General features: G+C 75.1%; 36 protein-coding genes (1 of these 36 running past the window's edge). 19 read left to right on the top strand and 17 right to left on the bottom strand.

Annotated features, from left to right (window positions below; translation table 11 throughout):
* Nucleotides 1-447, bottom strand: the 5' portion of a protein-coding gene (locus RF644_RS16755) for a DUF6544 family protein (RefSeq protein ID WP_368797338.1). Its footprint begins 315 nt before the window's first position; only the first 447 of its 762 coding nucleotides appear in the window; the start codon lies at nucleotides 445-447; its stop codon lies off the left edge, out of view.
* A gap of 218 nt (nucleotides 448-665) precedes the next feature.
* On the opposite strand from RF644_RS16755, the gene RF644_RS16760 reads away from it, so the two are divergent.
* The 3 genes from RF644_RS16760 (at nucleotide 666) to RF644_RS16770 (ending at nucleotide 4,527) form a co-directional block, all read left to right on the top strand.
* Complete coding sequence (locus RF644_RS16760; RefSeq protein WP_368797339.1) at nucleotides 666-2,651, top strand: serine hydrolase domain-containing protein; 1,986 nt, start codon at nucleotides 666-668, stop codon at nucleotides 2,649-2,651.
* 127 nt (nucleotides 2,652-2,778) lie between these two features.
* Nucleotides 2,779-3,012 carry a hypothetical protein gene (locus RF644_RS16765; protein WP_368797340.1) on the top strand — a complete coding sequence of 78 codons (234 nt, stop codon included), beginning with the start codon at nucleotides 2,779-2,781 and terminating at the stop codon, nucleotides 3,010-3,012.
* 279 nt (nucleotides 3,013-3,291) lie between these two features.
* A complete protein-coding gene (locus RF644_RS16770) occupies nucleotides 3,292-4,527 on the top strand; it encodes an FG-GAP repeat domain-containing protein (RefSeq protein WP_368797341.1) in 1,236 nt (411 codons plus the stop codon).
* Nucleotides 4,528-4,570: 43 nt separating this feature from the next.
* Here the strand turns inward: RF644_RS16770 and RF644_RS16775 are convergent, their stop codons facing one another.
* Nucleotides 4,571-5,587, bottom strand: a complete 1,017-nt coding sequence (locus tag RF644_RS16775) for a DNA topoisomerase IB (RefSeq protein ID WP_368797342.1) — start codon at nucleotides 5,585-5,587, stop codon at nucleotides 4,571-4,573.
* 93 nt (nucleotides 5,588-5,680) lie between these two features.
* Nucleotides 5,681-6,793 (bottom strand): hypothetical protein, encoded by a 1,113-nt coding sequence (locus RF644_RS16780; RefSeq protein WP_368797343.1) that lies wholly within the window; start codon nucleotides 6,791-6,793, stop codon nucleotides 5,681-5,683.
* A gap of 383 nt (nucleotides 6,794-7,176) precedes the next feature.
* Between RF644_RS16780 and RF644_RS16785 the strand changes: the two genes are divergently transcribed.
* Both RF644_RS16785 and RF644_RS16790 read left to right on the top strand, forming a co-directional pair.
* Entirely contained in the window at nucleotides 7,177-8,640 is a 1,464-nt protein-coding gene (locus RF644_RS16785; RefSeq protein WP_368797344.1) for a hemolysin family protein, read from the top strand.
* Complete coding sequence (locus RF644_RS16790) at nucleotides 8,637-9,689, top strand: hemolysin family protein (protein WP_368797345.1); 1,053 nt, start codon at nucleotides 8,637-8,639, stop codon at nucleotides 9,687-9,689. The genes RF644_RS16785 and RF644_RS16790 overlap by 4 nt, the downstream gene beginning before the upstream one ends.
* A gap of 50 nt (nucleotides 9,690-9,739) precedes the next feature.
* Here the strand turns inward: RF644_RS16790 and RF644_RS16795 are convergent, their stop codons facing one another.
* The 3 genes from RF644_RS16795 to RF644_RS16805 are packed head-to-tail and all read right to left on the bottom strand — an operon-like array spanning nucleotide 9,740 to nucleotide 14,927.
* Complete coding sequence (locus RF644_RS16795) at nucleotides 9,740-12,139, bottom strand: GNAT family N-acetyltransferase (RefSeq protein ID WP_368797346.1); 2,400 nt, start codon at nucleotides 12,137-12,139, stop codon at nucleotides 9,740-9,742.
* Nucleotides 12,136-13,458: a lysine N(6)-hydroxylase/L-ornithine N(5)-oxygenase family protein gene (locus RF644_RS16800; protein ID WP_368797347.1), complete on the bottom strand. Its 1,323-nt coding sequence runs from the start codon at nucleotides 13,456-13,458 to the stop codon at nucleotides 12,136-12,138. The genes RF644_RS16795 and RF644_RS16800 overlap by 4 nt, the downstream gene beginning before the upstream one ends.
* Nucleotides 13,458-14,927 (bottom strand): aspartate aminotransferase family protein, encoded by a 1,470-nt coding sequence (locus RF644_RS16805; protein WP_368797348.1) that lies wholly within the window; start codon nucleotides 14,925-14,927, stop codon nucleotides 13,458-13,460. The genes RF644_RS16800 and RF644_RS16805 overlap by 1 nt, the downstream gene beginning before the upstream one ends.
* Before the next feature lie 207 nt (nucleotides 14,928-15,134).
* Here RF644_RS16805 and RF644_RS16810 point away from each other — a divergent pair, with 207 nt between their 5' ends.
* Genes RF644_RS16810 through RF644_RS16830 form a run of 5 tightly spaced genes read left to right on the top strand, consistent with a single transcriptional unit; the run spans nucleotide 15,135 to nucleotide 20,427 of the window.
* On the top strand, nucleotides 15,135-16,247 hold the full coding sequence (locus tag RF644_RS16810) for an iron-siderophore ABC transporter substrate-binding protein (protein WP_368797349.1): 1,113 nt from the start codon (nucleotides 15,135-15,137) through the stop codon (nucleotides 16,245-16,247).
* A gap of 13 nt (nucleotides 16,248-16,260) precedes the next feature.
* Complete coding sequence (locus RF644_RS16815) at nucleotides 16,261-17,352, top strand: iron ABC transporter permease (protein WP_115163444.1); 1,092 nt, start codon at nucleotides 16,261-16,263, stop codon at nucleotides 17,350-17,352.
* On the top strand, nucleotides 17,349-18,428 hold the full coding sequence (locus RF644_RS16820) for a FecCD family ABC transporter permease (RefSeq protein ID WP_368797350.1): 1,080 nt from the start codon (nucleotides 17,349-17,351) through the stop codon (nucleotides 18,426-18,428). Before RF644_RS16815 ends, RF644_RS16820 begins: the two co-directional genes overlap by 4 nt.
* Complete coding sequence (locus RF644_RS16825; protein WP_336650506.1) at nucleotides 18,425-19,378, top strand: ABC transporter ATP-binding protein; 954 nt, start codon at nucleotides 18,425-18,427, stop codon at nucleotides 19,376-19,378. The genes RF644_RS16820 and RF644_RS16825 overlap by 4 nt, the downstream gene beginning before the upstream one ends.
* The gene (locus RF644_RS16830) at nucleotides 19,375-20,427 is read left to right on the top strand and encodes a siderophore-interacting protein (protein WP_368797351.1); all 1,053 of its coding nucleotides are present in this window, start codon (nucleotides 19,375-19,377) and stop codon (nucleotides 20,425-20,427) included. Before RF644_RS16825 ends, RF644_RS16830 begins: the two co-directional genes overlap by 4 nt.
* Before the next feature lie 30 nt (nucleotides 20,428-20,457).
* On the opposite strand, the gene RF644_RS16835 is transcribed toward RF644_RS16830, so the two are convergent.
* From RF644_RS16835 to RF644_RS16845, 3 genes are all read right to left on the bottom strand, one after another.
* Nucleotides 20,458-21,633, bottom strand: coding sequence for a DUF418 domain-containing protein (locus tag RF644_RS16835; protein ID WP_368797352.1), 1,176 nt, complete (start codon nucleotides 21,631-21,633; stop codon nucleotides 20,458-20,460).
* A gap of 362 nt (nucleotides 21,634-21,995) precedes the next feature.
* Nucleotides 21,996-22,457, bottom strand: coding sequence for a glycosyl hydrolase family 8 (locus tag RF644_RS16840; protein ID WP_368797367.1), 462 nt, complete (start codon nucleotides 22,455-22,457; stop codon nucleotides 21,996-21,998).
* 127 nt (nucleotides 22,458-22,584) lie between these two features.
* Nucleotides 22,585-23,760, bottom strand: a complete 1,176-nt coding sequence (locus RF644_RS16845; protein ID WP_368797353.1) for a sorbosone dehydrogenase family protein — start codon at nucleotides 23,758-23,760, stop codon at nucleotides 22,585-22,587.
* Between the two features lie 93 nt (nucleotides 23,761-23,853).
* Between RF644_RS16845 and RF644_RS16850 the strand changes: the two genes are divergently transcribed.
* Nucleotides 23,854-24,819 carry a DMT family transporter gene (locus RF644_RS16850; protein ID WP_368797354.1) on the top strand — a complete coding sequence of 322 codons (966 nt, stop codon included), beginning with the start codon at nucleotides 23,854-23,856 and terminating at the stop codon, nucleotides 24,817-24,819.
* Between the two features lie 210 nt (nucleotides 24,820-25,029).
* Here the strand turns inward: RF644_RS16850 and RF644_RS16855 are convergent, their stop codons facing one another.
* Together RF644_RS16855 and RF644_RS16860 are read right to left on the bottom strand one after the other, a co-directional pair.
* A complete protein-coding gene (locus tag RF644_RS16855; protein ID WP_368797355.1) occupies nucleotides 25,030-26,610 on the bottom strand; it encodes an alpha/beta hydrolase in 1,581 nt (526 codons plus the stop codon).
* 195 nt (nucleotides 26,611-26,805) lie between these two features.
* Nucleotides 26,806-28,266, bottom strand: coding sequence for an MFS transporter (locus RF644_RS16860; RefSeq protein WP_368797356.1), 1,461 nt, complete (start codon nucleotides 28,264-28,266; stop codon nucleotides 26,806-26,808).
* Nucleotides 28,267-28,463: 197 nt separating this feature from the next.
* On the opposite strand from RF644_RS16860, the gene RF644_RS16865 reads away from it, so the two are divergent.
* Nucleotides 28,464-29,390: a DUF5996 family protein gene (locus RF644_RS16865; protein ID WP_368797357.1), complete on the top strand. Its 927-nt coding sequence runs from the start codon at nucleotides 28,464-28,466 to the stop codon at nucleotides 29,388-29,390.
* A gap of 7 nt (nucleotides 29,391-29,397) precedes the next feature.
* Here RF644_RS16865 and RF644_RS16870 read toward each other — a convergent pair whose 3' ends face one another.
* Complete coding sequence (locus tag RF644_RS16870) at nucleotides 29,398-29,835, bottom strand: GNAT family acetyltransferase (RefSeq protein WP_290467598.1); 438 nt, start codon at nucleotides 29,833-29,835, stop codon at nucleotides 29,398-29,400.
* A 130-nt stretch (nucleotides 29,836-29,965) separates the two neighbouring features.
* Between RF644_RS16870 and RF644_RS16875 the strand changes: the two genes are divergently transcribed.
* Together RF644_RS16875 and RF644_RS16880 are read left to right on the top strand one after the other, a co-directional pair.
* Nucleotides 29,966-30,580: a hypothetical protein gene (locus RF644_RS16875; RefSeq protein ID WP_368797358.1), complete on the top strand. Its 615-nt coding sequence runs from the start codon at nucleotides 29,966-29,968 to the stop codon at nucleotides 30,578-30,580.
* The gene (locus RF644_RS16880; RefSeq protein ID WP_017834685.1) at nucleotides 30,577-32,175 is read left to right on the top strand and encodes a GMC family oxidoreductase; all 1,599 of its coding nucleotides are present in this window, start codon (nucleotides 30,577-30,579) and stop codon (nucleotides 32,173-32,175) included. The genes RF644_RS16875 and RF644_RS16880 overlap by 4 nt, the downstream gene beginning before the upstream one ends.
* A gap of 21 nt (nucleotides 32,176-32,196) precedes the next feature.
* Here RF644_RS16880 and RF644_RS16885 read toward each other — a convergent pair whose 3' ends face one another.
* Together RF644_RS16885 and RF644_RS16890 are read right to left on the bottom strand one after the other, a co-directional pair.
* On the bottom strand, nucleotides 32,197-32,994 hold the full coding sequence (locus RF644_RS16885; RefSeq protein ID WP_017834684.1) for an IclR family transcriptional regulator: 798 nt from the start codon (nucleotides 32,992-32,994) through the stop codon (nucleotides 32,197-32,199).
* 82 nt (nucleotides 32,995-33,076) lie between these two features.
* A complete protein-coding gene (locus tag RF644_RS16890; protein ID WP_368797359.1) occupies nucleotides 33,077-33,397 on the bottom strand; it encodes a putative quinol monooxygenase in 321 nt (106 codons plus the stop codon).
* A 136-nt stretch (nucleotides 33,398-33,533) separates the two neighbouring features.
* On the opposite strand from RF644_RS16890, the gene RF644_RS16895 reads away from it, so the two are divergent.
* The 3 genes from RF644_RS16895 to RF644_RS16905 are packed head-to-tail and all read left to right on the top strand — an operon-like array spanning nucleotide 33,534 to nucleotide 36,858.
* Nucleotides 33,534-33,917: a hypothetical protein gene (locus tag RF644_RS16895; RefSeq protein WP_368797360.1), complete on the top strand. Its 384-nt coding sequence runs from the start codon at nucleotides 33,534-33,536 to the stop codon at nucleotides 33,915-33,917.
* Between the two features lie 45 nt (nucleotides 33,918-33,962).
* Nucleotides 33,963-34,673, top strand: coding sequence for a FadR/GntR family transcriptional regulator (locus RF644_RS16900; protein ID WP_095650268.1), 711 nt, complete (start codon nucleotides 33,963-33,965; stop codon nucleotides 34,671-34,673).
* Nucleotides 34,674-34,680: 7 nt separating this feature from the next.
* A complete protein-coding gene (locus RF644_RS16905) occupies nucleotides 34,681-36,858 on the top strand; it encodes a bifunctional anthranilate synthase component I family protein/class IV aminotransferase (protein WP_368797361.1) in 2,178 nt (725 codons plus the stop codon).
* Here RF644_RS16905 and RF644_RS16910 read toward each other — a convergent pair.
* From RF644_RS16910 to RF644_RS16920, 3 genes are read right to left on the bottom strand one after another with little or no spacing between them, the layout of a single operon-like run.
* Nucleotides 36,795-38,204 carry an aminomethyl transferase family protein gene (locus tag RF644_RS16910; RefSeq protein WP_368797362.1) on the bottom strand — a complete coding sequence of 470 codons (1,410 nt, stop codon included), beginning with the start codon at nucleotides 38,202-38,204 and terminating at the stop codon, nucleotides 36,795-36,797. The two genes, RF644_RS16905 and RF644_RS16910, sit on opposite strands and share 64 nt — an antisense overlap.
* A gap of 57 nt (nucleotides 38,205-38,261) precedes the next feature.
* On the bottom strand, nucleotides 38,262-39,116 hold the full coding sequence (purU, locus tag RF644_RS16915) for a formyltetrahydrofolate deformylase (protein WP_368797368.1): 855 nt from the start codon (nucleotides 39,114-39,116) through the stop codon (nucleotides 38,262-38,264).
* Between the two features lie 17 nt (nucleotides 39,117-39,133).
* Nucleotides 39,134-40,006, bottom strand: coding sequence for a methylenetetrahydrofolate reductase (locus RF644_RS16920; protein ID WP_368797363.1), 873 nt, complete (start codon nucleotides 40,004-40,006; stop codon nucleotides 39,134-39,136).
* A gap of 213 nt (nucleotides 40,007-40,219) precedes the next feature.
* Here RF644_RS16920 and RF644_RS16925 point away from each other — a divergent pair, with 213 nt between their 5' ends.
* Nucleotides 40,220-41,353 (top strand): mandelate racemase/muconate lactonizing enzyme family protein, encoded by a 1,134-nt coding sequence (locus RF644_RS16925; protein WP_368797364.1) that lies wholly within the window; start codon nucleotides 40,220-40,222, stop codon nucleotides 41,351-41,353.
* Between the two features lie 147 nt (nucleotides 41,354-41,500).
* On the top strand, nucleotides 41,501-42,775 hold the full coding sequence (locus tag RF644_RS16930) for an ABC transporter substrate-binding protein (protein WP_368797365.1): 1,275 nt from the start codon (nucleotides 41,501-41,503) through the stop codon (nucleotides 42,773-42,775).
* Nucleotides 42,776-43,003 lie beyond the last annotated feature (228 nt).

The following is a 43,003-nucleotide window of genomic DNA, read 5'->3' on the forward strand; positions in this document are numbered from 1 at the left end:
GCAGGCCGACGGCACGACGACCGCCTCGCCGGCGAGCCGCCCGGCGGCGCTGCGCGTGATGTCCGGTCCCGCGGCGGACAGCACGGGCACGAGGCCCAGCAGCCGCCACCGCAGCTCGCCCCCGCCGGGCCCGTACCGGTCATAGCCCGCGACCGGCAGGCCGAGGACCCGGGTGCGGGCGGCCCAGACGAAGCCGATCCCGGGGGTGATGAGCTGCCGGGCGGAAAAGGGGCGCCACGCGCCGCCGAGCCGGATCTCGCCGCGCATCGACAGCTCCGCCGAGACCCACGCCGGGGTGCCGGGCGGCACGGCGTGCTCCAGCCAGCGGCGCGCGGGCTCGGGCAGGCCGGCGAACGCCGCGGTGTCCACAGGGGGCGGCACCGGGTGGCCCGGGCGCTCCAGGTCCGCCCAGTGCCGGCGGGCGCCGCGCGGCAGCCGCCCGGTCACGGCCGGACCCCGAGCGGCACGGCGGCGGCGGCCGCGCGGGCGCCCGACCCCCGAACGGGGACGGGGACAGACGGCGACAAGGTCCGGGACCGGGTCATGCCTCCCAGGCTAGACCGCCGGCCCGGCGCCGGCCCCGCCGCGGGCGCCGGAGTCCGCCGACGCCCGGAATCCTCGGTCACACTCGGACACGGGACCCGGCGGTGGAGCAGGATGGCCCCATGCGCGTGCACCGGCTCCCGGCACCGTCGTCGTTCCGCGTGGCCGCCCCGAGGGGCCCCCGGGCGGCGCTCGTGCTGGTCCTCGCGGCGCTGCTGCTGCTCGCGCACCCGGCGGCGCCGCCTCCCGCCGCCGCGCAGGAGCGCGCGGGGCAGGCCGTGCGGGAGCTGAGCACCGAGGAGGTCGACACGTGGCTCGACGGCCTGGTCCCCGCCCTCCTGGACGCCGAACAGCTCCCGGGGGCGACGGTGGCGGTCGTCTCCGGCGGCGAGGTCGTCACGCTGCGCGGCTTCGGCGCGGCGGACCGTCCCCGGTCCGTGCCGGGCGCCACCCCCGTGGACCCCGGGCACCACCTGTTCCGGATCGGCTCGGTGTCCAAGCTCTTCACGGCCACCGCCGTGCTGCAGCAGGTGGAGCGCGGTGCCCTGGACCTGGACGGCGACGTCCGCGAGCACCTCGACTTCCCGCTCGAGCTCCCCCTCGGAACGGTGACGCTGCGGCACCTGCTGAGCCACACCGCCGGCTTCGAGGAGCGCGTGGACCACCTCATCACCCCGGACGCCGGGAAGGTCCGCGACCTGCGCACCGAGCTGGCCGAGGACCCGCCGCAGCAGCTCTTCGCGCCGGGCACCACCCCCGCGTACTCCAACTACGGCCTGGCGCTGGCCGGCTACGTCGTCCAGCAGGTCACCGGCGTCCCGTTCGAGGAGTACGTGCGCCGCGAGGTCCTCGACCCGCTGGGCATGACCTCCAGCACCGCCGAGCAGCCGCTCCCGCCGGAGCTGTCCGTCCGGATGGCCGGCGGTTTCCCGGCGCCGGGTGCCGAGGCCGGGCCGTTCGAGCACATCTCCGTCCCGCCCGCCGGATCCGTGAGCAGCACCGCGCGGGACATGGCCGCGTTCCTGAACCTGCACCTGGGCCACGGCCCCGACGGCGTCCTGGGCGCCGAGGCGCTGGCGGCCATGCACGCCCCGGCGCTGCCGCCCGCGTCCCTCGGCGGGCTCGGCGCCGCGGAGCAGATGACCCTGGGCTTCCGGGGCCACGAGGTGCATGGGGAGCGGGTGCTCTCCCACGGCGGCGACACCGACCTGTTCCACAGCGAGCTGGCCCTGTTCCCCGGCGCGGACGCGGGTCTGTTCGTCTCCCTCAACGGCAACGGGGTGCGCGCGCTCAGCACCGCGGTGCTGCGGCAGCAGCTGGTCGAGCAGTTCGCCCGCCGGTACGTCGCCCCGCCCGAGCGGGCGGCGCCGGCGCTCCCGCCCGGCGCGGCGGAGCGGGCAGCCGCCGTGGCCGGCCACTACCGCGGCGAACGCCGGGCGGCGTCGAGCGCCGCGGCGCTGGTGGGGTCGCTCGCGATCACCACGGTGACCGCCGGCCCGGACGGGACGATCCGCGTCCGGTCCCTCGGGGCTCCCCCCACCACGATGCGCGAGGCCGAGCCGTGGCTGTGGCGGGAGCCCGGGGGCACGGCCACCCTCGCGGCGCGGGCCGACGGGGACGGGGTCCGGGACGTCGCGCTGGTCGCCTACCGCACCGAGGGCAGGGTGAGCGCCTGGCACGGGCTCTTCGTGCCCCACGTGCTGCTGCTGGCGGCGCTGCTGGTCCTCGTCGTGACGCTGGTCGCCTGGCCGGTGAACCGGCTGCGGCGGCGCCGGCGGTGGGGCCCGCCGGACACCGGCGCCCGTCCCCGGCGCGTGCGGCGGCTGGCCTACGCCGCCCCGGCGGCCGTGCTGGCGGGGCTCGTGCTGTTCGCCGCGAGCGTCCAGCCGGACCTGTCCCTGGTGCGGCCCCTCACCCGCCTCGGGCAGGCGGTCCTGCTGCTGGGGGTCCTCGGCGCGGTGCCCGCCGCGTGGCACCTGGCCGGCACGCTCCGGCGCCGCGCCGGGGTGGTCGCCGTGGCCGGGGCGGCGCTGCTGACCCTGTCCCTGGCCTGGGTCGCCGGCTGGGCGGTGGCGTTCCGCGTCCTGTGGCCCGACCTCAGCGTCTGACCGGCGCCCGGGCCCGCGTGCCGGTCAGGCGTTGACTGCCGGCGGCGCCCGCACCAGCATGAGTGCCACGGGCCGCCCGCGGAGCGGCCGCCGGGACCCCGAGTCCCCGAGCACCGGGAGGACGACCATGACGCGCATCGGCACCAGGAGGAGCACCCGGTGGAAGGACCTCACGCCGGGGCAGCGGACCGCGCTGCTGACGCTGGCGTCCGTGCAGGTCTCGCTGGCGGCCACCGCCTGGGCGGACCTCGCCCTGCGGCCCGCGGCGGAGGTCGACGGCGGCAAGGGGAAGTGGGCCGCGATCATCGCCGTCAACTTCGTGGGCCCGGTCCTGTACTTCCGGCGCGGCATCCGCCGGTGAGCGGCCCCGGGACGGGGACCCGGGCCTCCGGTCACGGATCCGGGATAACGATTCAGCACGGCACGGAGAACACTTAGCGATCGCATACGCACGGATCTAGACTGGTCCCACCAGCAGTTCCGTCCGCTCGGCAGAGGGCGGTCACCGGTGGACCCACGGTCCCGGGACCCCGGCCGAGCGCACGGCCGATCGCCGGGCGGTGGGGGCCGACCGGCGTCCCACCCGCCGTCCGGCGATCCGGACCGAGTTCTCCGCTCCTCGGAACCTGGAGGTTCCACCATGAAACGCTCACCGACGGCCCGGCTGCTCACCGGGCTCTCCGCGGCGGCGCTGGCCACCACCGGCATCGCTCTCGCCGGACCGGCCCACGCCGTGTCCACCCAGGGGTTCCTCTCCTACGTCGACGGCTGGCGGGTCGACCAGCACGTGCGCGAGCTCGCCGACGTCAACGGGGACGGCCGCGCCGACGTCGTGGCCTTCGGCGGTCCCGGCGTCTTCGTCGCCCACGGCCAGGCCAACGGCACGTTCGCCGCGCCGGTGCTGAGGGTCCGCGACTTCGGCACCGCGCAGGGCTGGCGCACCGACCGGCATCCGCGCACGGTCGCCGACGTCGACGGCGACGGCCGGGACGATCTCGTCGGCTTCGGCTACGCCGGCGTGATGGTCTCCTACGCGCAGCCCGACGGCAGCTTCACCGCGCCGCGGCTCAAGGTCCGCGACTTCGGCTGGGACCAGGGCTGGCGGGTCGACCGGCACGTCCGGGAGCTGGCCGACCTCTCCGGGAACGGGACGGCGGACATCGTCGGCTTCGGGTACTCCGGCGTGACCATCTCCCACGGCCGGGCGGACCGCACCTTCGACGGCACCGGCAAGCGGATCGACAGCTACGGCTGGGACCGCGGCTGGCGGATCGAGAAGAACCCCCGGTTGCTCGCCGACATGGACGGCAACGGGACGGCCGACATCGTGGGCTTCGGCGACGCCGGCACCTACGTCTCCTACTTCTCGGCGCTCGGGGACACGTTCACCCAGCCTGCCCTGGAGATCCGCGACTTCGGCTACGCCCAGGGGTGGCGCGTCGACCAGCACCCCCGGGTCGTCGGCAACGTCAGCGGCCACCTTCCCCCGGACGTGGTCGGCTTCGGCCACCGCGGGGTCCTCGCCGCCTACTCCCGGCCCTCCGCCCCGGGCGAGCCCAGGTACCAGCCGGTCTCGCTCGAGCTCGCCGACTTCGGCGTGGCCCAGGGCTGGCGCACCGACCGGCACCCCCGCGACCTCGCGGACATCAACGGCGACGGGATCCTGGACGTGGTCGGCTTCGGATACGCGGGCGTGCTCGTGGCCTACGGGGACGACGACTTCTTCGCGGGCCCCGTCCTGAAGTCCACCTCCTTCGGCTGGGCGGACGGCTGGGACCCGGCGCGGTATCCGCGCCTGCTCGGGGACGTCGACGGCGACGGCCGCGACGACGTCGTCGGCTTCGGCTACTCGGCCACCTACGTGGGCCTGTCCTGAGCGCGGGACCGGGGCGGCCGCCGGGCCGCCCCAGTTCTGCGGCTCAGGTGAGGAATCCGCGCAGGGAGCGCTCCGCGGCCCGGTAGGTGGCGGCGTCGATGGTCTCGCCGTCCAGGAACCGGTCGATCACGCGCGGGTCCGTGTAGGAGCTGCGGGCGATGGCGGGGGTGTTGCCCAGGTGCTCGGCGACCTCCCGCATGGCGGCGGACACGGCCTTCTTCCGGGCGCTCTCGCTGGGGCGAGTGTCGCCGTGGGCGGCGAGCGCCATCGCGGCGGTCACCGTCCCCTGCCAGGTGCGGAAGTCCTTGGCGGTGAAGTCGGGGCCGCACCGGTCCCGCACGAAGTCGTTGAGCCGGGCGCTGGTGATGCCGGTCCACTGCCCGTCCTCGTCGCGGAACGCGAGCGCGGTCTCGTCCGGGCCGCGCTCCAGCAGGGGCGCGAGCGCGGCGGCGAGGTCGGCGTCCCGGAGGCTCAGCGCCCACCGGTGCCCGCTCTTGCCGGGGAAGTCGAGGTGCACGTCCCGGCCGTCCACCCGGACGTGCCGGACCAGCAGGGTGGTGACGCCGTAGGAGCCGTTCGACTGGGCGTACTCCTCGTTGCCGATGCGCAGGGCGGCCTCGTCCATGAGCCGGAAGGCCGCCGCGCAGGCCTTCTCCTCCGTGGCGCCCTCCGTCCGCAGCAGCCGGGTGACGGCCGGGCGGGCCTGCGGGAGCGTGTCGCCGAAGTCGAGGACGCGGTCGAACTTCTCGCGGTCCTTCAGCTCCCGCCACCGGGGGTGGTAGATGTACTGGCGCCGCCCGGCGCCGTCGACTCCCGTGGCCTGGATGTGCCCGTTGGGCTGGGGGCTGATCCACACGTCCTTCCAGGCCGGGGGGATCGCCAGCCCGCGGATCCGGTCGAGCTCGTCCCCGTCCTGGACCTTCGTGCCGTCGGCGTGCCGGTAGGCGAACCCCTTGCCGTACCCGCGGCGGGTGATCCCGGGACGGCTGCAGTTGCTGCGCCGCAGGCGCGGCGTGCGGGGTGTGCGGGGTTTCGCGGGGCTCTGCTGCGCGGCGGCCATGGTGTCCTCCCGGGTCGACTCCGGGAGCACCCCGGGAACACCAAGTCTACTGACTGTTGGCATCCGCGCGGACGAGGCCGGCGGCGGGCCCGGTCAGGGCTCCGAGCGGGTGTACGCCGCGGCGCGCACGGCGTCGTCGTCCTCGAGCCCGGCCCCGAGGGCCCCGCCCACGGTGGCGAGCGTGGCGGTCAGCCACGCGAGCTTGACGTACTCCACCGCCCCGGCCGGGGCGCCGATCACCGCCGCGAAGACTCCGCCGTCCACGAGCAGCAGCGCCCCGAGCCAGGACAGGGCGAAGACCGCGAGGTAGAAGACGGAGACGCCGATGGCCACGGTGGCGGCGGTGGCGAGGTTGAACAGGGCCACCTGCTCGCGCTCGGCCCGCCGGCGCGGGCGCTCCCACAGCCGGGCGCCGACGACGAGGGCGCCGGTCACCGCGGCGATCGACAGCAGGCCCAGCAGCCCCAGCCGCCAGGGCCCGTAGGCGGCGGCGAGCAGCCACAGGTCCGAGGCGACCAGGGTGAGCACGCCGGTCGCCGCGGCCAGGGCGAGCGTGCGGGACAGCCGCACCACCAGGGTCCACGGCCGGTTGGCGCGGATCATCCCGAGCAGCAGGCGCACGTTGCCGCCGAGGACGCGGGCCGTGAACTGCACGGCGTTGTCCTCGGGCCGGTCCTCCAGGTCCTCCGACCGCTGCCGCGCCCGCCGCACGAGCTCCTCCTGCGCGTCGGCGTCGTCCGCGTCCTCCGTGTCGTGGCCGAGCAGGTGGCCGACCACCCGCACGGTCGTCTGCCGGACCTTCTGCCCCACGTGCAGGGCGCCGAGGGCCGGGACGGCGACCAGGCCGACGCCGTGCACGGGGCTCAGCTGCGTGAGCACGGGGCTGCGGCCGTCCTTGAGCGGGACGTCCGTGAGGACCACGACGAGGTCCCAGTCCTCGTCGAGCATCCGGTCGCGCGCGGCCTCGAGCAGGTCCAGGCCGTCGGCGGGCGGGACGACCAGCCGGTCGGTCACCGCCGCCACCCGCCAGCGCACCCCGGGATAGCGCGCGTGCAGCGGCCCCGGCAGGGAGGCCGCGAGGTCCCGGGGCAGGGCGCCCGCGATCTGGGGCGAGAGGACGAGGCCGACCAGCAGCTCGGGCACGGGGTCGTGGGCGGACTCGTGGCCGGGGGCGGGGTCGGCGGTGGCGGAACGGTCGTCGGGCACCGCTCAATCCTGGGGCAGGCCCCGGGGAAACGCCACTCGGAGACGGAGCCGGCGGGGCTCCGTCCGCCCAGGGCCCGCCCCGCGGCGCCCGCACCCTGGGCTCCCCCCGGCCCGGGGTGCTAAATTCTGGACCGGGCGGCCCGGCGCCGGGTCGCGGACACGAACGGATACGGAGATCATGAGCGCCCACTGCGACGCGCCCTGTGACAGACCGCGGCCTTCGGGCCGTGCAGATGTGACGAGGTGGTGGGGCTGATGGAAGTCCTCTCCGTCCTCAGCGGGGCGGCGACGCCCCCCGCCCGCGGCGCCTCGACGGCCGCCGCCGGTCCGGGCGCCCCGGCGCCCCGCACCGGTGTCCCCTCGGCCGGGGGGAGGGCCCTCTGATGCTGGAAGCATGGATCCTGCTCGCCGTGGCCGTCCTCCTGATCCTCGGCAACGCCCTCTTCGTGGCCGTGGAGTTCGCGTTCCTGACCGTCAACCGCAACGAGGTCCGCGCCGCCGAGGAGGCCGGCGACCGCCGGGCCGCCGCCATCGAGCGGGCCCTGACGAGGACCGCCACCAACCTCTCCGGCGCGCAGCTGGGCATCACCCTGACCAGCCTGGTCGTGGGGTTCCTCGCCGGGCCCTCCCTGGGCGTGCTCCTGGCGCAGGGACTCGGCCTGACCGGGATGTCCCAGGGGGCCGCCACCGGCATCGCCACCACGGCCGCGTTCGTGCTCGCCACCTTCACCCAGATGGTCTTCGGCGAGCTCGTGCCGAAGAACTGGGCGATCGCCGAGCCGATGCGCGTGTCCCGGCTCGTGGTCCACCCGCAGCGGATCTTCATGCTGCTGCTGGGCTGGCTGGTGACGTTCCTCAACTCCTCGGCCAACTGGGTGCTCAAGCTGCTCGGCTTCACCCCGACCGAGGAGGTGGCCAGCGCCCGCACCGCCGGTGAGCTGATGGCGGTGGTCTCCCGCTCCGGGGCCGAGGGCACCCTGGACCCGGGCACCGCCGAGCTGGTGGCGCGGTCCATCGAGTTCGGCGACCGCACGGCCGCCGACGTCATGCGCCCGCGCCCGCAGGTCACCTTCCTCGACGACCACACCGTCCAGGAGCTGGTCGAGATCTCCGCGGAGACCGGCCACTCCCGCTTCCCGGTGGAGGGCGACTCCGTCGACGACATCGTGGGCGTCGTGCACTTCAAGCACGCCCTCGCCGTGCCCTTCGAGGACCGCGGCACCCGCACGGTGCGCGAGATCGCGGTCCCGACGACGACCGTCGCCGCGTCGATGACCCTGGACCCGCTGCTGCGCGAGCTGCGCAGGCCCGGGCTGCAGATGGCCGTCGTCGTCGACGAGTACGGGGGCACCGCCGGGATCGTGACCCTCGAGGACCTGATCGAGGAGATCGTCGGCGAGATCGACGACGAGCAGGACGAGACCGTCGCCCGCTACCGCCGCACCCGCGACGGGGGGATCTCGGTGTCCGGGCTGCTGCGCCCCGACGAGCTCGGCGACGTCATGGGCCTCGAACTGCCCGAGGGCCGGGAGTCCGACACCCTCGGGGGGCTGATGGCCGAGAAGCTCGACCGGCTGCCGCTGGGCGGGGACACGGTCACGCTCGAGGCCGTCGACCACGTCCACCGCGACGACGACAACCTGCCCACCACCACGGACGTCACCCTGACCGTGGTGCGTCTGGACGGGCACCGGGTAGACCGGATCGTCGTCCGGCGCGGCGACGGCCGCCGCGCCGAGGCGGGCGGCGCCACGCCCGCGGGCACGCCGACCGACAAGGCCGGCGAGAGGGCCGGCGACGCGTCCGGCTCCACGGCCGTCGACACCGAGAGGGGTGAGCCCCGATGAGCGAAGGCCTCGCCATCCTGTTCCTGGTCCTGCTGCTGGGCGGCAACGCGTTCTTCGTGGCCGCGGAGTTCGCCATGGTCTCGGCCCGCCGCGACCAGATCGAGCCGAGGGCCGCCGCCGGCTCCGGCGCCGCCAAGATCGCCCTGAAGGGCATCGAGGACGTCTCGACGTCCCTGGCCGCCACCCAGCTGGGCATCACGGCCTGCTCCCTGCTGATCGGCGCCGTGGGGGAACCCGCGATCGCCCACCTGATCGAGGGACCCATGGCCGACGCCGGGGTGCCCGAGGGGCTCGTGCACCCGGTCGCGCTGGTCATCGCCCTGCTCGTCGTCACGTTCTTCCACATGGTGATCGGCGAGATGGTGCCCAAGAACATGGCCATCGCCAGGCCCGCGGCCTCCGCCCTGCTGCTGGGCCCGGTCCTGCGGGTCTTCGTGCTGGTCTTCCGCCCGTTCATCTGGCTGATGAACCAGTCCGCGAACCTCGTGGTCCGGTACGTGTTCAAGGCCGAGCCCCGGGACGAGGTCGCCTCGAGCTTCACCTCGGACGAGGTCGCCGGGTTCGTCGCCGAGTCGGGCCGCGAGGGCCTGCTCGACGAGGACGAGATCACCCTGCTCACCGGGGCGCTGAACTTCGAGCACCTCACGGCGGAGGACGTGGCCATCCCCGCCGGGCAGCTGCACACCGTGCCCCGCTCCGCCACCGTGGCGGAGCTGGAGCGGATCTGCGCGCGCACGGGCTTCTCCCGGTTCCCCGTCCGGGAGGACGACGGGACGCTGGTGGGCTATGTCCACACCAAGGACCTGCTCGCGACCCCGGCCGAGCGCCGCCACGCCCCCGTTCCGCAGGAGGCCGTCCGCCGGCTCGCCACGGTGCCCGCCGACGCCAAGCTGCGGCGGGTCATGCGCTCCATGCAGCAGCGCAACGCCCACCTGGCCCTCGTCGAGGGACGGGGGACGACGGCCGGGGAGGTCTCCGTGGTGGCGCTCGAGGACGTCCTCGAGGAGCTCGTCGGGGAGGTCCGGGACGCGACCAGCACGTCCGCCTGACCCCACCCATGACGCGGCCCCGCCCGGACCCGGGCGGGGCCGCGTCGTGCTCAGCGCACGGGCACCCGCCCGGCCACCGGGTTCTCCAGCGTCCCGGCGTACTGCAGGGACGCCGCCTGGTCGGTCAGGTCGACCATCTGCAGGGTGTTGAGCAGCTGCAGCCGGTTGAGGCAGGAGTGCTCGAACCGGGGCGCGAAGAGCGGCACACGGTCCGCGCCGGCCGGGTCGGCGTCGGCGACGTCCTGGAGGCACCGCGCCGCGAGGTCCCAGAACTCGTCCGCGGCCAGCAGCCCGTCGGCCTCGAGCAGGCCCGCGAGGTGCCGCAGCACGCCGTCGAACACGTCCGTGTGCACGGACAGCGCCGCCGTGGCGGGCGGCACCACGTGGCGGATCCGCTCGAGGCCCTCCGGGAGGGGCCGGTCCGTGACGACGGCGACCTCCTCGCCGATGTCCTTCATGACCGCCCGCCGCGGGACGTGCCCGGCCAGCACGAGCACGACGTTCTCGCCGTGCGGCATGAACACGAGGTCGTGGGCGAGCAGGCACCGGGCCACCGGGGCGAGGTACACGGCGAGCAGCCGCCGCACCCACTCCGCGGCGTCCAGCCCGGACGCGCGCACGTGCACGGAGACCAGCGGCGTGCCGCCGGCGTCGACGTGCAGCAGGGACGCGAGGGTCGCGAGCCGCTCCCCGTCCGCGAGCCGGGGCACGGGGCTCTCCCGCCACAGCGCCGCGAGCATCTTCGTGTGCGGGCCCTCCTCCCCGTGGCCGGAGGCGGCGGCGCGGTGGTACGCGTCCCCGGTGTAGCCGACCGCGGCCACCTCCCGCAGGACCGAGAACCCGGCCTCCGCGAGCACCGGGTCGGCCGCGACGACGTCGGCGACCCAGTCGTTGATCGCGGGGGTGTCGCGCATGTACCGGGGGGATAGCCCCCGGAGGAAGCCCATGTTCTGCACGGCCAGGGCGGTCTTCACGTAGTGCCGGTCGGGACGGGAGACGTTGAAGAACGTGCGGATCGACTGCTGCGCCCGGTGCTCGTCCCCGGTGGTGCCCAGCAGCACGAGGTCCCGGCGGGCGAGGTCGGGGGCGAACGTCACCGCGATCCGGTGCTCCCACTGGTGGGGGTGCACCGGCAGGGGACGGTAGTCCTCCGAGTCCAGGCCCAGACCGGTCAGCCGGGCCCGGAAGCGGGTCCGCACGGCCGGGTCCAGCTCGCCGGCCCACAGCTGCTCCTCGGTGCAGCCGCGCCTGGTGTCGAGGCGGCTGAGCTCCCGGCGGACGGCGAGCCACACGAGGTGCACGGGACGGGCGGCCTCGGGGGCGAAGCGGTCGTGCTCGGTGACGCCCATCCCGATCCGGCCGTTGTTGGCCACGAAGCCGGGGTGCCCCTCGGTCATGGCGGCCTCGACGTCCTGGAAGCCCGCCTCCGCGAGGGCGGCCGAGGGCCGGGTCCGGTGCACCAGCTTGTAGGCGGCCGAGGCGAGGGTCCCGGCGATCTCCTCGAGGTAGGTCGCCAGCAGGTGCGGGGGGATGCCGAGCGCGGGGGCCAGCTCCGTGACCAGCGCCTGGGCGTCCGGCTCGGCGTCCGCGCCGTCCACGGAGCGGCGCAGCGAGCCCTCGTCCAGCACCCAGTGCTCCAGGGCGGTGCGCCGGGCGCGGAACCGGTAGCGGACCCGGTCCCCGCCGGTGCGGACCTCGTAGAGCCCCTCCCCCACGGGCTCGGGGGCGATCAGCCGTTCGTGGGCGAACTCGGCCAGGGCCTTGCAGCACAGGTGGCGGTGGGCGATCCGCATCGGGTGCAGGCCGAGGTGGGCGGGCCCGTCGTCGGCCTCCTCCCCGGGGACCGCGACGGGGACCACGGCGGGGACCACGGCGGCCGCGGGGCCCAGCTCGGAGGCCGCGAACCCCTCGGGGGTGCACGTGCTGAGCAGGGCGGTCTTGCCGGGCAGCTCGAGCGGGCCGTGGACCTCGAAGCCGGCGCGGGCGTTGAGCCGGTGGACGGCGGAGTTGCGGACGTCGGGCTCGACGACGACGCGCCGGGCCCCGCGAACCTCGAAGAGCCAGCGCAGCGTCGCGGCCATGAGGGCGGCGCTCGTGCCCGGCACGGGGGTCCGGGCGGGGGCGAGGAGCAGGTGCATCCCCACGTCGCCGGGCCGGTGCGCGTAGTGGCCGGGGAGGAGCACCGCGCCGGGGTCGTAGGTCTCGACGAGCCCGAGCGGGACGCCGTCGAGGCGGGCCAGCCACGCGTCGCCGTGCGGGTCCTCGGCGACGGCCGCGAAGGCGCGCCGGACGCGCTCGGGGTCGGCGTCGAGCAGGTCCCAGAACCGGGACCGGGGGTGGGTGAGCCAGGCGTGCAGGAGCTCGACGGTGGGCGCGTCCGGGACGAGCGGCTCGAGGGTCAGGACGCCGCCGGGGGTGGCGAGACGGGCGGGCGAGGGGCGGGCGGTCATGCGGTCTCCTGGGGGATGTCCTGGGCGGCGCCGCGGGGGACGCCGAAGGTCTGGAAGGCGATGGCGGGCTCGACCGGGTAGACCTCCCGGCCCGTGACGGCCCGGAGGATGACGCTGTTGCGGTAGGCGCCCATGCCGAGGTCGGGGGAGGTCAGGCCGTGGGTGTGCACCTCGGCGTTCTGCACCCAGATCCGGGAGCGCTCGTGGTCGACCGCGTAGTCGCGGGAGACGTCGTAGCGGCCGGCGGGGTCCCACGCGATGTCGTCGAGGACCGGGGCGAGGAAGGCGGGGACCTCGGCGCGATAGCCGGTGGCCAGCACCAGGGCGCCGGTGGGGTGCCGCCAGCCGCGCTCGAGCTCGTCGTCGTGCAGGGCGAGGACCAGGTCGCCGCCGTCCTGCTCGACCCCTGTGAGGGTGGTGCTCGTGGTCAGCAGGCCGGCGGGGTGCCCGTGCACCGAGCGGCGGTAGAGCAGCTCGTGGATGTCGTTCACCAGCTCCGCGCTGATCCCCTTGTAGAGGCTGGCGTGCTCGCGGTTGAGCCGGTCCCGCCGGTCCGCGCCGAGGCCGTGGAAGTGGTCCACGTACTCCGGGGAGGTCAGCTCGAGGGTGAGCTTCGTGTACTCCATGGGGAAGAACCGCGGGGAGCGGGTGATCCAGTCCACCCGCGGGCCGTCGGCGCCGGAGCGCTCGAGCAGGTCGCGGTAGACCTCGGCGGCGGACTGGCCGCTGCCGAGCACGGTGACGCTGCCCCGCCCGAGCAGCTCCTCGCGCCGGGGCAGGTAGTCGCTGGTGTGCAGGACGGTGCCGGCGGCGAGGTCCACGCCCGCGGGCACCGCGGGCACCGTGCCGACGCCGAGGACCAGCCGGCGGGCCCGCCGCTGCTCCGTCCCGGCGGCCGTCCGGGCCGTGACCACGTAGGCGTCGTCGGCGGGGTCGCGCTCGACGCCGACGACCTCCCGGCCCCAGCGCAGGCTGTCGAGCTGCTCGCTCGCCCACCGGCAGTAGGCGCTGTACTCGGCGCGCAGCGGGTTGAAGTCCTCCCGGATGTAGAACGGGTACAGCCGTCCGGTCCGCTTGAGGTAGTGGAGGAAGGAGTAGGGGGAGGTGGGGTCGGCCAGGGTGACGAGGTCGGCGAGGAACGGGACCTGGATCGTGGCGTCCTCGAGCATCAGCCCGGGGTGCCAGTCGAAGGCGTCCTTCGCGTCGAGGAACACCGCGTCGAGGTCCTCCAGCGGTGCGGCGAGGCAGGCCAGGCCCAGGTTGAAGGGGCCGATCCCGATGCCCAGCAGGTCGTGGACGTGCCCGGTCGCGGGGGCCATCAGCGGGCTCCCGCCGCGGCCTCGAGCGGGCGGGGCGCGGCACCGCGGGCGGCGGCCCGGACGAGGTCCAGCACGCCCCGGACGTCCTCGGTGGTCGTCGCCGGGTTGAGGAGCGTGAGCTTCAGGCACCGGCGGCCGTCGAGGACGGTCGAGGCGACCGCGGCGCGGCCGGAGTCGAACAGCGCGCTCCGCACGGTCTCCACGAGCCGGTCCGCGGCCGCGTCGTCGGTGTCCGGGGCCCGGTGCCGGAACAGGACGGTCGAGAGCACGGGCTCGGCCACCAGCTCCAGGTCGGGGGTCTCGTCCACGATCCGGCCCGCCTCCTGGGCGAGCTCCAGCACCCGGTCGAGGGCGCGGCCGATCCCCTCGGCGCCGACGGTGCGCAGGGTCATCCACAGCTTCAGGGCGTCGAAGCGGCGCGTGGTCTGCAGGGACTTGTCCACGAGGTTGGGCCGCACCGCGTGCCGGGGGTTCAGGTACTCGGCGCTCCACGTGGAGAAGCGCAGGCTCCGCCCCTCCCGCAGCAGCAGGGCGGAGGCGGCGACCGGCTGGAACCAGGACTTGTGGAAGTCCACGGTGACGGAGTCCGCCCGTTCGATCCCGTCCAGCCGGTGGCGGTGGGCGGGCGAGACGAGGAGGCCGCCGCCGTAGGCGGCGTCGACGTGCAGCCAGACGCCGTGGGCGGCGCACGCCCGGGCGACGTCGGCCAGGGGGTCGATCGCCCCGAGGTCCGTGGTGCCGGCCGTGGCCACGACCGCGGCGACCTCGGCGCCGGACGCGGCGACGTCGTGCAGGACGCCCTCGAGGGCGACCGGGTCCAGGGCTCCGCCCCGGGCGGCGGGCACGGGCACGACCGCGTCCGCGGACAGGCCCAGCAGGTGCGCCGCCTTCGCGATGCTGAAGTGGGCGTGCTCCCCCGCCACGATCCGCAGCCGCCCGAGCCGCTCCCCGCGGGACGCCGGGTGCGCCCGGGACAGGCGCTCCTCCCGGGCCGTGAACAGCGCCTGGAGGTTGGACTGGGTGCCGCCGGTGGTGAACACGCCGTCCGGCTCGCCCGCGGAGGGGAAGCCGATCCGCGCGGCGGTCCAGTCCACGATCCGCTGCTCGACCAGGGTGGCGGTGGTGCTCTGGTCCCAGGTCTCGACCGCCGTGTTCACCGCGGCGGTGAGCGCCTCGGCGGCCACCGCCGGGATGGCCACGGGACAGTTGAGGTGGGCCATGTAGCCCGGGGCGTGGAAGTGCACGGCGTGGTCGAGGTAGAGCCGCCGGGTCTCCTCGACCACGGCGCCGAGGTCCCCGAGGGGCCGTTCGAGGTCCACCGCGGAGACCAGCTCCTCGAGCTCCTCGGGCGTGGCGGCGGAGCGGGGGCTCCGGGCGCCGGCGAGGTGGACGGCGAGCACGTCCACGGTCTCGTGGAGGGCGCGGGCGTACTGCGCCGGGGTGTCGTGGGTCAGCAGGAAGTCGTGCATGGGCTCCTCGCAGGGGGTCGACGGGGCCGCTCGGGCCCCTCGTGGAGTTAGGCAAGGCATACCTAACCACATCGGCGGAGTGATTACATCATGCTCGTGTTGCGTATTCGCCGGACCACGCCCTAGGGTGATCCCTGTCTTCCGGGTTAGGCAACCCTTGCCTCACCTCGCGTCCCACCGACGGTCCCGCCGTCGACGTCCGAAAGGGTGGCCGTGGCCTCTCTGCTCCCCCGCGCTCCGCGCCCGCTGTTCCCCGCCCCGTCCGCCGCGCGCCGCCGCGCCCTCGCCCCGGCCGCCCTGCTGGCCGCGGGGGCCCTGGTCCTGACCGGGTGCTCCACCGGACCGGCGGGCGGGGAGTCCGGGAGCGGGTCCGCCTCCGCGGAGGGCGCCACCGGCGAGTTCCCGCGCACCGTGGAGCACGCCTTCGGCGAGACCACGATCGAGGAGGCCCCCGAGCGCGTGGCCACGGTGTCCTGGGTCAACCACGACGTCGCCACCGCCCTCGGCGTGGTCCCGGTCGGGGTGCCCGCCCTGGACTTCGGCGCCAACGAGAACGGCTCCACGGACTGGTTCGACGCCGCGCTCGAGGAGTCCGGCGCCGAGGCCCCGGAGACCTACGCCGAGACGGACGGCATCAACTTCGAGGCGATCGCCGCGCTCCAGCCGGACGTCATCCTGGGCGCCTACTCCGGACTGACGCAGGAGGACTACGACAAGCTCTCCGAGATCGCGCCCGTGGTCGGCTTCCCCGAGGACGCCGTGGCCTACGGGACGTCCTGGCAGGACTCCACCGAGCTCATCGGCCAGGCCCTGGGCCGGGAGGAGCGGGCCGCCGAGGTCGTGGCGGACGTCGAGCAGCAGATCGAGGACGCCGCCGCCGAGCACCCGGAGCTCGAGGGCACGTCCTTCGTGTACGGCACGCTCGACCCGTCCGCGGCCGACCAGATCTTCGCCTACACCGCGGTGGACAACCGCCCCAAGTTCCTCGAATCCCTCGGCATGGTCCAGTCCGAGGCGGTCGCGGAGGCCGCCGAGGGCAAGGAGGACGAGTTCTTCATCACCTGGTCCCCGGAGCGCGCCGACGAGCTGACCTCCGACGTCTTCGTCAGCTGGGCCGAGGACGACAGCGTGCGGGAGACCATCGAGAGCGACCCCCTGCTCAGCCGCGTCCCCGCGGTCGAGAACGACGCCCTGGTGCTCCAGAGCGACCAGCAGGAGGTGCTCTCGGTCTCGGCCGCCTCCCCGCTGAGCATCCCGTGGGCGCTCGAGAACGTGCTGCCGGACATCGCCGAGGCCGCGGCCTCCACCGGCGGCCGGTGAGACCGCGGTCCCGGTGAGCAGCACGAGCACGGTCTCCCCCGCCCGGGCCACCCGGCAGGTCCCCGGCACCGCGCAGCGGCGCCGGGGCCTCGCCCTGTCCGCGGCCGTGCTGCTGCTGGCCCTCGCCGCCGCGGCCTCCTTGTTCTGGGGGGCCCGCTCGGTGGACCCGGCCACCGTGGTCGCCGTGCTCACCGGCCTGCCCGCCGCGCTCCTGGAGGGCGGCTGGGCGCAGGTCTCCGCCGGCCTGGGCATCGACGCCGCCGTGGTGCAGAGCAGGATCCCCCGCACCCTGACCGCGGTGCTCGCGGGGGCGGCCCTGGCCGTGGCCGGCGCCGGCATGCAGGGGGTCAGCCGCAACCCGCTGGGCGACCCGGGGCTGCTCGGGCTGACCGCCGGCGCGGCGTGCGCCGTGGTCCTCGGGATCGGCTGGCTCGGCCTCGTGGCCACGTGGCAGCTCACCGCCCTGGCCCTCGCCGGCTCGGCCGTGGCCGCGGTGCTCGTCTTCGGCTCCTCCCGGCTCGGCGGCGGCGCCCCGACGCCCGCGGGCCTGGTCCTCTCCGGCGCGGCCGTGAACGCCGGCTTCACCGCACTGACCTCCTCCGTGGTGCTGATGCTGCCCGCGGTCCTGGACCGCTTCCGGTTCTGGAGCATCGGCTCGGTCGCCCGCGCCGAGACCACCGACCTCGCCGCCGTGGCGCCGCTCGTGCTGCTCGGCGTGCTCCTCGTGCTCGGCGGTTCCTCGGGGCTCAACGCCATGGCCCTGGGCGACGAGCTCGCCCACGGGCTGGGCGTGGACCTGGGCGTGCAGCGCGTCCTCGTCTTCGTGGGCGTGGTCCTGCTCTCCGGCTCGGCCACGGCGCTCGCGGGCCCCATCGCCTTCGTGGGCCTGCTCGTGCCCCACGCCGTGCGCCGCCTCCTCGGCGGCGACTACCGCTGGATCGTCCTGTTCAGTGTGGTCCTGGGCCCCGTGCTGCTCCTCTCGGCCGACGTCCTGGGCCGGGTGCTGACCCCGCCGCAGGAGATCCACGTGGGCGTCACCACCGTGGTGCTGGGCGTGCCCGTGCTGCTGGCGCTGCTGCGCCGGGGCCGGAGCGTGACCCTGTGACCGGCACCGTGCTCGCCCCCGCGCCCGCCGCACCCGCGGAGCCCGGCGCCGCCGAGCTCGTCCGGGGCGTCCGCCGCGACCGGACCCGCCGCACCCGCCGGGCGGTCGCCCTGCTGGCCCTGGCGCTGCTCGCGGCCCTGGCTGTGCGCGTGCTGCTCGGGCGCTACACCGTGACGGTCCCCGACTTCTTCGCGATCCTCGCCGGGGAGCAGATCCCCGGGGCGAGCTTCATCGTGCTGCAGGAGAAGCTGCCGCGCGCCGTGCTGGGCGCGCTCGCCGGGACCGCCCTCGGCTGCTCCGGCGCCCTGTTCCGCCGGGTGCTCCGCAATCCCCTGGCCAGCCCCGACATCCTGGGCATCACCTACGGCGCCGCGGCGGGGGCCGTGGCCGGCACCGCGCTGTGGGGTCTGCGGGGCACGGCCGTGTCCTGGACCGCTCTGGCCGGGGCGCTGCTCGCCGCGGCCCTCATCGCCAGCGCCTCCGTGCGGCTGCGCACCGGGGGGATCGTGGGCGAGCGCTTCCTGCTCGCCGGCATCGGCGTGGCCGCGCTCGCCCAGGCCCTCACCGCGGCCCTGCTCGCACGGCTGTCCCTGAACTCCGCCCAGGACGCCGCCCTCTGGACCGCGGGCTCCCTCAACGCCGCCACGTGGGACCGGATCACGGTCCTCGGGGCGTGCCTGCTGCTGGCCGTGCCCGCGGCCGTGGCCGTGCACCGCGCGCTCGAGCCCGCCGAGCTCGGCCCGGAGCTGGCGGCCGCGCTCGGGGCGCGCCCGGCGCGCAGCCGGGCCCTCGCCCTGGGCCTGGGCGTGCTGCTGGCCGCCGTGGCCACCGCCGCGACCGGCCCGCTCGCCTTCGTGGCGCTCATGTCCACCCCGGTGGCCACCGCCCTGACCCGCGGACGGACCTCGATCGCGGCGTGCGCCCTCGTGGGCGCCGTGGTCGTGGTGGTCGCCGATGCCGTCGGCGCGGGCCTGGTGGCCCAGGTGCAGCTGCCGGCCGGTGTGGTCACGGGCGCCGTGGGCGCCCCCGTGATGCTGTGGCTGCTCGTGCGGCAGCGGAGAGGAGCCCTGGCATGAGCCCCGAGCTGCGCGACGACGTGCGCCCCGGCCTGCGCCCCGTGGAGGACCCCGGGGCCGGCGTCCCCGCGTTCCGGATGCGCGGCCTGTCCCTGGGCTACCAGGACCGCACCGTGGTGCGGGAGGTGGACCTCGACATCCCGCACGGGGCCACCACCGTGCTCATCGGCGCCAACGGCTGCGGCAAGACCACGCTGCTCAAGGGCCTGTCCCGGCAGCTGCGCCCGCTCGCCGGCACGCTCGAGGCGGACGGCCGCGGGGTGCGCGAGTGGCACGCCCGCCGGTACGCCCGCTCGGTCAGCCTCCTGCCGCAGTCGCCGGTGGTCCCGGAGGGCCTGACCGTCGCCGAGCTCGTGGAGCGCGGACGGCACCCGCACCGCCGGTGGTGGGGTGCCCCCTCCCCCGACGACGACGCGGCCGTGGCCCGGGCGATGGAGCTCACCGAGCTCACGGCCCTGGCCGCGCGGCCTGTGGAGGAGCTCTCCGGCGGGCAGCGCCAGCGGGTCTGGATCGCCCTGACCCTGGCCCAGCGCGCCCGCACGATGCTCCTCGACGAGCCCACCTCCTACCTCGACCTGGCGCACCAGGTGGACCTGCTGGACATGCTCCGGGGGCTGGAGCACCCGGACGGGCCGGGCGCCGGACGGGCCACCGTCGTCGCCGTCCTGCACGAGCTGAACCTGGCCGCGCGCGTGGCCGACCGGCTCGTGGCGATGGCCGCGGGACGGATCGTGGCCGTGGGCACGCCCGCCGAGGTGCTCACCCCCGAGCTGCTGGCCGAGGTCTTCGGGCTCCGGGCGGACGTCGCCCGGGACCCCGTGGGCGGCCGGCCCGTCGTCCTGCCCCGCGGGCGGGCCCGCGAGGGCTCCCACCCCGTACCGCCCGCCGCACCCGTGGCCCTGGAGCCCGCGCCCCGGGCCGCCGCCGAGATCGGAAGGACCCTGCCGTGACCGTCATCCCCACACCCGAGGCCACCGGTGCCCGCGCGGACCCCGTGCTGTGCGTCGAGGCCGCCGTGACGTCCGTGACCCAGCTGTGCCCGTCCTTCCGCCGGATCACCCTGGCGGGCCCGGAGCTCGCCGGCCTGTCCCCCGCGCTCATCGGGGCCGGGGACCGGACCCGGTGCCGGGACGCCTACATCAAGCTGCTGGTCCCGCCCCCCGGGCGCGAGCCCGAGCGGGCGGACCTGTCCCTGGGGCTGCGGGAGGGCTGGTTCGCCCGGCCCGCCGAGGAGCGCGGGTGGATGCGCACCTACACCGTGCGCGGCGTCCGGCGCACCACGTTCTGCGGGATGGTGGTCCCGGAGCTCGTGATCGACGTGGTGGTGCACGGCGGGCACGCCCAGGACGGCCCGGGCAGCCGGTGGGCGGCCGCCGTGTCCCCCGGCGAGCGCGTGTACCTGCTCGGGCCCGGCCCCCGGGAGCGGCCCTGGGCGGCGTGGGACCACGGCGGCGCCCAGCGCGTGCTCGCCGTCGGGGACGAGACCGCCGCCCCGGCCCTGATGTCCGTCGCGGAGGAGTTCACGGACGCCCACCACGGGCTGCCCGCCGGCGGGACCCGCCCCCGCCTCGACGTGGTGCTGGAGGTCCCGCACCCCGAGGACGTCGCCGCCCACTGCCTGCCCGCGGACCTGCCGGACGTCCGGCTGCACGTCCTGCCGCGCGCCGGGGGCGCCGAGCCGGCCGGGCACGGGCACCGGGCCGCGGTGCGCCTCGCGCGCCTGCTCGAGCTGCCCGGCGGAGCCGTGGACGACGTCCTGGCGGGCCGCCGCCCGCAGCGCGGCCGCGGGACGCCCGCCCTGGCGGTCGCGGAGAACGCCTCGGAGCCCCGGGCCTGGTCGGTGGCCGCCCCCGCGCGCGCCGACGCCCCCTACGTGTTCCTCGCCGGCGAGTCCGGCACCGTCAAGGCGCTGCGCCGGCTGTGCGTGGACGCCGCGGGCATCCCCAAGGAGCACGTCTCCTTCATGGGCTACTGGCGGCAGGGCCAGGCGGAGTCCTGAGCGGCCGCGCGCCGGGCCGGGTCCGAGGTCTCAACCCTCGCGGGCCACGGCCGCAGGGGCCCGGCGCGCGCCGGCGGCGCGGGCCGTGAGCTCCTCCAGCGGGCCGCGCGGGAAGCGCCGCAGCCACAGGTGCGCGAAGACCAGCACGGCGGCGCACACCAGCAGCCAGCCGAGCACCGTGGCGGGCAGCCGGTGCTGGGCCGCGGCCACGGCCAGGCCCGCGCCCCAGCCGTAGAACAGCGCCGAGGCCAGGAGGTTCTGCAGCAAATAGCAGCTCAGGGCGGTCCGGCCGACCTCCGCCAGCCGCCGTGCGGCCCAGGACGGCGGCTGTCCGGAGCGACGCACACCGAGGTGCGCCACGAGGGCCAGCAGACCCAGCGCTACCACCGGGGCGGTGGTGTAGCGGGCGAGGAAGGCACCGGCCTGTCCGCCCAGGAGGTTCAGACCGAGGTCCACGGGCAGGGCGGCCCCCAGGCCCAGGACCATGAGCCGCCGCCGCCACCGGCCCCCGTCCGGGACGAGGAGACCGGCCCGCCACAGGAACCGCCCGGCCAGGAACATGACCACCCCCAGCCCGAGGATCAGGACGGGTTCTGCGCGGAACAGGACGACGGCGTCCACCCGCAGCAGCACGAGCTCCCACCACGTGCCGTCGGCGTAGGGGTTCGGCCGGGCCAGGGCCTCGGCCGGGTCCCCGGCGGGGACGACGACGAGGACGGCCGTCAGCGCGCCGATCACCGCGACGTGCGCGGCGGCGCACGCCAGGACGACGCCGCGCTGCACCCGCTCCGAGGTGGTCACCAGCCACGCCACGACCATCCCCGTGAGCGCGTAGCCCATCAGGACGTCGAACTCGATGATCAGCAGGTAGTTGAGCAGCCCGTCCAGGAACAGGATCCCCGCCCGCACCCGGTAGGACCGGGGCCACGCGAGCCCGCGCCGCCGGGCGGAGGCGTGCTGGACGGCGAGGCCGATCCCGAAGAGGAGCATCAGCAGGCCCAGGAACTTGCCGTTGGCCGCGGCCATCAGCAGCGCCTGGGCAGCGCGCGCCGCTCCGCCGGCGGTGCCGGCCAGCGGATCGGTCAGGTAGCCGAGGAAGCCGCCCTGGTGGCTGAAGATCCAGATGTTGGTGGCGAGCGTGCCGAGGATCGCGAGACCGCGGGCCACGTCGAGGGCCGCGATGCGGGAGGGGGCGGGAGCGGGCATGGGTCCACTCTGCCCGGCGCCGGCTCGCGGCGGATCCGCCCCGGGACGGAGCCCGGCGGGGCGCCGGTCCGCCGTCGACCGGGCTGGGGTGGCGAGGCGCCGCACGGCGGGCCGCGCCCGCTCAGGGGTGGAGGGCGTAGGCGCGGGAGACGCTCACCATGGACAGCAGCTGGATCGAGCTGGAGTAGTAGGACGTGAACTCGGTGCGGGCCGCCAGACAGCGGCCCAGGGCGTCGAGCCAGGCCTGGTCGCCGCCCCCAGACGGCCGCCCAGCTCACGTCCCCCGTGGCGCGGTGGACCGCCCCGAAGTGTCCGATCATCCAGTCGCTCGGGCGCGAGACGTTCTGCCAGGCCCCGTTGGATCAGTCCCCGAGCTCGAGGAGCCCGGTGGTGGGGGAGATCAGGGAGCGCTTGATCGCGGCGATGCGGGCCAGGGCCAGCCGTCGGTAGTCGTACGTCCCCGCGGAGCCCCACCGCCGGTGCGCCATCAGCCACCCCATGGCGAGGTCCAGGTCGCCGTCGGTGGCGCTGTCCCGGCCGTGGTGGGAGACCATGCGGTCGTCCTGCTCGGCGGCGTGCAGGCCCGGGTCGATCCGGGAGGGGTGGTCCAGGACGTAGCGGGTGATCCCGTCGACGTAGCCGCGGGCCCGGGGGTCGAGGGGCGCCAGCTGGGCGCAGAGCATCAGCCCGTACCCCTGCCCCTCCGCGACGTAGGGGTCGGCCCCGTTCTGGGCATCGGCACGGACGGCCCACCAGCCGCGGGCCGCGTCGCGCCGCAGCAGCGACGTCCAGCCGGCCCACAGCGTGCGGACCGCGGCGTCCAGCTGCCGCTGCGTCGTGCTGCTCGGGCTGAGCGCGGTTCCTGCCTGTGCGGGGGTCGTCGGGCCGAGCCGTCGCGGAACCCGGCCTGCGGCGGCGTTCTCCGGTCGGCGCCGGCAGGCCGCGCCCCGCTCAGGAGTCGCCGGCGCTCGCCGTGACGCGCAGGACGGCGTCGTCGTCGCCGTTGGAGGTGGTGACCCACAGGGCGCCCTCGTCGTCGAGGGTCAGCGAGCGCAGCCGGCCGTAGTCGTTCTCCAGCTCCGCCATGCGGGTCAGCCCGGTGACCGCGGTGTCCTCGACCCGGTAGACCCCCACGCCGGTGTTCTTCAGCTCCGCGACCGCCAGGGCGCCCTCCCACGCCCCCCACTGGTCCCCCTCGAGGAAGGCGGCCCCGCTGAGGGCGACCGTCGGGCGCCCGGAGGACCACGCGGCCGGGAGCGCGTCCGGGAACTCCTCGAGATCGGTCATGGGCACGGACTCGTCGTAGCCGGGCGCCGGGTCCCACCCGTAGTTGGCGCCGGGCTCCAGGACGTTGATCTCGTCGTCGGTCCCGGGGCCGTGCTCCGCCGACCACACCGTGCCCGTCCCGGGCTGCACCGCCAGGCCCTGGACGTTGCGGTGGCCCAGGGTGTGGACGGCGGCCCCGGGCCCGTCCCGGTCGGCGAACGGGTTGTCCTCCGGGACCGTGCCGTCGGGGTGCAGGCGCAGCGTCTTGCCCCCGAGCGAGTCGGGGTCCTGCGGGTTCGCGCCCTGCGCGGCGTCCCCGGTGCCCACGAGGAGCGTGCCGTCCGGGACGAAGCGCAGCCGGCAGCCGCTGTGCCGGCCGGAGCTGATGGGCAGGCCGTCGACGACCGTCCCGGTGCGCTCGGCCGCCGCGGCGCCCTCGTCGAGCCGCCAGCGGGTGACCCGCACGTCCTGCGGCCGGCCGTCCCCGGTGCGCGTCGCGTGGCACAGGAAGATCTCCCGGGTCCGCCCGAAGTCCGGGGAGACCTCCAGGCCCATCAGCCCGGCCTCGCTGCCCACGAACAGGTCGTCCAGGTCGGCCGCGACCTCCCGCGTGCCCTGCTCGTCGTGGGCCAGCAGCCGGCCGCCCCGCTCGGTGACCAGCACGGTGCCCTCCGGGGTGAGGGCCACGTCCCACGCGAGCTCGAGCTCGTCCACGACGACCTCGACGTCGAGGGCGGGGGCGTCCGCCGGGGGGCCCAGGCGCTCGCCGGTGGCCACGGTCCCGCCGCCCTCCGGGGCGCAGGCGCTCAGCAGCAGCACGAGCACGGACAGCGTGCTCACGATCCCCCCGCGGATGTCCATGGTGGCAATCTACTCCGGTCGCCGCCGGACCGGACCCGTAGGATCGGGGCATCATGCCCCGGACGGGGCGCGGAGCGGATCGGAGGTGCGCCGGTGGACCACGCCCCGGCCAGTGGTGGTGCCCGGCTGATCCTCCTGGGCGCCGTGGCGCCGGTCGTGTGGGGCACCACCTACGTGGTCACCACCGAGCTGCTGCCGCCGGACCGGCCCATGACCGCCTCCCTCCTGCGGGCCCTCCCCGCCGGGCTGCTGCTGCTCGCCCTGACCCGGCAGCGGCCGCCGCGGGACTGGTGGGGACGGTTCGCGGTGCTCGCGCTGCTCAACTTCGGGGCGTTCTTCCCCCTGCTGTTCCTCGGCGCCTACCGCCTGCCGGGCGGTCTCGCCGCGGTCGTGGGCTCCGCCCAGCCCCTGGTCGCCGCGCTCCTGCTGCTGCTGGCCTTCCGGCAGCGCACACCGCTGCCCCGGATGCTGTGGGCCGTCGCCGCGGTGGCGGGCGTGTCCGTGGCCGTGTTCGCCGGGACCGTCACCCTGGACGCCCTCGGTCTCGCCGCGGCCTTCGCCGGGACCGCGGTCATGGCCGCGGGGGTGGTCCTGACCCGCAGGTGGGGGCTGCCCGACGGCATGAGCGGGCTCGCGGCGACCGGCTGGCAGCTGACCCTCGGCGGTCTGATGATCGCCCCGCTCGTGCCCCTGCTGGACACCGGCGCCTTCGTCCTGGACCTGCCGGCCGTGCTCGGCTACGCCTGGTTGGCGCTGCCCGGCGGCGCCATTGCCTACGCCGCGTGGTTCCACGCCGGCCGGCGCATGCCGTCCACGAGCCTGACCCTGCTGATCCCGCTGACCCCGGTGACGGCCGCGGTCCTGGGCCTCCTGCTGCTGGACGAGACGCTCACGGGCCTCCAGGCCGCGGGCTTCGGTCTGGCCCTCGTCGCGTCCCTGGCGGGACAGCTGCCGGGGCTGCCCCGCGCCGGGCTCCGCCGCGGGGACGCCGGCCGGTCCCGCCCGGGCGGAGACGGTCCACGCCGCAGCGGCCGCGGAGCCCGTCACGGTTCTTCATGAGCTGCCGCAGGGCGTCCTCCCGGTCGATCGGCGGCGGCGGCCCGCGCCGGTTCGCACGCGGTCGGGAAAATCAAGGGGTGATCCGTGACCGGGGTCTCAGTAGGATGGGGCGAGGCCGCCGGATCTTCCTGATTTCCCTGGTGGCTGGGCCGGTGCGGGGGCGATCTCGTACCGGCCGCTTACTGCCCGCTCCGCTGCGGGCCCTCCGGCTCAGCAGGTCCTCTCCTCCGCGGGCAGCACGCCGTCGAGGAGATGAGCGGTGACCGTCTCGTCGATGCACCGGTTGCCGCTCACGTAGGACCCGTGCCCCTCGCCCACCCGGGTCAGCAGGTGCCCGCCCTCGAGCTGCGCGGCCAGCGCCTGCGACCACGCGTAGGGCGTGGCCGGGTCCCCCGTGCCGCCGACCACCAGGATGGGCCCGGCACCGGCGGCGTCGATCGGGGCGGGCACGCCGACGGGCTCGTGCGGCCAGGCCCCGCAGGTGACCTCGTCGTGGCTGAACCAGTCGCCGAGGGTCGGGGACGCCTCCTGCAGCTGCGCGTCCAGCGCCGCCATCGCGGCGGGATCGTCGTCCTCGGGACGGTCGAGGCAGTTGATCGCGATGTTCGCCGCGCTGGAGTTGGCGTAGGTGCCGTCGGGTCCCCGGCCGTACGCCAGGTCCGCGAGGAGCATCAGGCCCGTCCCGTCCCCGTGCTCCGTGGCCAGATCGAGGGCCTGGGTCAGGAACCACCAGATGGTCGCGTCGTACAGGGGCAGGATCATGCCGCTGACCGCGTCGTTCACGGTGAGCGGCCTGCCGTCGGCGGTCGGCAGCGGCTGCGCCTCGGCCTGCCGGAGCAGCGCCTCGATCTCGGCCGTCCCCTCGTCGACGGTCCCCTCGAACGGGCACCCGTCCAGGGGCAGGCAGGACTCGACGTACACCCGGAGGGCACGTTCGAAGCCGGCGGCCTGATCGAGGGTCAGTCGGGCCCCGTCGAGGGACGGATCCATGGCCGCGTCCAGCACGAACCGTCCCGTCCGCTCGGGGAAGAGGTCGGCGTACGTGGCGCCGAGCAGGGTGCCGTAGGAGTAGCCGAGGTAGTCGAGCTCGTCGTCGCCGAGCACCGCACGCAGGATGTCCAGGTCCCGGGCGGCGCTGACCGTGTCGACCTCGCCGAGCAGCGGGCCGGTGTTCGCCGCGCACGCCGCGGCGAACCGTTCGGCCGCCGCGACGGCCTGGGCCAGGCCCTCCGGGGTGTCGGGGTCGACCGTGGTGGCCCGGTTCGCGTCCATGGCGGCGTCGTCGAGGCACTGCACCGCGGTGGAGCTGCCCACGCCCCGCGGGTCGAAGCCCACGATGTCGTAGGCGGCCCGGACTCGCGGGTCCAGGCCGGCCGCCCACGCCTCGATCGAGGCCGTCCCGGACCCGCCCGGGCCGCCGAAATTCACGAGCAGGGAGCCCTGCCGGGCGGCGGGGTCGGTGCTCGGCACCCGGGTGACCGCCAGCTGGATCTGCCCGGCGGTCGGGTTCTCGTGGTCGAGCGGCACCTGCACCAGGGCGCACTCCGCCGCCGCCCCGCACGGGGTCCAGACGGGCTGCTGGGCGTAGAACTCCTCGAGCCCGGGCGGCACCTGGGCGGTGACGAGGACGCCGGGCGGCGGTGCGGCGACCGTGGCCGCCCCGGCCGCCGGAGCGGTCGCCAGCAGCACGGCCAGGGCCAGTGTGGAGCCCGCCCGGCGCGTGCGCCGGCGCCTCCGGTCGCGGGGACCGGGGCCGGAGGCGGGGCGGTGGTCGTTCTCGGGAGCACGCATGGCTCACCACTGCTTTCGGTCGGACCGGCCGGACGCCGGTGCGCGAGCACGAGCGCGGACGCGCACGTCAGGATCCTGCCACCGGCCTCGCGGCCCGCCCGGGCACCGGGCGCCCCCGCGCCCCGCGGCCCCGGCCTCCGCACCCCACCGGCTTCCCACCAGGGGCTTCAGGCTAGGAGCGCGCTGATCGGGCGGTCAAGGATGTGTCGTGGCGCGAACACCGCCCCGGCCGCCCCGCGCCCCGGGCGGGCGGAGGACCACGGCGGACAGGAGCCCGCCCGCCGCGAGCAGGCCCGCGCACAGCCCCATGACCACGGGGAACCCCGCACGGAGCCGGGCCGGGTCGGTGAGACCGGTCTCCCCGAGCCCGCCCACCAGCGGGATCGCCGCGACCGCGAGCAGGCCCGCCGTGCGCGCCACGGCGTTGTTGACCCCGCTGGCCAGCCCGGCCTGCTCCGTGGGCAGCGCGCCGAGGACCGTGGCGGTCAGCGGCGTGACCAGCAGGGTCAGTCCGGCGCCGAACACCGCGGCCGGGACCAGCACCTCCAGGAGGTAGTGCGCCCCGGGACCGGCCCGGCCCAGCAGGAGCACCCCGAGCGCGGCGACCAGCGGCCCGGCCGTCATGGGCGCCCGCGGACCCACCCGGTGCACCAGGGCCCCGGCGGACGGCGAGAGCAGCAGCATCAGGACGGTGACGGGCAGCAGGGACAGCCCGGCGGCCACGGGCGAGAACCCGGCCCCCACCTGGAGGGCGACGACGAGGACGAAGAAGACCGCGCCCAGGCCGGCGTAGACCACGAAGGTGATGACGTTCGCCGCCACGAACAGGCGCCGGCGGAACAGGGCGGGCGGCAGCAGCGGGGACCTCGCACGCCGCTCCCGGAGCAGGAACGCCGCCAGCAGGACGGCCCCGGCCGCGAGCGCCCCGCCCGCCGCCGGCACCGACGGGTCGTCGCCGGACGCGGCGGTCAGCCCGAGCGTCAGCGCCCCGAGACCGGCCACCAGCAGCGCCGCGCCGGGCACGTCCAGCTGCGGGCACGCCGCCGGGTTCCTCGACTCGGGGACGTGCCGGCGGGCGATCAGCGCCACGGCGAGCGCCACCGGGAGGTTGACCAGGAACACCCACCGCCAGGAGGTGGTCTGGACGAGCCAGCCGCCCGCGAACGGCCCCACGGCCGAGGCCACCCCCGTGAGCCCCGACCAGGCGCCGATGGCGCGGGCGCGGTGCTCCGGGGCGAAGGAGGCCTGCAGGATCGCGAGGGCGGTCGGCACCAGGAGGGCGCCGCCGATCCCCTGGACGGCCCGCGCGGCGACGAGGACGGTGACGTCCGGGGCCAGGCCGCACAGCGCGGAGGCCCCGGCGAAGCAGCCGACGCCGAGCAGGAAGATCCGGCGCCGGCCGTACCGGTCCCCCAGCGAGCCGCCGAGCAGGACCAGGGCGGCCAGGGTCAGCGTGTACCCGTTGACCACCCAGGTCAGACCGGTGCTCCCCGCGCCCAGGTCGGCGGCGACGGACGGCAGGGCGATGCTCACCACCGTCGTGTCGATGAACGTCAGGGCCGAGCCGAGCACGGTGGCGGCCAGCACCCACCGGGCCCGCCGCTCGCCCCAGGCCAGCGGCTCGGGCGGAGGGCCGTCGCCGGAGGATCGCACCATGGGCAGCTCGTTCCTCCTCGGTACCGGGGTCGGTCCCGGGGTCCGGCACGGGGCCCCGCCGGAGCACCCCCGCGCCGTCACCGGATCGTTCCCGCCCAGTGTCCCACCGGGAGGACCCCCCGGTCCCGTGCCCGCGGCCCCGGGCGCCCTGGACGGACCGCCCGGTGGGGCAGCACACTGGGGCGCAGGAGGCCACCATGACCCACGTCGCGTTCCCCGAGATGCCCTACGAGTCCTGGCGGGACACCCTGGACACCCTCCACCGGTTCGCGCAGGTGGTCGGCAAGGTGCGGCTGGCGTCCGCGCCGCGGCGCAACCACTGGTGGAACGTGCCGTTCCACCTGACCGGCCGCGGCATCACCACCCGGCCGATGGGACGGGACCCGGTCTTCGCCGTCGACCTCGATTTCCTGGACCACCGCCTCGACGTGAGCACCGCCGCCGGGGCCCGGCACTCCTTCGCCCTGCCGGGGCTGTCCGTCGCCGAGTTCCACGCCCGGGTCCTGCACGCCCTGGAGGCGGTGGGGGTGGAGGTGACGATCGCCCGTCCCCACCCGTTCGACCTGCCCGACTCCGGGCGCCCGTTCGGCGCCGACACCGAGCACGCCGCCTACGACACCGCCGCCGTCACCCGCTATTGGCAGGTCCTCGGCCAGGTGAACCTGCTGCTGGAGGAGTTCGCGGCCGGCTGGTCCGGGAAGACCAGCCCCGTGCACCATTTCTGGCACACGTTCGACATCGCCGTGACCCGCTTCGCGGACCGCTTCGTGGATCCCCCGCCCGGCACGGACCCGGTCACCCGGGAGGCCTACTCCCGGGAGGTCATCAGCTCCGGGTTCTGGTTCGGGGACCCCTCGTTCCCGGAACCGGCCTTCTACTCCTACACGGCCCCGGAGCCCGACGGGCTGGCCGGTGAGCCCCTGCGGCCGGCCGCCGCGTCCTGGCGCGAGCGCGGCGGCAGCCACCTCGCGGTCCTGCGCTACGACGACGTGCGGGCGCTGCCCGATCCGCACGGCGCCGTCCTGGAGTTCTGGGACAGCGCCTACCGGGCAGGGGCGCGCCGCAGCGCCTGGGACTTCGCCCGCTACGACTGCCCCCAGGGCGTCACCGACCCCCTGCGCTGAGCCGGGCTCAGCCGCTCTGCCGGGCCTGCCGCTCGGGGTCGAAGAACTTCCCGAGCACCACGGTGTCCTGGACGGCGTAGCCCATCCGCTCGTAGAACTCCCGGGTCCCCGTGTTCGTGCTGCGCACCATGAGCTGCATCTTCGGGATGCCGCGCCCGGCCACCCACCCCTCGGCGGCGGCCATCAGCTCGCGGCCGAGCCCCTGGCCCCGGCGGGACGGGTGCACGGCCACGTAGTACACCCACCCCCGGTGGCCGTCGTGGCCGACCATGGCGGTGCCGGCGAGACGCCCCTCCTCGACCGCGGCCAGGACGGTGGAGGTCGGCCCGGCGAGCGCCCGGTCCAGGTCCGCCCGCGGGTCGTTCCAGGGGCGGGTCAGCCCCGCCTCCTCCCACAGGGACACGGCGTCCTCGTGCAGGTGCTCCGGCAGTCGTTCGACGATCACACGGCCTCCTTCGGTCGGCCCATGCTCTCACGGGCGCCGATTCTCGTCCTGCGATAACGGCCCTGGCCCGCGGACGTGCGCTGGCTCACACTCTGAGACACACCCGTCACCGCCGACGAGGAGGAGACCCATGGTCTATCCCGCGAAGTACTCCGCTCTCAACGCCCTCGCCCTGACGGACGAGGCGAAGCGCACCCTCACCCGCGTCATCCGGGTGGCGTTCCCCCACCCCCGGATCCCCGACGGCCCGTACGAACGGATGGCGGAGAAGATCGCCGCCGAGGCCGAGGACTCCACGTGGTTCCGGATGGCCCTGACCCAGGGGCTGCTGACCCTGAACTCGCTCAGCGACGCACCGTTCGTGGAGCTGTCCGACGACGCCGCGCTGAAGGTGCTCAAGCGGATCGCCGACCTCGAGTTCTTCGGCTTCATCCGCCGCACCACCGTGCTGCACCTCTACGACGACCACGAGGTGTGGGAGACCCTGGGCTACGAGGGCGAGTCCTTCTCGAAGGGCGGCTACCTGCACCGCGGCTTCGACGACCTCGACTGGCTGCCGGACCCGCGCGTCGAGGAGTCCGAGGAGGAGCTGGCCGAGTGCGGGCCCCTCGGCTACCCGGTGGCGACCGCGGCCCCCCAGGAGGGGTGGAACCTGGACCAGCAGGGCGCCTCCGAGACCACCGAGCAGCCCTTCAGCGACCTCTTCAAGGGGTCGGACGTCATCGAGCACGGGGAGACCGCATGACCACCACGCCCCAGGACCAGCAGCGCGCCGCACGGATCGAGCTCGACGACGACTCCGCCGTCGTCGTCATCGGCTCCGGAGCCGGCGGAGGCACCCTCGCCCACGAGCTCACGGAGAAGGGCGTCAAGGTGGTGCTTCTCGAGGCCGGGCCGCACCTGACCAGTGAGGACTGGGTCAACGACGAGTGGGAGGCCTTCCACCAGATGGCCTGGCTGGACCCGCGCACCACCACGGGGTCGTGGCGGATCGCCCGTGACTTCCCCAACCTCCCGGCGTGGATCGTCAAGGCCGTCGGCGGGACCACCACCCACTGGTCCGGGGCCACGCCCCGGTTCAAGGCCCACGAGTTCCGCACGCGCAGCGTCTACGGGCGCGTCGACGGCGCCAACCTCCTGGACTGGCCGATCGGCCTGGAGGACCTCGCCCCGTACTACGACCGGGCCGAGCAGAAGATCGGCAGCACCCACCGCCACGGCCGGCCGCCGCTGCCCGCGAACAACAACTACAAGGTGCTCGCCGCGGGCGCGCAGAAGCTCGGCTACCGGCACTACGCGACCGGCCCCTACGGGACCAACGCGGAGCCCTACGACGGGCGGCCGGCCTCCGTCCAGGACGGGTTCAACTTCCAGGGCGACAAGAACCGCTCGAAGTGGTCCACGCTCGTCTCGGAGATCCCCAAGGCCCTGCGCACCGGGAACCTCGACCTGCGCCCGGACTGCCACGCCGTGCAGATCACCCACACGGAGAAGGGCCTGGTCGACAGCGTGCTCTACGTCGACGGCGAGGGCCGGGTCCAGCGGCAGCGGGCACGGCTGGTGGCGGTGGCGTGCAACGCGATCGAGACGCCCCGGCTGCTCATGCTCTCCGGCTCCCCACTGTTCCCGGACGGGCTCGCGAACTCCTCCGGGCAGCTGGGCCGCAACTACATGCGGCACACCACGGGCTCGATCTACGCGCAGTTCGACCGGCCGGTGCACATGTACCGGGGCGAGACGATGGCCGGGCTCGTGGCGGACGAGTCCCGGCACGATGTCGACCGCGGCTTCGCCGGCGGGTACTACATGGAGACGATCTCCCTGGGCCCCGCCTTTCTCGCCAGCTTCGTGGACCCCGGCTCCTGGGGGCCGGAGTTCACGGCCCTGCTGGACGGCTACGAGAACACCGCCGGGATGTGGGTGGTGGGCGAGGACATGCCGCAGGAGAGCAACCGGGTGACCCTCAACTCCTCCGTGACGGACCACCTGGGGCTGCCCGTGCCCAACGTGCACTTCGACGACCACCCGAACGACGTGGCGATGCGCAACCACGGCTACCAGCAGGCGTCCCTGCTCTACGAGTCCGTGGGCGCGACCTCCGTGCACCACACGCCGCCCTACCCGTCGACGCACAACATGGGCACGGCCCGGATGAGCGAGCGCCCGGAGGACGGGGTGACCAACGCGTTCGGCCAGACCCACGACGTGCCGAACCTGTTCGTCGCGGACGGCTCGCTGTTCACGACCGGCGCGGCGGCGAACCCGACGCTGACGATCGTGGCCCTGGCCGCCCGGCAGGCGGACTACATCGCCGAGCAGCTGGCGGGACGCCACCTGTAGCCGCCGGACGTGGAGGGCTGCTCAGCCGGTCGCGGACCGGACCGGGCAGCCCTCCGCGGCGCGCAGGGCCCGTCCCACCCGGTCCGCGGCGTCCCGCAGGACCGGCGCGATCGCCCGGTGCCGCCGCTCGAAGTCGGTGGGCCGCAGGGACACGGCCACGGAGCCCAGGGTGCGCCCGGCGGAGTCGACCACCGGCGCGGCCAGGCACGAGGCGCCGGGCACGAACTCCTCGCGCTCCACGGCGACGCCCTCCGCGCGCACCCGCCCGAGCTCGCGCCCCAGCTCGTCCGGCGTGGTGAGCGTGCGGTCCGTCAGGGGGCGCATCCCGTGGCGGCCGAGGTAGTCCGCCACCTCGTCGTCGTCCATGCGGGAGAGCAGGATCTTGCCGAAGGCCGTGGCGTGGGCGCCGCCCGTGAAGCCGAAGTCCATGGGGTCGATGCGCGGCCGGCGCGGGGAGTCGACCACGTGCGCCACCACCACCGCGTCGCCGCGGTAGACCGCGAAGTACGCGGCGGCGTCGGCGCTCCCGTGCAGCTCCCGCACCGCGCGCTGCACGGTGGCGGGGGTCGCGACCTGCTGGCGCAGCGAGGCGTCGAGCGCGTGCAGCTTGTAGCCCAGGCCGTAGCGGCGCTGGTCCCGGAGGTGCACCACGTGCTCGGAGGCCACGAGCGTCTGCAGCAGCCGGTAGACCGAGGGCAGCGGCATCCCGAGCTCGGTGCTGATGTCCTTGGCCGTGGCGCCCCGGGGGTCCCGCGCGACCACGTCCAGGAGGGCGAAGGCTTTCTGGACGGAGGCCATGCCGGTGTCGCGTGCGGTCATGCCTCACATTGTGGCGTGCCGGGTTGCACATGCCAACAGCCCGGGAGCCTCGCTCCCGGGCCGGCGGCGCGCCGTCGGACGGTCAGCCGACCGTGATCTCCCCCATCCGGTTCCAGCCCGAGGCGGAGATCTGCTCGCTGATGATCTGCGGAGTCTCCACGAGCGCCTGGGGCGCCTCCGCCGTGAACTTCCTGAAGTGGTCGCTGTCCACGTGCGGGCCCGCGCCGTCGTCCGCGAAGGCCTCGACGAGCACGAACTCGTGGGGGTCCTCCACGCTGCGGGACCAGTCGAACCACAGGTTGCCCGGCTCCGCGCGGGTGGCCTCGGTGAACTCCTTCGAGAACTCGACCCAGCGGTCGGCCCACTCCGGCTTCACCTTGAACTTGACGACGATGAAGATCATCCCTGCTCCCCTCTCGCGGACGTCCCGGTTCACCCCGGGACTCTCGGTGCCAGTGTCGCGGCCCGTGGAAGGGCCCGCCAAGGGAGGTTATCGCGGACCGATAACGACGGCGCCCGGCGCACCGTACGGTGGACCCATGACCGACCTGCACCGCACCCCGCCGACCGCGCCGACCACCGTGGACCTCGACGGGAGGACGTTCGTGGGCGTGTCCAACGCCGCCGACGGGGACGTCGGCTCCGACACGGTCTTCGACTACCACCAGGAGGACGACCTCGTGTGGGCCGAGTACGCGGGCGGCTCGGTGCGCCGGGGCTTCCTCGTCGGCACGCGCGCCGGGGACGGGCTGAGCTTCCGCTACTCGCACCTGGACGGTGCCGGGGAAACCGCCGGCGGGGCGTGCACGTCCCGCATCGAGGTGCTCGGGGACGGCAGGGTGCGCCTGCACGAGACCTGGGCCTGGGAGTCCCGGGCGGGCACGGGGGGCAGCGTGGTCGAAGAGGTCGGCCGCCGGCCCTGACGCCCCGGGCTGCGGGGGCCGCTCCCGGGGTGGGATCATGTCCCCATGAGCCGCAACCTCACCTCCGCCCTCGTGGACGACCTCCGGGCGCGCATCGTGGACGGGCGCATCTCCCCCGGCGAGCGCCTGCCCAGCGAGAGCACGCTGATCGCGGAGCACGGGGTCAGCCGCACGGTGGTGCGCGAGGCCGTCGCCCGGCTGCAGGCGGAGGGGCTCGTGCACACCCGGCGGGGCAGCGGCAGCTTCGTGCTGACCCCTCCGGCCGCGCCCGGCGGGACGAGCCGGCCGGTGCGGACCCTGCAGGACCGACGCCGCCTGCTGGCCTTCCGCACCGGGGTCGAGTCCGAGGCCGCCGCGCTGGCGGCCACGGCCCGGGAGGAGCACCAGCTCGCCCGGATGGAGGACGCCCTGGCACGGTCCGAGGAGGAGGTCGACAACCCGGCCGCGTCCCTGGAGAACGACTTCGAGTTCCACCGGACCGTGGCGGAGGCCAGCGGGAACCCGTACTACGTGGACGCCCTGACCGGCCTCGGGCCCGCCATGATCACCATGCCGCCGCGCCGGCTGGACGGCGCCCCCGGCGGCGGGCGCGCGGCCCGGGTCGCCGCCGAGCACCGGTCGGTCCTGGACGCGATCCGGGCCCGCGACCCGCTCGCCGCGTCGGCGGCGATGCGCGCGCACCTGGCGAACTCCCGGTGGCGGCTCGAGGCGGAGGCGGGCGACGGGCCGTCCGCGACCGCCCCGGGGAACGGCTGAGGCGGCCGTGACGACGCAGGAGGTCCTCACCGAGGTCCGCCTGTCCCCGGTGCAGATGCTGCGGGCCCTGCGGGACCAGCCCGGGCTGGTGGGGCTGTTCGGCGACTGGTCCGACGGCGACACCGTGATCGGCGTGCGGCCGCTCCGGGTGCTGGGCGCCGGCGAGGACCCCTTCGCGGCCCTGGACGCCCGGGTCCCGCTGCCGGACGCCCCGCTGCCAGACGCCCCGCTGCCGGATGCCGCCCAGGAGGGGGATCCCCCGCCGGACGACCCCCAGGAGGCGGCCTTCGGCGGTGGCTGGATCGGCTACCTCGGCTACCAGCTGGCCCGGCGCCTCGAGCGGCTCCCCGCCGCCCCGCCGCGCCCCGCGCGGCTGCCGGACCACCACCTCGGGTACTACGACCACGTCCTGCGCCACCGCGCCGCGGACGGCGCCTGGGTGCTCGAGTGGCTGCCGGGCACGGACCCGGCCCGGGTGGCGGCCGCGCGGGAGCTCGCCCGCACGGCGCCGGACGCCCCGCACGCACCGGCGCCCTACCGGTGCGGGCCCTTCACGGCCGACGCCTCGGCCGCCGCGCACGCCGCCGCCGTGACCGCGGTGCTGGGCCACATCCGCGACGGCGACGTCTTCCAGACCAACGTCTGCCGCGGTCTCGAGGCCGGTTTCCGGGGCGACCCGCTGGACCTGTTCTGCGCCGGCCAGGAGGCCCTGGCCCCGCGCTTCGCCGCGTTCCTGCGCCTCCCGGAGGGGGCGGCGGTGGCGAGCCTGTCCCCGGAGCTGTTCCTGCGCCGCACCGGGCGCACGGTCCTGACGTCCCCGATCAAGGGCACCGCACCGGCCGCGAGCGACCCCGCGGCGCTGCACGCCTCGGCGAAGAACCGGGCGGAGAACGTCATGATCGTGGACCTGATGCGCAACGACCTCTCCCGGGCGTGCGTGCCCGGGTCGGTCCGGGCTCCTGCCACGCCCCGGGTCGAGCCGCACACCGGGGTCCACCACCTGGTGGCGGACGTGCACGGGCGGCTGCCCGCGGGGCTGGGGGACGGGGCGCTGCTGCGGGCCACGTTCCCCCCGGGGTCCTGCACGGGCGCCCCCAAGATCCGGGCCATGGAGATCGTCAACGCGCTCGAGCCCGCGGCCCGCGAGGTCTACACGGGGGCGATCGGCCGCGCGGACCCGGCCGGCCTGGTGCTCAACGTGGCGATCCGCACCTTCGAGTTCACCGGCGGCCGGGTCCGGCTGGGGGTGGGCGGCGGGATCGTGGCCGACTCCGACCCCGCGGACGAGGCGCACGAGACGCTCGTGAAGGCGGTGCCCCTGCTCGACGCCGTCGGGGCCGTGCTGGACGAGGACCTCCGGCGGGACTGGGACGGGCACCGGCCCGCGACGGTGCTCGAGCTCCTCCCGGCCCTGCCGGTCCTCCCGCCGGCCCGGGAGGAGGGGGTCTTCACCACGCTGCTCGTGCGCGAGGGCGCGCCCGTGGACCTCGAGGCCCACCTCGCCCGGCTCGGCGCCAGCTGCCTCGCCTGCTGCGGTGCGGCCCTGCCCGCGGGCGTCCGCGGCGAGGTCCTGGAGCGGGCCGCCGCGCTGCCGGGTCCGCACCGGCTGCGGATCACGGCCGTGCCCGCCCCGGGGGGCGCCGTGACCGTGACGGTCACGGCCACGGCCCTCCCCCGGGAGCCGGTGCCGCCGTGGCGGCTCGTCCCCGTCCGGCTGCCCGGCGGCCTGGGGGGGCACAAGTGGGCGGACCGCCGGGTGCTCGCCCACGAGCCGGTCCCGGGGCTGTGGTCGCGCAGCTGCGATCCGCTGCTCGTGGACGCGGACGGCATGCTCCTGGAGACGGGCAGGGCGAACGTCTTCGTCGTCGTCGACGGGGCCGTGCTCACCCCGCCCGCGGACGGCCGGATCCTGCCCGGGGTGGTGCGCGCCCGCGTGCTGGCGGCGCTGCGCGCCGCCGGCACGGACGTCCGCGAGCGCCCGGTGGCGTGGGCGGAGCTCGCCCGCGCCACCGAGGTGTTCGTGACCAACTCGGTGGCGGGCGTGCACCCCGTCGGGGCGGTCGACGGCCTCGGGCGGTGGGAGCCCGGGCCCGTGCTGCGCGCCCTCGGACCGCTCCTCGGCTACCCCTTCGCCGAGGCGGTCCGCCACCCGCCGTGGTACTCCTTGCGCACCACCTCGGAGTAGGGCACGGGGCTGACCACGGCACGGACCTCGAGCTGCTCGTGCGGCTCCACGGTGGTCTTGCGGCTGCCGCCGTCCGGCTCGCCCCAGACGACCTTCAGCTCGGTGCCCTCGGGCACGTTCGGGTCGACGGTCGCCAGGGACAGGCCCTTGCGCTCGTTGTAGCTGTAGCCGGTGAACATGGACAGGCCCACGGTGCGGCCGTCGGCGTCGACCACCGCGTCGTAGTTGGACGAGCCGTAGTTGGCCAGGGGCAGGTCGAAGTACTTGTAGTCCGGGCCCTCGGTGTCGAAGAGGGAGGCGAAGATCTTCTGCATGTCCTCGGCGTTCCAGGCCAAGGTGGCCTTCCGGCGCTGGGTCGAGGGGTCGACCTGCTCCAGGGCGTCGCGGCCGATGAAGTCGTGGTCGAACTTCACGAAGGACCCGTAGCCCAGATCCCACGGCGTGAGGTAGTAGTCCTCGATGTTCTCGGAGACGAAGCTGCCGGCGAGCGCGTTGGTGGCCTCGTAGCTGTCCGCCCCGAGCCACTTCCGGTAGTCCGCCGTGCCCTCCCCGGTGTAGATCGCCGGCAGCGGGGACGGGATCCAGCCCGACTCGAGGGTGTTGGAGGGGTACGCCCGGGCGCCGACGGGCACGATGCCGAACTCGGCGCCGGCCTCCAGGATCGTGGCCCGCACCTGGTCGTAGGACTCGTAGGGGCCCCAGATCTCCAGCCCGGGCTCCCCGGCCATGCCGTGGCGCAGGGTGCGCACCTGGGCACCGCCCACGCTCATGCGGTCCATCGTGAAGAACTTCAGCTGCTCGAGCGGCCCGCCGTTGAGCTTCTCGATGATCTGCCACGCGCTGGGGCCCTGGATCTGGAAGCGCCAGTACTTCCGGACCACGGGCTTGCCCATCGGGCGGGACGGGGAGCGGCGGTCGACCTCGATGTCGACGTCGTAGCCGCCGGTCTCGCCGTGGTAGAGCAGCCAGTTGGCGGCCGGGGCGCGGCCCACGTAGACGTACTCGTCCTCCTCCTGGTGGAAGAGGATGCCGTCGCCGATGACGTGGCCGGCCGGGGTGGTGGGCACGTACTGCTTCGCCTTGTTCACGGGGAACGTCCGCGTGCTGTTGATCGCGGTGTCCGAGATCAGTCGCAGGGCGTCCTTGCCGCGGATGAACAGGTTGTCCATGTGGTGGGACTGGTCGTAGAGCACGGCGGTCTCCCGCCACGCCTTCTGCTCGCTGCGCCAGTTGTGGAACTCGGGCGCGACCACGGGATAGACGTACGCGCCGATCTGCGAGTTGCGCAGCAGCTCGACGGTGCCGTTCGAGGCGTCGAGGACGTCCTGGAGAGTGCGGGGTGCCACGGTTGACTCCTTCTCTGCGGTGGTGCCCCGGCCGCGACGACGCGGCCGGGGCGGGGATCAGAACACGATGGTCTGGCGGTCGTGCCGGATGATGCGGTCCTGGCAGTGCCACAGCACGGCGCGGGAGAGCACCTGGCGCTCCACGTCCGCGCCGCGGCGGGCGAGCTCCTGCGCGGAGTCCCGGTGCGAGGCCCGGACCACGTCCTGCTCGATGATCGGGCCCTCGTCGAGGTCCTCGGTGACGTAGTGCGCGGTGGCGCCGATGATCTTCACGCCCCGCTCCTTGGCCTTGCGGTACGGCTCGGCCCCGATGAAGGCCGGCAGGAACGAGTGGTGGATGTTGATCACCGGCACCCCGACCTCGGTCAGGAACGTGGAGGACAGGATCTGCATGTAGCGGGCGAGGACCACGAGGTCGACGTTGCCCTGCAGCAGGCGCAGGTGTTCCGCCTCGGCCGCGGCCTTGTCCTGGGTGGGGACGTGGAAGAAGGGGATGCCGAAGCCGCGGACGTCCTCGGCCATGTCGGGGTGGTTGGAGACGACCATCGAGATCGTCATGGGCAGCTCGCCCCGGCGCTGGCGCCAGATGAGATCCAGCAGGCAGTGGTCGGACTTCGAGGCGAAGATCGCCACGCGCCGCGGCACCGAGAGGTCGGTGAACCGCCACTCCAGCTCGAACCCGTCCGCGAGGGCCGCGCTGAGGTCCTGCTCGAGCGCCGGCCGCAGGGCCGGGTAGCCGGGCAGGTGGAAGACCGTGCGCTGGAAGAACGCCCCGCCCTCGGGGTCGTCCGAGTGCTGGTCGAGGGACACGATGTTCGCCCCGTGCCGGGCGAGGACCTCGGTGACGACGGCGACGATCCCCGGCTGGTCCCGGCCGTGCACCACGAGGCTGGCGTGGTCCGGGCGGAGCATCGACGGGCGGGCCGCGCTCACGGGGTCCCCCCGTCCGTCCCGAACTCGCGGACCCACTCGGCCGTGGCCCGCAGCCCGCCGAAGGTGTAGAAGTGCAGCAGCACCTGCCCGTGCACCGCGGGATCGAGGCCGGTGGCGAGGTCGCGCAGGAAGCGGTCCGGGCCCGCGGTGCCCAGCAGGTTGGTCAGGGAGAAGCCGTACTTCTGGACGATCCCCGCCGAGGTGCCCACGCCGAAGCGGCGCGCGTAGCCGAGCAGCCGCCGGACGCCCGCCGGCCCGGGCACCCCGATCCGCACCGGGGTGTCGACGCCGCGGCGGCGCACCTCGGCCAGCCACTCCAGGACCGGGTCCTTGTCGAAGCCGAACTGGGTGATGATCTCGGGCTCGAGGCCCTGCTCGCGGATCGCGGCCGTCTTGTCGGTCAGGGCGGACCAGAGGGCGGCGTCGTCGATGCCGGGGTGGCCCTCCGGGTAGCCGCTGACGCCCACCCCCCGCACGCCGTGCCGCGGGAGCACTCCGGTGCGGATGACGGAGAGGGAGTCCGGGTAGGGGCCCTCGGGGGTCTCGGGGTCCCCGCCCACCACGAACACGTGCTCGGCGGCGCCGACCTCCGCGAGCGCCGCGAGGAACTCCTCGAGCTCGCCCTGGGAGCGCAGCCTCCGCGCCGACAGGTGGGGCACGGGGACGAAGCCGTGCTCGCGCACCGCGCGGGCGGCGGCCACGCGCATGCCCAGGTCCTCGTTGCCGAGGAAGGTCACGTTGATCCGGATCCCCGGAGGCACCACGGCGGCGGCCTCCTCCAGGGCCGGCACGTCCTTGCCCGTCATCTCGAGGGAGAAGTCCCGGAGCAGCGCGGCGGCCGGTCCGGCGTGGGGCGGGTCGATCGGCATCGGTCCACATCCTTTCCGCGGTGCGCGCCCGGGGGCGCGCCGCGGGCGTGGGGTTCACACGGTCTCGCCGCCAGTGTTGCAGGTCACAATAACTATGTACAGAGTGTTTCGGCTCCGGGGGTCCGGAGGGCACCCTCAGGCACTAGTCATACAAGTTATTTATTTGTACTATTCATTCTGACCGCCGCCGCCGAGACCCTCGAGGATCCCGCCATGCCATACACCCCGGACACCGTCCGCCACGTCCAGCTCTCCACCGCCACCCTGCCGTTGAGCACCCCGATCTCCGACGCCAAGGTCTTCACCGGCCGGCAGCGGCCGATGACCGAGGTCGTGTTCCTCTTCGCCGAGATCAGCACCGCGCAGGGGCACACCGGGATGGGCTTCAGCTACTCCAAGCGCGCCGGGGGCCCCGCCCAGTACGCCCACGCGAAGGAGGTGGCGGAGGGCCTGATCGGCGAGGACCCCAACGACATCGCCAGGGTGTACGACAAGCTGCTGTGGGCGGGCGCCTCCGTGGGCCGCTCCGGAGTGGCCACCCAGGCGCTGGCCGCGATCGACGTGGCCCTCTGGGACCTCAAGGCCAAGCGCGCCGGACTGCCGCTGGCCAAGCTGCTGGGCGCCCACCGGGACTCCGTGCGGACCTACAACACCTCCGGCGGGTTCCTCAACGCCTCCCTGGAGGAGGTCCGGGACCGCGCCACCCGCTCCCTCGAGGAGGGCATCGGCGGGATCAAGATCAAGGTGGGCCTGCCCGACTCCGCCGAGGACCTGCGCCGCGTGGCGGGCGTCCGCGAGCACATCGGCGCGGGCGTGCCCCTGATGGTCGACGCCAACCAGCAGTGGGACCGCGCCACGGCCCTGCGCATGGGCCGCCGGCTCGAGGAGTTCGACCTCGTCTGGATCGAGGAGCCCCTGGACGCCTACGACGCCGAGGGCCACGCCCAGCTGGCCGCGGCCCTGGACACGCCGATCGCCACCGGCGAGATGCTCGCCTCCGTCGCGGAGCACGTCCGGCTCATCGACGCCCGGGCCTGCGACATCATCCAGCCCGACGCCCCGCGCGTGGGGGGCATCACCCAGTTCCTGCGCCTGGCGGCCCTGGCCGACCAGCGCGGACTGGGGCTGGCCCCCCACTTCGCCATGGAGATCCACCTGCACCTGGCGGCGGCCTATCCGCGCGAGCCGTGGGTGGAGCACTTCGACTGGCTCGACCCCCTCTTCGAGGAGCGCCTGGAGACCCGGGACGGGCGCATGCTCGTCCCCGACCGCCCCGGGCTGGGCGTCACGCTCAGCGGCCAGGCCCGCGCCTGGACCACGGACAGCGTGGCGTTCGGCCGGCCGTAGGCACCGCGGCCGGCGCCCCCGGCGGGCGCCGGCGCGACACGGCCGACGAAATCCGAGCGAGCCCTTGACCCGTGAGGCAGGTCACAGCTACGCTCGGGAAAACGCTTTCCAGAACGCGTTGCCTCGACCCTAGGAGACATGATCAGCATGAAGCGAACGGGAACCCTCGCGAAGGCCGCCACCGTCCTCAGCGTGTCGGCGCTGGCCCTGACCGGCTGCGGCGGCGGGGACAGCGCCAGCGCGGACGGCGACGTCGAGCTCCGCTTCGCCTGGTGGGGCTCGGACACCCGCCACGAGCAGACGCAGGAGATCATCGACGCCTTCGAGGAGCAGAACCCGGGGATCACCATCACGGGCGAGTACGGCGACTTCAGCGGCTACTGGGACAAGCTCGCCACGCAGACGGCCTCCAACGACGCCCCCGACATCATCCAGATGGACGACAAGTACATCCGCGAGTACGCCGACAACGGTGCGCTCCTGGACCTCTCGGACGTGGACGTGAGCGAGCTCGAGGAGGACGTCGTGGAGAGCGGGCGCACCGAGGAGGGACTCTTCGGCGTGGCCACCGGTGTGAACGTCATGGCGATCATGGCCAACCCGAGCATCTACGAGGAGGCCGGCGTCGAGCTCCCCGACGACAGCACCTGGACCTGGGAGGACTACTCGGACGTCGCCGCCGAGATCGCCGAGAAGTCGGAGGCCTACGGCGCGAGCGGCCCGAACGAGCCGGCAGGGTTCCAGATCTGGCTGCGCCAGCAGGGCAAGGAGATGACCACCCCGGAGGGCGAGCTCGGGTTCGAGGAGGCCGACGCGACCCAGTACCTGGCCCTGCAGAAGAAGCTGGTCGACGACGGGGCCCTGCCCCCCGCCTCGGTGCTCACGGAGGACCAGAGCCCCGGCCCGGACCAGTCCCTGAGCGGCACCAACGGTGCGGCCATGGGCATGTGGTGGACCAACCAGCTCAGCGCCCTGAACGCGGCCTCCGGCAACCAGCTCGTGCCGCTGCGCTTCCCCAGCTCCGACGGCTCCGAGGGCGGCGCGCAGCTCTTCCAGAAGTCGGCGATGTTCATGTCCGCCTCCGCCCGCACCGAGCACCCGGAGGAGGTCAAGGCCTTCATCGACTTCATGGTCAACAGTGAGGAGGCCGGCAAGATCAACCTCGCCGACCGCGGCCTGCCCGCCAACGAGACGGTGCGCGAGGCCGTCCTCCCCGAGCTCAGCGAGTCGGACACCGCGGCCGCCGAGTTCGTCGAGGAGGTCCAGCCGGAGCTGGGCGACCCCACGCCGATCCCGCCGCTGGGCTTCAGCACCCTGCAGGAGATCATCTACCGCTACGAGCTGGACGTGGCGTTCGAGCGCTCCAGCCCCGAGGACGCCGCCCGCAGCATGATGTCCGAGATGGAGTCGGCGATCCGCTGACCCGCACGCTCCGCGGGCGCCGGCCCCGAGGCCGGCGCCCGCGGCTCCACCCGGTCCGCGTCCCGCGGACCACCACCCGCTCTTCTCCTTCGGATCGTCCGGCACGTGCCTGCCGGGAAAGAGGCCTCGAACCATGTCTTCTGTGCGCTACGCCAACGTGACCTGCCAGTACCCCGGGGCCGAGCGGCCCTCGGTCACCGACCTGAACCTGGACATCGCCGACGGGGA

It is taken from the genome of Kocuria sp. CPCC 205258 (assembly GCF_040981005.1).
In the GTDB taxonomy this organism is placed as follows: Bacteria; Actinomycetota; Actinomycetes; order Actinomycetales; family Micrococcaceae; genus Kocuria; species Kocuria rosea.

Coding starts and splice junctions, on each gene's coding strand:
- RF644_RS16760 (WP_368797339.1), top strand. CDS start 666: ATGCGCGTGCACCGGCTCCCGGCACCGTCGTCGTTCCGCGTGGCCGCC.
- RF644_RS16765 (WP_368797340.1), top strand. CDS start 2,779: ATGACGCGCATCGGCACCAGGAGGAGCACCCGGTGGAAGGACCTCACG.
- RF644_RS16770 (WP_368797341.1), top strand. CDS start 3,292: ATGAAACGCTCACCGACGGCCCGGCTGCTCACCGGGCTCTCCGCGGCG.
- RF644_RS16775 (WP_368797342.1), bottom strand. CDS start 5,587: ATGGCCGCCGCGCAGCAGAGCCCCGCGAAACCCCGCACACCCCGCACG.
- RF644_RS16785 (WP_368797344.1), top strand. CDS start 7,177: ATGCTGGAAGCATGGATCCTGCTCGCCGTGGCCGTCCTCCTGATCCTC.
- RF644_RS16790 (WP_368797345.1), top strand. CDS start 8,637: ATGAGCGAAGGCCTCGCCATCCTGTTCCTGGTCCTGCTGCTGGGCGGC.
- RF644_RS16795 (WP_368797346.1), bottom strand. CDS start 12,139: ATGACCGCCCGCCCCTCGCCCGCCCGTCTCGCCACCCCCGGCGGCGTC.
- RF644_RS16800 (WP_368797347.1), bottom strand. CDS start 13,458: ATGGCCCCCGCGACCGGGCACGTCCACGACCTGCTGGGCATCGGGATC.
- RF644_RS16805 (WP_368797348.1), bottom strand. CDS start 14,927: ATGCACGACTTCCTGCTGACCCACGACACCCCGGCGCAGTACGCCCGC.
- RF644_RS16825 (WP_336650506.1), top strand. CDS start 18,425: ATGAGCCCCGAGCTGCGCGACGACGTGCGCCCCGGCCTGCGCCCCGTG.
- RF644_RS16835 (WP_368797352.1), bottom strand. CDS start 21,633: ATGCCCGCTCCCGCCCCCTCCCGCATCGCGGCCCTCGACGTGGCCCGC.
- RF644_RS16845 (WP_368797353.1), bottom strand. CDS start 23,760: ATGGACATCCGCGGGGGGATCGTGAGCACGCTGTCCGTGCTCGTGCTG.
- RF644_RS16855 (WP_368797355.1), bottom strand. CDS start 26,610: ATGCGTGCTCCCGAGAACGACCACCGCCCCGCCTCCGGCCCCGGTCCC.
- RF644_RS16860 (WP_368797356.1), bottom strand. CDS start 28,266: ATGGTGCGATCCTCCGGCGACGGCCCTCCGCCCGAGCCGCTGGCCTGG.
- RF644_RS16865 (WP_368797357.1), top strand. CDS start 28,464: ATGACCCACGTCGCGTTCCCCGAGATGCCCTACGAGTCCTGGCGGGAC.
- RF644_RS16875 (WP_368797358.1), top strand. CDS start 29,966: ATGGTCTATCCCGCGAAGTACTCCGCTCTCAACGCCCTCGCCCTGACG.
- RF644_RS16880 (WP_017834685.1), top strand. CDS start 30,577: ATGACCACCACGCCCCAGGACCAGCAGCGCGCCGCACGGATCGAGCTC.
- RF644_RS16885 (WP_017834684.1), bottom strand. CDS start 32,994: ATGACCGCACGCGACACCGGCATGGCCTCCGTCCAGAAAGCCTTCGCC.
- RF644_RS16890 (WP_368797359.1), bottom strand. CDS start 33,397: ATGATCTTCATCGTCGTCAAGTTCAAGGTGAAGCCGGAGTGGGCCGAC.
- RF644_RS16895 (WP_368797360.1), top strand. CDS start 33,534: ATGACCGACCTGCACCGCACCCCGCCGACCGCGCCGACCACCGTGGAC.
- RF644_RS16900 (WP_095650268.1), top strand. CDS start 33,963: ATGAGCCGCAACCTCACCTCCGCCCTCGTGGACGACCTCCGGGCGCGC.
- purU (WP_368797368.1), bottom strand. CDS start 39,116: ATGCTCCGCCCGGACCACGCCAGCCTCGTGGTGCACGGCCGGGACCAG.
- RF644_RS16920 (WP_368797363.1), bottom strand. CDS start 40,006: ATGCCGATCGACCCGCCCCACGCCGGACCGGCCGCCGCGCTGCTCCGG.
- RF644_RS16925 (WP_368797364.1), top strand. CDS start 40,220: ATGCCATACACCCCGGACACCGTCCGCCACGTCCAGCTCTCCACCGCC.
- RF644_RS16930 (WP_368797365.1), top strand. CDS start 41,501: ATGAAGCGAACGGGAACCCTCGCGAAGGCCGCCACCGTCCTCAGCGTG.